Raw genomic sequence first — 52,127 nt, forward strand, 5'->3', positions numbered from 1 at the left:
TGGTGCCGGGCTTCCTCCACTTGGTACTGATCTTGGTGTTTCCACTGGTGCCGAGCTTCCTCCATTTGGTACTGATCTTGGTGTTTCCACTGGTGCCGGGCTACTTCCGCTTGGTACTGGTCTTGATGCTTCTACTGGTGCCGGACTACTTCCGCTTGGTACTGGTCTTGATGCTTCTACTGGTGCCGGACTACTTCCGCTTGGTACTGGTCTTGATGTTTGACTTCCTTCACTTGTTCCTTGTCTTACTGTTCCTGGTGTTTGATTTCCTTCATTTGCTCCTTGTCTTACGCCTCCTGGTGTTTGACTTCCTTCATTTGCTCCTTGTCTTACACCTCCTGGTGTTTGATTTCCTTCATTTGCTCCTTGTCTTACGCCTCCTGGTGTTTGATTTCCTTCATTTGCTCCTTGTCTTACACCTCCTGGTGTTTGATTTCCTTCATTTGCTCCTTGTCTTACGCCTCCTGGTGTTTGACTTCCTTCACTTGCTCCTTGTCTTACTGTTCCTGGTGTTTGACTTCCTTCACTTGCTCCCTGTTTTACTGTTCCTGGTGTTTGAACTCTTTCATTTGCTCCTTGCCTTACTGTTCCTGCCGTTTGATTTCCTTCACTTGTTCCCTGTCTTACTGTTCCTGGTGTTTGACTTCCTTCACTTGCTCCTTGCCTTACTGTTCCTGCCGTTTGACTTCCTTCACTTGCTCCTTGCCTTACTGTTCCTGCCGTTTGACTTCCTTCATTTGCTCCTTGTCTTACTGTTCCTGGTGTTTGATTTCTTTCATTTGCTCCATTTGCTTTTCCAGCTTCTTTCATTTCATCTTGAAGACTTGTTGTTCCCGATTCTTGCCCATTCGCTACCCCAGGGTTTTCGTTCCCTCCTTTTTTCATGTCTTCTTGAAGTGATGGCGTACCACCATTCTTTTTATCTTTTTCCTTATTTAAGTTACCTTTTTCTTTTTCCTTATTTGCTTCATCATTTCCATTTGATTTCTTCTCACCAGCTTTTTTCATTTGATCTTGCAACGAATCATTATTTTCAGACTCATTTCCATTTTTTAAGCCACTTATGAGACCAGCCATTCCACCTGTTGCCATCGCTGCCGCACTTGCTGTTTTAGCTGCTGCAACACCAGTTCCTTCTGCTGCACCTTTCGCTCCTTTTCCAATCATATTCCCGAGACTCTTTATAGGTTTTGAATTTGCGAGACTGCCAATTCCTTTACCAAGTGCGAAACCACCTACTAACATGCCCCAACTGCTTTTTAACCCAATATCTATACCAAATAATCTTTCTACGACTGACGGTCCATCTAGTACCGCCATACTAAATGCCGCTAATGCAATCAGATACGGTACACCATTTAATTTGTCATGGAGAAAAGCTGTTCCTATTAGGTATAGCTTCAAAGATAGGAATATCATAATCGTTGCTATAAATATATTGAGGATATTGGATAACACGGCTTTTAACTTTTGACCATTCGCAATATCGGCTGGTGCTAATATGTTGGCTAACAAATAGTTAAATGCCAATTCATAAAATAGTCTAGCTAACTTAATACTTACTAATAACAACGTTAATCCTGTTATCAGTAAAGTAAAGAATATATTCCAGAAATTCCAATGCCATCGGTAATACTTTTCTGGGAAGAAATCAAACCATCCATCTTTTAATTCAGCTAAAGATGCAACTCCCATCCCATCCATCACTCTTTTATTTTTTAAAATTTCCTGTCCATCATCTGATAACTTTTTATCCTTTGCAAATTCAAAATCTTTATCTATTTTTTCTGTAATATCTATCTGCCTGATGTTTTTTTCTGGAATATGATTCTTCGGATTCATGTCTTCTTTCTTTTTCCATTTATTTTCATCTATTACTGCAATATCCGTTATGTTCTTCTTAATAATTTCATCACTCAAAGAGCCTTTTTGTTCTGATTTTACAACCGCTATGGCGTCATCGGTGAACTTATCAACCTTTGTCATACCAGTACTTAATAAACAAAGTACACTCAATGTTATGAAAATATTGATGATAATTTGAGAACGATTCATTTGTTTGTTCATAATAAACATGTAGCCAATATATAAAAATGAAATGGCTAAAAGAACGACAAACAATGGATATAACATATCAACAAAATTTTGTATTTCCGGTGAATTAAAGAATCCTTTAATCCCTAGTATGGCATCTGTCACACCTTCTAAAGCATCTACAACTAAAGATAAGCCTACAATTAGGAACCATCCTAGCCAACGTAATACATAATTCACGATGTCTCCTACTTGAAGATAATCCGAGAACGCTTCTATAGTTTTTAAAATCTCTTCATCTTTCACAATTTACCCTCCTCTCATGCTTGCTATTGCCCTAATACTTCTTTTGCTGTCCAATTCACTCTCTCATTTAGTCTGTCGATACGAATAATCAATTTTCCTTTTTGCTCCTGATCTACTGAAAGGAAAAGAACCGCATCTTCTAGCCCAAGAATGACCTCATTTTCTTCTGTTACAAATGGCGAGTAACTATCTAAAATCAATTGCATTTTATCCGTGATTGTCGGTACACCCATTACCTCTTCCCCCTTTAAATTTGGATTCAAAAAAGCACTCAATTATTTGAGTGCTTTTCTAACTTGTTACTTGTTCTTTTTCTTCTAAATCACGCAAGATTCGATTAATCTTGTTTTCGACTGCTTGATAGACACTTTTGTCGATATGGTCATTGTGAGCTAACATTTGAAATTCACTGTAAAACTCGCCCATTTCTTGATTTTCAACTTCATCTATTGATTTACCTAATTGCGCTAAAAAGAACTTATCAACCAGTTTCAAAACTGCTAAATCAGATTCGAAAAATTCATTAACCGTTTTTTCTTTCCAGTTTTCAATGGAAAGGGAATCAAACGGGCTGTCTTCCTGCTGAAATGCCTCTTCCGGAATCTCTTCATCAATACCCATCATTGTTGGCTCTTCTACTGGCTGCGATGTCTCTACTGGTGGCAAATCTTCCTGTTCTGGTTCTGATGTTTTTTTCTCAATTTGTTCTGATTTTCTTTCTCCTAGAAAATCTACAATAAGTGATTTTGGATTTACATCATCATGTAGAGAATCAATATCTATATCTAAAATAGATTTATCTGTATCGAACTCTACTCCTAAGTACTCCCATCTGTATTTTAAGGCTGTTTCCCCCGTATTATAAATCGGGCGAGGTCTGATCCGTTTTCTGTTATTATCCTGACGTTTTATGACACGAATAACGGCACTTTCTCCTTCTTTAAAATTCATAAGTTCATTTGCTGTTAACAGTGGTCGTTGATCTAGACTTTCCGTTTTATTTTTATCAGTAGAAAGACCTTTTCCGCTTCGGGAAGATAGATTAATCGTCTGATTCCCTAGTTTTTTGGACACTTTCTCGGCGGTTTCTTGATCGTTAGTTAGAATGTAAATTGTATTCCCACAGTTTCCATCAATCGTATCTGCATCCTCACCATACTTATTTTTCAATTGTGCATATGCCTGGATTACAAGGTTAAAGCGAACATTTCTACCAAGACAAACCGTGATAATATTTGCCATTCCTTCAATACTCGGCATATTTCCAAACTCATCTAAGCAAAAAATCACTTCACGGTGACATTTCCCTCCACGAGCGAGGGATGCACCCTTTGCCAATATAAAATAAAGCTGCCTTACAAAAATAGAAGCAATCACATGATTTGAAGAATCAAAGTCTGGTGTAATCATAAAAATAGCGACTGGTTTATCGAAATAGTCCACTGTTATTACTTGTATATCTTCATTTTCTTCTACTACTTTAAATTCTGTATCACCTGTCTTTTCATCTATTTTCAGAATAGAAATAGATGTTTTCTTTTTCTTATTTCCTTTTTCATTAAATTGAATGGTATCCCCAACTTTTATTACTTTCTTAAAATCTAATGCAAAACGTCCCGTAATATCTGATTTGATAGACTCCTTTGAGCCATCCGGAAATACAATTTCTATTCGTTTTCTAGGTGTCACTTTTCCTTTTATTGTTTTTCCAAAACCGACACGTTTTAAATCCACACTATTTTTTGCGGTCATTTTAGCGATTTCATCAAATGTAAAAATAGATAACCCGTTCATTGTTTGTGTAAAAATACCACCTCTAGCTTGCCCTTTTGAGAAATTAGAAGTTGCATATTGCATTTTCGCAACACTGTCTGATGGTAAATTCTCAAAATATAAATCTAAAGCATTTTTCGGCGGTTCCTCTGGATCTATAATTATTTCTTTCGAACCAAGTTCCGATAGCATGTTAGCTACTGCATACATCGTTATTTTTTCTTCTGTTCCTTCTGCAATACATTTATCTGTTATGGCTAAAATCATGGCGTTACATAAGCTCATAGCGCAATCTTGCCAAAAAGGATCTTTAACACCTGGTTTATAATACAAAGTGTGTGAGAGTGTCTTACATAATGCCTGTGCCGTTGAATAATCTCCGTCTTTATAGGCATCTTTGACAAGCTGCAATAAGTTATAACTCATAGAATCAAGTGGAGTTAACAGGTTCAAAACTTCAATGTGATAGCCTCGTTCTTCCAGCGTTTCTTTTGATGCACTGAAGAGCTCCCCTTTTGGATCATTAAAAATTAGGGAGGGTTTATGTTCCGCTCTAGAATAGACATCAATTGTAGGAAATACAAAGGTTTCCCCTTTACCAGAGCGAGTTGTACCAATGATTAAATTATTTACCGGACTATCATCAATAAATACCTTGTCACCTAATCGGGAGATAACAACACCACCGCCACCTTTAAATGTTTCCTCTCGATCTGGTACAGCTCGGTACTGCTTTTTCAGCTCTTCAACTGTTGTAAAACGACTAGATCCTTTCTCATGATTATTTAAGTTTTTAAAGGAAGATTTCAATTTGTACACTGTTCTTGCTATAGTTCCAATCACTACAAGGAAAACAAGCATGTAGTAAATTGGATGTTCTGCAATTGGCATCTGAAAAAGAAATCCTACCTCCATATGGAATGGTTTAGGATGTAATAAATCACTAAATGTTGTTTCTATCAGCTCTAAAGATAAGTTGAGTAAAAAATTAGCGATCAAAAACATTCCAACAAACAAAAAAGCACTCAATGGAATGAGTACTTCTTTTTCAGCTAATTTATATTTGATTGATATCTTTTCACTATACATATCAAAGTATCACCTCTGTTCAATCCATCTTCAAATTAAAAAGGTACTCTTTTTATGAGTACCTTTTTGGCAAAATCAGTTGTTTTCTCTTTATTTACTCGCTACCATCTTTTCATTTTGTTTCAGAACTGGCTTTTCTTGATTCGTTGTTTTCTCTGGTTCTGTCGGCTTCTCTGGGTTTGTTGGCTTTTCCGGCTCTGTCGGTTTCTCTGGATTTGTTGGCTTTTCTGGATCTGTTGGTTTCTCTGGATTTGTTGGTTTTTCCGGTTCTGTTGGCTTCTCTGGATCTGTTGGTTTTTCTGGATCTGTCGGTTTTTCTGGATCTGTTGGTTTCTCCGGCTCTGTTGGCTTCTCTGGATCTGTTGGTTTCTCCGGCTCTGTTGGCTTCTCTGGATCTGTTGGTTTCTCCGGCTCTGTTGGTTTTTCCGGCTCTGTCGGTTTTTCTGGATCTGTTGGTTTCTCCGGCTCTGTTGGCTTCTCTGGATCTGTTGGTTTCTCCGGCTCTGTTGGTTTCTCCGGCTCTGTTGGTTTCTCCGGCTCTGTTGGTTTTTCCGGCTCTGTTGGTTTCTCCGGCTCTGTTGGTTTTTCTGGCTCTGTCGGTTTCTCTGGATTTGTTGGTTTCTCCGGTTCTGTTGGCTTCTCTGGGTTTGTTGGTTTCTCCGGTTCTGTTGGCTTCTCTGGGTTTGTTGGTTTCTCCGGTTCTGTTGGCTTCTCTGGATTTGTTGGTTTCTCCGGCTCTATTGGTGGTTTTGGTTTTTCTGTCCCTGTACTTTCCGTATTACCATTCTCACCCTCCGTTATAATTGGTAGGTTCACAATTGCATCTGGTTTCTTCTCTGGTGGAAGAATATCTCCTATACTCGCTACTGAAGAATCAATATTTTGATCGCCGAATGCAAAGTGATCTCCATTCACGGTGACTTGTGGCTTATTATCCGTAATAGCTGCAATCACATTATCTTTTGTTGTATCTTGAAGTGTTTTATCTGTTGTTTCTTTATCAAAGAGTGCTAGAACACGAGAATTGGTGTCATCCCCATTTTGAAGATTACTTACAATAGATTTTTCTTTAAAATTAATTTTTGATTTATCCAGCTCTTCGAGTACATAAGCAACTTCATTATCCTTACTTTGAATTGCATTCTCTGTAATTGCTTCGAAATCTTGTTTGTTCAGATCTTCTTTCTTTTCCTCCGGCTTATTCTTATCTACTTTTTTTGTAATAGCTGATTTACTTTTTGATGATTCCTTACTTCCAAACCAACTGCAACCTGTCGTACTTAATATCAATGAACCACCAAGAAAAACAATTCCCATTTTTTTGTACAGATTCTCATAATTTAAAGGCATGTTATTCTCTCCCCCTTAGATGTTCTGTAGATCTTTATCAATTTTTTCAATCTTAATTTTCTTTTCCTCTTCACTTATCGTAGATTGTTGAATATCACGTTTCTCTAATTCTTTGACCTCTTTCATTACGTTTTTATTTCCTTGCGTTTTGGCAAAAGAATAACAATCTTCATATTTTTTTAGATTTACAAAAGCTTCAACAATGAGTTTTTCACGTCTACCGTCCATATTGACTTTCCCTTTAAGCTTAATTACCTCCTCATATTTCTTATTAAGTGCTGCTTTTTCAAAGTCGATTACATCATTTTTGACATCAATTTCATTGATTTTATTCATGTTGTCTATCCCAATAAAATAAGCAACCACACTTTCTGCAAATTTCGGCTCATATTGTAATGCCTTATTTGCCTTTCCATTTAATAAATAAGTAAATAAAACTGCCTTCTGACTATCTTTATCTAATTCTGTGTAATTGACCTTATCGAAGTATTTAACGGCTTCTCCATACTGTTGAATGGCTGCCTGTTGTAATCCTTTTACTACATATTGTTCAGAACCAGCATTTGCACTCGAAACTGGCTCGGAAGAGAATAACTTAAAGGCAAATATGGCACCAGCTCCAATTAACACCATGCTTCCTATGACACTCGCAATAATCTTAAATCCTTTTCTATTTTCCTTTCCAGGCTTTACTTGTTGCTCTATTTCATTCGATGGACTATAAGAGGCTTCTTCCTTTTTTACTGGTAACGCTTCTTGATATTCATATTCTTCATGAAAAGGAGAATCATTGATTTCCCTTTCTAACGTTTCTAACAACTCCTTTTTTTGTTCCTCTTGTTCCGGATCTAATTGCATCACATTCATTTTTTTAGAAATGTGATCAAAAATGTGATCTGCATATCTCGAACCAAGCGATAACGTACCGTTATAAATTTCATTAGAATGACCATCTAACAAATCAAAATCAATATGTTCTTGCCGCCCTTCCTCTCTATAAACTCGTTCTAATCGCTTCGTTAAGATATAAGCTTCATGAAACGAATATTGCTTACCCGACTCAATTTCAGTTCCATTGCTACTCTTAAAAATGACAAACATGGCTTCTCCTTTCTCTCATTTACTTTAAATTCCATGAAAAAAGGCAACAAAAAAAGCCATACCCTTTGCATAGCCTCCTCATTGCCTTAATTATATTTTTTCACTATTTCATCCAGAAAAACGGGAATAAGATTTGACCAAATTTTACATTGCTATTTACGCTCTCCGCTAAGTATTGGCATCCCATTACGATAACAAGTCCGGCTGCCCCGCCAAGAAACCACCATATACATTTATGTCTTCCTCGTTCACCGCCCCAAATTAGTAGATAAGCGCCCCAGCAAAATACAATCGCTGTACTAACCATTGCCCCTCTTTGCATCCATGCAATAAAAGAATTCCCTGTATTAATTAGACCATCCATCGCATCACCTAACACTAACATTTGAGATAATGTTTCCAACATTGACATATACATTCACTCCCTTTTCATTTTTAAGTGCTTATACGTTACTAAGCTGACTTGATTCATTCGCCTTGCTGTCTTCTTTCACTTCTGTAGGTATTGCCTTATAAGCTTGTAAAGCTTTCATTACTAAATCTTGATTTTCTTCAATGTATTTCTGATGATGTAAATGAAGCCAATGGTTATAATCCTGACCATTGGCTCTTAATAAATTTGCTACCATATCTTTTTCTTTTTTTAATTCCCTCTGTGTAATCGCCACTATATCACCACCTTTCAATGATTATGTGATTACTTCTGATATTGCTCTTTGCAATTTTGAACAAAATAGCTAACTTCTTTTTCAAGTTCTGACTCTTTAAATGTGGAAAAATCAATATCTTTTTTCAATTTTCCTTTTTCATAATAAGCCAGGGAATCTCTTCTTTGTGATAATCCCCAATCATAAGGGTTGCTTGAACCTGGTACATCTTCACGCTTTTCATTCAATTCTTGTATCTGAACTTTTTCTTGCTGCGCTGCCTTTTTTATAATATGAAGCCAATTCTCTCTTTTCTTCTTAGTGGAATTTAGCATAACAAAACCTGTGCCATCCTCACTCATGAACTTCTTCATTTCTAACGGACTAAGTTCCATTACTTCCCCTTTTCCCGAACTAAAGACAAATGTTGAACCAATACCAATTGCAATTAACAGTCCAACAACAGCGGAAATGATCCACCCTTTACGACTCATGCATGTTCCTCCCTATGTCATAGTTTTATAAGCGATTTTGAAGTGTGATGAGACACGTTTAAACTCCAACATCTGTCTTTATTTTATAACATTTAAAGGAAAGTGGGATAGAAAATGGAAATATCATTTATGGCTGGAATGACGAACCCTGTATTGGCATGCGTATAGAGACTAATCCCGACCTAGCTTCTATATGCCCAATACCGCACTACGTATTTTGGCGTGAACGTAGAACCTTATGTATCTACTGTTGTGATGTTCCTCGCTTCTTCAGAATGTCAAAATGGGATATTCCTCACGATTACTAACACAAACAGGTCTTTGATACAACGCATTTCCCAGTGGTCACAGATGAGTTTTACGATCTTACTCACCCAACGATAACCGTATACCTAACCCTTCTAGTGACCTTTCGAAGGGAGGCACGCATATATATTGAAAGCCGTATACTATCCTTCTACAACATTACTGAAAGGAAAAGATACGCAATATATATTTAAATTGTCAAAGAGCAACTTACTTTGTGCTATGTTCTCAGCACACTTCAAAATCGCTTTTTTTATTTACACTTTTGTTTGACAGCTACTAATTCCGCATGTTTATTTTTTCGTTTAGCAATTAAGTTTTGATGCTCATCTCTTACCGAGCGCACTTGATAATAAATTTGAGCTACCTTTTCGATGCTTCCTGTGCTATTTTCAATTGCGATGGTACCTTTCAGTTCGTATGTTTTTCCATCAAAAGTTTTAACGCTATGAGCTTGTGATGCCGCAATATCATAAAATGTGAGTCTTTTTTCTTTTCCCATATGAACGCCTCCTATTTTTGATAAAGAAGGGAGAATAACGCTTCTCCCTTGTCTAGTTTTCTAGCCATCTAGATAGGATGAAATAGTGAACGAGTGCTTCATATCATGCTAGGATTGTTGTGTTATACGAGGTTATGATGCGTTGCGCTGCTTCTTTTCCGTATATGTGTTGTAATGCGGATTGAGATTCAACTACGATTGAATGCTGAATGTGGTATGTTGCGCTTTCTTTTAAAAACTGCTCCATATGAGGGATTGGGTACAAATCATATTGATGAAATACCAGGTGAATCGGTCTTATATTCTTGCATTCTGTTAGATATTGAAGAAAATTTGATAATGCTTCTCCTCTCTCTTGATACGTACTCGTTTCCGTTTCTACACTGATGTACACAACGGATTTTTGTTTTAGATCCATTTGTAGTGTTCCATAACCAGTTAGTAAATCATGTTTAATGATTTGATATCCTTGTTTTCGTTTTTCTTGATGGGTATCTTCATAAAAGATGCCTTTCGGATCAAAAATGAAAATAAAATCATCTGTTGTTTTCTTCACACCTTCTATGACCGTTTTATAAGTTCCAAAACGAGCTTTTATTACACCTGCAACCTTTTCCCCTTCATTCAGTTCTTTCAACGCTCTAATCACCTTTGTATACTTCTTAGCTACGCCTAACATGTATTGCACTCCTTTCTATTTCATTTCCCTCTTCTGACTACTACTGAAACCAAAAATACTCTTTTTGTTCCTCTTGCTTTTCACGTTGATGTTTTTCGAGAATGTATAGCAAAGTGATAGTTATCGCATCCCTTGTTTCTTTTGAATAAAGACCTAGCTCATGGAAGATATGATAAGCTGGATGCTCATTCTCGAGCGAATTTACTACTTCTACCAAGTTCGCTTCACTCTCATATATTTTTTCCGTGAATTCAATAACTTTTTTCACATCTAGGTAATATAGGTTTTTATGCCGTTGATCCAGATACAAAATACTTCCTGCCAATAATTTTGTAGCGGATTCTATCCAATAATCATGTTGCTTTAATGGCTTAATTACAGTTTGAGCGATTGAAATTGCTTGCATCAATTCTTCAGGTAACCAAGCACTCTTGCGCTGCATAACGTCTTCCCCAGGTTTCCCTAAATTTTTCAGTTTACCGACGTAGATTTCTGGCATTTCATTTCATCTCCCTCTCGGTTTCTTATATCTTGCTCCCTATCCAAAAAACAACTGTCCAAATGGGAGTTACGAGTATGCATGCATTTCGAAATCCAATAGCAAACCCTAACGGATTTTCATCTACTTCACTAAAATGAGCTTCATATTCTTTCATATCATGATTGAGCTTTCTTACGGTTTCTTACTGCAAATACAGCTCCAATTAAGCCAAGTACGACACATGCAAGACCAATCCATTTTATGTATGGATTTTCAGCTTTACCGCCTGTTGTTGGAAGATACGTTTCGATTTTCTTTGGTGTTTGTTCTAGTTGTGGTTTCATAACAATCTGTTGTGGTTTCTCTAGTTGTGGAATGACAGGTTTTTCGGTTACTTTTGGTTGTTCCGGTACCTGCGGTTGTGGTGCTTCTGGTTGCTCTGGCTTTTGTGGTATTTCTGGTTTTTGTGGTTGTTCTGGCTGTTCTGGTTTTGGTGTCTCTGGTGTAGGTGGTGTCGGTTTCTTCTGATCCTTCACCGTGTGCTTAATAATTTGACCATCCTCTTTAATTTCAAAAGAGAATATTTCTTCATTCAGTAAATAGCCGTCTGGTGCGAATGTTTCTTTATACGTGTACTTTCCATATGAAAGCTTGAATTTTGCAATGCCGTTTTCATCCGTTTTGCCTTTTGCAACTTCTTTTCCTTGTTCGTTAAAGATAGTAAATTCAGCGTTAGGAAGTTTATTGTTGCCATCCGCAATATCCACCTTGCTAATCTCCAATTCTCCTATGATGTGCTTATTTTTCGCTGTTAGCATGATTGTCTTTCCTTGTTCCGAGATACTAAAAGGAATAGATTCTTTCGTTAAAACATAGCCAGTTGGTGCCTGCTTCTCAACAAATGAGTATGCTCCAAATGGTAAGTCTTTCACTTCAATCAAACCGTTTTTATCACTTTTGTGCTCACTTATTTTCTTCCCTTTACTATCTTGAAGAACGAACACTGCACCTTCTAATTTTTTATCTGGATTCTCTCCATCTACTTTTAGAAGTTGCACGTTTCCTGTTACTTCTTTATTTTCGACTGTGAATGTTAGCGTCTTTCCTTGCTCTTTAATCTCGAATGGATATTTAGTTTGATTCAGAAGATATCCTTCTACCCCTTTTGTCTCAACAAAATAATACTTTCCATACGGAAGATCCTTCACTTGTGCAATCCCTTGCTCGTTTGTAGTTGTTTTTGTGATTTCTTTTCCCTCTGCTGTATACACTGTGAACTCTACTTTTGGAAGTATTTTTCCACTGTCACTTAATTTCTTAATCTCGATGTTTCCTTTTACCTTCGTATTTTGTACTGTAATTGTTGCAACCTCACCTGTTTTAACTTCAATTTGTTGTGGCTGTTCATTCATTACATAACCAGTAGGTGATTTTACCTCTTTAAGAGTATAAGTTCCGATTTCTAAATCAGAAAGGCTAGCAATTCCTTGTTCATTTGTTGTAATAGTACCAACCTTTTCATTCATACTATTAAACACATCAAATACGGCACCTTGTAATACCTCTTTTTGTTCTCCTACTTTAATAACTTCTATTTGACCTACTGACTTCCAATTCATATTTAAATCTGCACTTACTTTTTCTTCATTACGCTCTAATAGAACGGTAGCATCTTGAATTTTATCAGTTCCTTTGTAAGCAACTGCATGTAAATAGACTAGGTTAGAAGTGATTTTTAAGGAAAGGTTTCCTGTATTAGAGGATTTCGGAACCAAAATACGGAATTTCTCTCCTAATTGGAATTGTTCTTTCATTTCTCCATTCTCAGTAACAATTTTTGTACCATTCGGTGCATTTGTAAGGTTTACAGTGAATACACCATTTTTAGCGTTACTTTCTACTTGGTACAAACTCGTTTCAAAGTACTCACCATTAAGTTTTGCTTCTTGATTATTAGTTGGAATTACATTCATGTAAGTTTCTTGTGTTTCATTACTATGATCCGCCGCATAAATAATTTCCTTAGCTGCCTTTTCGACATTAGCATTACGATGCTCAAGCTCCGAAATAGATAATTGTCCTAATGCATTCCAAACCGCTAATTGCGTTGCATAATGAGCTTCCTTCCAATTCGAAACACCTAATTCTTGTGGGGATTTCTGTGGGTATCCATTCATTAAAACTCTATATACCACATTATCTGTTCGCCCTACTTCTGGAAGATCCTCACCATTCGGTGAACGTAGTCCATATGTAAGACAGTACGCAATTTGCCCATTAGAATTTTTGAGGAGTTCCGTTCTAACATCTTTCCCGTATTGATGGCTATAACTCCAATCCATTTTATATTGCTCACGCTGAATTACTTCAGCACTTACCTTAGTAAACGGAAATAGGAAGTTTAATGCTACAAGAAGCGTACTCATTGTAATGAGTAGCATTTGATACGAACGTTTCAACATGACTAACAGCTCCCTCATATAATATGCAGTTTTCAAAGATCAGTAAAAACTCAATTTTCAGTTTTATTAACTTAAAAAATACTAATTAATTTATCCTTTTTCTGTATTGTTCATTTACAATATAGATGTATAATTATTGTTTAACGAGTAAATGAAATTTGTTTCATTCTAATCTTGCTCGATAGTACGTAGCAAAAAACAGTTTTTCAATTGGTTCATTGAAAATATCGGCAAGAACCTTCGCTCTATTTTCAATAACTCCTTTTGTACCAGTTTCAATGTGATACAGAGTTTTCACGGGTATTTCAGAAGCCTCCGACAGCTCTTGAATTGTTAACCCTCTTGATTCTCTAATATTTCGTATAACAGTCAATTTCTCACCCCCTTAATTACATTCTATTCTCCTTAAAGTAGAGTGTCAATCCTTTCGGGAAGCTTTTTTATCCCAATGGTGAATTTTTTTCACCTACGAAGCAATTTTATATCCCGAAGGTGAATATATCGATTGGAGTGAAATAAATGATACAGAATTATTTCGGGGAAAATGTTAGAATTCTAAGAACACTTAAAGGATTAAATATGAAGGAACTTGGTGATGTTTTAGGAGTCGCTAGTAGTACTATTTCCAACTGGGAAAATAACAGGAAAGAACCAAGTTTTGAAATGCTCCAAAAGATCTCCATTTATTTTAATGTAAGTACTGATCGACTCCTAAATCATAAAATTGGTGATAGTGAAGCTCTTACAACGGAAGATCGAAAATTAATTGTAGAACGTTTAGCCCAAGATTTGTACGAAAGTTATAAAAGTATTCCGGATAAAGATAAACCACTATTAGAAAATGAATTGATTGAGTATGCAAAATATTTAACGCATAGAATTGAGACTAAAAATAAACTAAAAGATAGCTGAATTCCATTATTCTTCTTGGAAGTTTCCAATTAACAGTAATAATTCACGATAAGTTTCTAAAATTTGATTATCCTGGTCAATCATTTCATTAAACCATTCTTGATTAAGATTCATTTTGTAATCCTCCCATATTTACGTGAATTTTTTATATTTTCATGTGTTAGTGGCACGAAATTTTTATGCTTTTAAATAATGAACCATCATTATAAAGTACGAAAGACGCTACTTTTTAGTAGCGTCTTTCTTGCTTAAACGGCTTAACCACCACCGGGGTCGACCATTCTTTGCATAACATATTTATTTGTATCTTGCACTTTTGCATGTTGTGAATCTGGTGTTTCTAATTGAAAAAACGATGTCAATAGCATTACGGTATATAACGTAACCGCTAAAAATTTATTCACTTGACTTCACCTCTTCTTTTAATAGCTCTTTCTTGACGTATTGCGAATAAAATATATTACCTGTCAATTCGAAAGATTCTAAAGATTCTTTTAATCCTATTATATCATTATTTACTTTCGAAAACGAATACTGTTGAAAAGCCGTGAATTTTTTTCCATCTTTTCTCAGTTCTTCATATAGCTTAATTCCTGTTTCCCAATCACCATGCATACATTCAAAAAAAGCTTTCTCAGATAAATGAATAAGATCAAATCTTATCTCATCCAAATTAACACCATTTTCTATATATAAATGTGCTAGTGTCGTATGAAACGCTACATATTTTTGTGTTTTTTGTGGAACTTGAATACTTTCACAAAGAGAAATAGCTTTCTTAATATACTTCTCAGCTGTAGATGAGCATTCAAATGTAAAACTTTCTCCTAAACAACACCAAGCTGTAGCTTTGATAATAGAAATATCTAATTCAGAATCCAGAATTTCATAACATGTATTGCGACATCTTTCTAAGTCATTTCTCATTAAATATATATAAGCCAATCGTTCTTTATATTTCATTTCCAAGCATTGCTTAACGTACTCTTGTTTTACTTCTTGTAAAATAACATCTGTACGATCAGCATAAGGGATAACAGCATTATAATTTTGCTTATCATACATAGCTTCCATATATAAAATGTTTAAGGCTGCTTGGCACACCGTATCTGAAGAGAAATCTTTAACATACATCTCATCCAGTAGTTGCTGACCTCTTGCTATGTTTTGATTTCTTTTATTCTGTATTTTATAAACCGCTATGTATTTCTTTAATCCCTTTGTATCCGCATGCTTTTCTATAATATCTGCTATTAATTTGTATTCTCCCATTGCTTGGCAATAGCATAATGCCTTTTGTACATTTAATGGTGTTTTACAATGAAGAATATATTCATGAATAATTTTTGTTTGCTCTTCCGAACTATCACAAATGGCTTGAACTAACTTTAAGAAAATCTCAAATTTAAATTCTTCTGTTTTACATTGAAGTCCGTTATCAATTGTTGTTTTACTTGTTCCAATTTCCTTTGCTAGTTGTCTACTACTTATTTTCTTTTTAGTTTTAATTTCCGACAATTTCCCCATTAAATTCTCCAATGTAAAGCCCCCTTCCAAGCACAAGACACATCACCCAATATAAATTATTAAAAAGACGTTTTAATCTATAGTGTAGTATTTTGATATATTCTTGGAGGTTAGTAATTAACTTTTATAATCGGGTAATCAAAACTTGTCATTATATTATATAACTTAATATTTTTCTCATAAATTGTATAATTAGAAATATTTTAACACGAAGGTCTTATAGTTATGTGTAAAGTGCCCATTATAAAAATTTTATATTTATTTATCAGAAAATTCAAAACCTTATAAGGAAATACAAGCTTTTAAATTCAGATATGTTTTTAGAGTGAATAAATTTACATGTTTTTTACAGATGGGATAACAAAGGCTACTTGAGGGGATTGATATTATTTTAATAACAATATAAGATAAAAAGAAAGATTGTATTTTGAAGCGAAAATGATTTTTTAAAATATGTAGACATAAAAAAAACCCCACTATACTCAGTTTTAAATTGGTCTCTAGTTTGGCGACATGAACCAATTTAAAACTCCTAGAATAGCAAGGGTCTTGTTTAACATTTTTAATGTTCACTTATGACGATAATTATAACATAAAGTGAATTTAATGTGAATAAGAACCTCTATTTTTTCATGTTTTTTCTGTATGTGTTTAGTGGGAGAAATAGGAGGATTTTTTGTGATTTTACAAAACTTTTTGTTAAGTCGAGCAAAAGCTGAATTAAGTCCCCGTATCAAACACTTATCAAAGACTTCTGGGGCTATAAATCAAGCAATAAAGAAAATTACTACTTATATTGATAATATTGTCCTTGAATATGAAGGGGTTACCACTAAAGATTATCTTACCAAAAGAAAATATGAGGCTTTAGAGACTGTTTTATCTTATTTAGTACAAGAAGGCTATAGTCAAGTTAGACAAGAACACATCAGCAAAAAATCTGGCATTTCAAAGCCTGTTATTAACTACGTATTTAATTGGTTGCAAGATTTAGGAGTATGCCAACAAATAAAGGTAAGGCGGCATGGAAAGATTGCCCCATCTATTTACATTTTAACAATACATAATAACTATTTAAAAATCGTTGAATACTTCAAAATAAAGTGGGCTGTAGCAATTAATGTTTGTTCTACTTTCACTAGATTTTTAAAAAACAAGATTAATAAAAAGTCTGATATAACAGATCTTGAAGTTATGCAAAAAAACAATTTTAAACCTTCACCTTCCCGAAATCTATTCGGCATTGAAGAACAATCAAAACCCGCTATAAATCATGAGGGAAATGAACAAAGTAATAGATTACAAGACTTAAATGATTATTTGAGTGAGGATCAGAAAAAGGCTTATTACTACATTTTAAGTCAAGAACTAAATCATCTTAGTGAAAAGAATGCATACACAATTGCTTTAAGGATGCCATCTTATATCGACCGCTATGCTAGATGGGATTTTGAAGAATGTGTGCAATGGTTTCAATACAATGAAGCTCAAAATAGCAATCCCGCGCATTTCATAAAAATGTTTGGACAAAAATCTAAGCAAAACTGGGAACGAAGAAATCAGAACGCAATAGAGAAGAAATCCCTACATGGTACAAATAAAAAAAGAGAATTTGTTTTTTATAATTTCTTAGAAGAAACTAATTAATTTTAAAAAATCATACTAGTATCTAGCCTTGCTTAAAAAAATTAAATATAGCAAGGCTATTTGTCATATCTACTAAAAAAAATCATAAATTTGTTGTTATTCGACACAAGAAACTCCAATATCCAAAGCATTTTATAGAACCTTTCTATGAAGTTCTGGGCAATTTACATATACAATTAACCATAATTTGTTTATGGTTAATTCATTATTAACTATCAAATTTAATTTGAAATTTACTAAGAGAAAATCCTGAATATCTTGCCAGAGTAAGTTTAAAGGCATCATAATATATTCTAATGTTTTTATTGGTTTTAATTTTTAAAACAAGATTTATTTAATATAGCATTCTGGAATTCATCCTGTTTTGTCTAATTTTAGGGAATCCGGTTCAACTTGCAAAATATATAAATAATTATGTAGATATTTGTTATTGACTTCCCTAAAATCTGATAAAATTCTATTTATTTTAAATTGAATCTATGGGGTGCTTCCCCTTCTCCCTTAACTTCTGTAACATTATTTCTGTTTATGATTAAATACCTCTAATAATTTATAAAAGTTTACAAATTATTAGAGGTATTTTGGGCGAAGTTTAAGTCGTTTTAAGAGTCAAAAATATTATTAGAAATATCCCTATTTTAAATTGAGTATTATTTTTTACTAGTAAAACGCTACTTAAACGCATAGCGTTCCAAAAGATCCCCTTATAAACTTTTAATGTATTTCAAATTGAAAAAATATTAGCTAGATGCTAATTCTATTAATGAAAGCTTTGATTCTTACACATATATCTAGTAAAATTCTTATATCGGAATCAAATTTCTAATAATAAAATTTCAAGTAAGCCTTTAATTATCGTATTGTTTAATAAATATTTTCTTGTTTTCAAAGGTGAACGTTATCAAAACGGATAGCGTTTATAATTTAATTAACCACAATTTTAGATACATAGACTAATCTAAAAGACAAGTATCTGCTCAGGAACCCTTTTGAAGGTAGTAAAGTCCTTTTACATTGTAGCCCTATAAAAGTCTCTATTATTAGAGGAATGCCCCTACTAATAAAGAAAGAATATCTAACACACAAATAATGGAGGTGTAAAGTTTGGAATATGGATATTTTGCACAAGAAGTAGCAAAGCAACTAGATATTAATACTAATACACTTCGTAGATGGTCAATTGAACTAGAAAAAATGGAGTACATATTTGAAAGAAATGAACGTAACCAACGAATTTATTATGAAAATGATATAGATATTTTAAAACAAATGAAGGAATACCTAAATCAAAACTGGAAATTAGAAGAAGCCGCTACGCGAAGCATTGATATAGTTGAAGAAAACGTACGAAAAACGGATAGCGTTCAGGAAGAAATTGATACTGAAGTAACACTTCAGAAACGTTCACAGACGGATATTTCAATAATTCAAGATAAGTTTTCTTATATGTTTAACCAACAAGAAAAAATTGTACAACAAAACCAAGATATTATTAATTTATTATTACAAGAAAGATCAGAAAAAGAAGAAAAAGATTTACAAATTCAATTACTACAAGAAAAACTAGATAAAACAATTCAATTGCTAAATGAAGATCGACAAGAACAACTGGATAACACTAAGAAAACGTTCATTCAACGTTTGTTTAATCGAAACTAATTGGGGGTTACATTTTCTATCAAATACGTATCCCAATAAAAAAAAGCGGTAATTACCGCTTTTTTTTATTTTTTAACCCATCTTCACAATGCTAAATATAGATCTTCAAAAGGAGTTCTTCTTATGTCTGTTTTTAATACCTATTTAACTTCAAAAATAAAGTGAAATTTTAATAATACAAATCTAACTACCACTCATCAAATGTTTTTATAGTTATAATCTTTTTAATAACTTTCATACATACCTTCTAAGTACAATGCATAGATAGTAAATTGATTTAAACTATAATGTTATCAACTGAAAAAAACTCAAGAATCCCCGTTTTTCCCATCTTTTCCCTAATTCCTTTTCTAAATTTCAGCAAATCAAATTAAAAGGAAGAGCGCGACATAAACGCTTAGTATTCATGTTAAATTTCAGTGTGTGTATACTTAAATTCTATATAGTTATTCCTCAACTTAAATTTAAATTCAATCTTGTATGAAATTTAGATTATTGTTTGCAATTGTATTGCGTTTTAAGACAATTCCACCGTGACAAGAATTATATACATATTTCTTTGGCCTTTCCTATGAATTGCAAAGATCCTCAGTATTAATTAATATCCATGTATTGATCATGATTTTCAAAAATTAGCACAATGTTTTTTATTGGTTTTTGGGAAGCTTGGTTAGGTTCTGTAATTCCCTAACTTTTTAATAGTTTTATACTTTCGGACCAAAGCAAGGATATCTCCCCCTACAGAAATGGGTTTAACGGTTTATGAACGCATGGCGTTCACGTTTTATAAAGTGTTAAATTAACGCTTTATAAGCGCTCATCCTATAATTCTTTTAATCTTGTTGTAATGCAATTATATGTTGAATACTTAAATTACGTTTTTTTATTACAAATATCGCATGATAGCTCATTTTAAATAAAACTACAATGTTAAAATAATGTGCTCCTGAACTTTCAGCTTTACCAACACATCTTTTAACAATCCCTATAAGCTACCTTAGTATAAGTCACATTTCTCTTAAAGGCTCATAAACATTGATATAAAAAGGATAGTCGCTACAAAAACGGATAGCGTTCACGTGATTTTAAACACTAAAATAACACTTTGATAAAGTTTATACAATAGTTAATTTAGTTGCATTCTCTAAAACATTAAATCATCTTAAAAGTATTAAACTTTCAAGTTCAACTAACTACTTTATTTGCTAAAAACTGAATTCCACCTTAAATAATTGAGTTGGATCATATACAAAGTACTCCCTCTAATTAATGCTTTCATTATTACTTTTTGAACACTTTAACTTAAACAGTCTATCAGTTATTACTTTTGACCTAGAGGGCCATACCAAATCATATAATGTAAACTATGAACTCACATTATATACATCGATTAAAGAAAGCAAAACACTCTAAATTAATGCATTTAATGGTTTACTTGCTCTATAGAATTACACGATAAAGAAACAAGAAAAGGATTAATTTATAATTCTTACTCTACAGAGCTCACCAAACAAAATAATATCCAAAGTAAGTTGTGGTTACCCAAATAAAGACATTAAAAATCTAAGATTTCTGTAGCACATATTTCAATAGAGATATTTACGCGAGACTAAATCTTAGAAACGAAGCTGTTTTATCTTTTAACTGTAGGGACTAAAAGAGTAGCCCACTGAATTAGAAATTTCACACTTCAAACAGTCCTGGAGGCTGTTAAGTGGCGAATAGTTAGATAGGAATAGATAACAAACATCTTATTCATATCCTTTTCAATGAACAACCCTATAAACGTTGGTATTAAAGGGATAATCGCCATAATAACGGATAGCGTTCATGTAATTTTAAACACTAAAATAACACTTCGATAACGTTTGTTTTGTTAGCGGATTCAAATACACCCTCACAAAAAATCAGATTTTCTTAAGAAGATTATAATTTAAACTTTTAAGTCTAACTTTAATTCCTAAAAACATCTTAAAGGAATCCATTCAATGCATATAGAAAACTTCTCCAGGGCTTATACAAATGACATACCAAACATACAGTTAACTAAAAAATAATTAATCCAGCAAACATACTGAAATAAATTCTAATAAATTTCTGTTTAATATCTATTAAATATTTATTAGATATTAATTTGCAATAAAAACCCAACCTACCAACCTAAATAACAGGTCGAATTCAATTAATATTAAAACTATATCTATAATATATCTAATTTATATTTAATTGCTGTAAAATCCTCTAAAACCCTTGTTTCTACTATGTTTTTAAGTTATAATATATCTAACAAATATAAATAAGAAATAAAAATTATAGAGGTGATGTATAATGACAGATTTAAAAGGGAATAATCTTCATATAGACATTGAAGGTGATATTGGGAACGATTCTTTTAAAGGTTATATCAATGGTGAATACATAAAAATGAAAAACGTATATCAAAGCGTTTACTCAATGCCCAATGTAACAGAAACAAACACTCAAAAAAATATAATTAATTTAGTAGACAATATGTTTGTAAATATTGCTAGTAAATCAATTAGAAGATCTGGGATGTACTTTATTGGTAATCGAGCGATGCTAACAGGAAAGAACCCAAAAAACATGAACATTAAAGTAGGTCAAAAATATAATGATGATTTGCCATTAATTAATATGCTAGGACTAATTGCAAATAAATCCGTCCAGCTTGAATGGGAAAGAACGGAACAACTGCCACAATCAATTAATGTGACTGTTGATCTTATTTCAGCTATTCCAGCTAGCCAATGGACACCTGTAAACGCTAAGCACCTAGAGCAACGTTTTACTAATTCAAATCATGTTGTAGTTGTTTATGTGGGAGAAGAACAAGTAACAGTCAGCTTAACATTTAACAGTGCAAATATTACCCAAGAAGGTGTTCCTCCATTATATGCAATCCTTGAAGGCGAAGAAGATATGTTTAGTGACTTTATTAAACTATATAAAGACAAACTTGAGGTAGAGACAGTAAAAAAAGCATTCTTTAAGAACAAAAAAATCTTACATATCGATATTGGAGATGGAACAACTGAGTATATATACACAGTTGGCGTAAATCCAGTCATTGATGCTTGTAGTGGAGAAAGACGTGGAGTTGGGCATGCTACAGAAGAAGCTGTTAAGCTATTAAACCAAGAACGTGGAACAAATATTAAACGCCAACAATTCTCACAAATCCTTCAAGATCGAGATCATAAATACCATGAAGAAGCTACTGGGTACTTTAATATTACAAAAGTGGAACAGGCTGAACTTATCTTAGAAGATGCAAGTGAAAAATATGTAAGCAATACAGCTAGTGAAGCTGAAATTTTATGTGTATATGGTGGCGGAAGTGTTACTTTTAAAGATGAGTTATATAATCAACTATTAGAGTATTGTGAACAAGTTGGTATGTACTTATTATGGATTCCAGAAAAATATGCTGTAGATATGAATGCTAGAGGTATGCAAGTAATCAAGAAAATTCTTACTCGAAAAAAGGTGAGATAATATGGCCGACAAGAAAAGGGAATCTTTCTTTTGGAATCTCAAAAAAATTGAGAACGAGGAGTTCTTTAAATGGTTTGAATCTCAAGGGAATATAGCAGATTCACTATATAAACTTGTCTGTTACTTCATTGATAAACATGGCTTAGAAGATGTTGGTGACTATAAGATTCAACAGCAAATGCAAAGAGAAATCTTACTTCAAGATAAAGATTTTTTAAATGAGGTTAAAAGGGTCCTATCGAACGATTCAAATCTCATTATCAAAAATGATGACCAAAACATCCATCATGAGATTAAATCTCCTAATGAAGTAATTGGGGCTCCTGAAAAGAAATCCGATACTGAAGATGTAAAAAAAGAAGACGTTTCTAAATCTGAAACAAATACTTTGAATGATGAATATGAAGATCTTGATACAGCAAGTTTATTTGGTAATTAATGCTATCAACATAAAAAAAGAGTCCTAGAAATAGGACTCTTTTTTTAGAACTTTATTTTCAACTTACATCTTATCAATAATTAACTGTCGTTTATACCATTGATTTAAATTGCTTCTCGCCGTACTAGAGAGTCGTTTTGTTTTTTTATGATAAAATCTTGAAAGAGTAGGCTGCGATATACCTATCTCTATTGAAAGTTCTCGCATAGTTATATTCTTTTTCAGATGCACAAACTCTATTTTCTCTCTAATTACTTGTTCATTTTCACTCGTATCTAATGGTTTTTCTATAATTTTTATTGGCTGACTTTCCTCATGTATTGTATCAATTGTTTTCTTTTTTGCTAATTTTTCCATTGAACTAATTAGTTCTTGAGGTGGCAATATTACTATTCCTAACTGTGAATAATAGTTTTTAAACCAATTCTTCTTTGTCAGTTTTTCTTCTTCTAAACCATTATCATATTCCCAATGAGAAATTACCTCTTCTTTTTCTAAATCCATAAGAACATTTTCTAATTGTTCACGAATACGATTAGGTTTTTGTTTCTGGTTTATACCCATAACTGCTAACAAACCTTTATCTCCACCTATAGAATACGGTCTTTGTATACTAGAAAACATTTGACGTATTCTCCATTGCCATGTCAAATATCGAATTAACCTTTTATGATATTTGTGTCTATAACTATTATATTCAAGTGCCTTTTTTGATAATAATGCAGTAGTACTATTAGATCCATATAAATATCCAGATAAGAAACTTCCCGGTTTGATTCGGCACGATTCTATTCCCATATATTCGTTTGTATTTTTATCTCTCCATAGAACTACAGAATCTAATACGAATAGTCTTTTAATTACCTCACGTTTTACTTCATAATGCTTACCTGTTTCAGCACGATCATTTAATACGACTACTTCATTGTCATCATTTAGATATATAAAAATACTCGCTAGGGCTGCAATCCGCTTCGCTACTTTAATTTTATCTTCCACCCTATAATATTCAACACCATTTGCCCTGGCCTTTGAAATACTGCACATCTCTAAAACTTGTTCATATGAAAAATCAATAAATTCATCCGGCGATTTTGCTTCATTCAACCATTGAATCGTGATGGTATCTAAACAATCTGCAGTTAGATCATCCATATTACTCATTACACCGTCTACTAAGGTATTCCATCTTGCTGCCTCTTCAATATTCGTTAACTTTAGATCTTCATCTTTGTGAGATGAAAGCTGTGCTACTCCATTACTATCTTTTGTTTCAATAGGATATGTTTTTAACCGTGTGTTTTCATCTTCTTCAAATTGATTTTTAGCTATTCCATCTCTTAACTTATAATACACAGCGGAGTTATTTACTTCTAAATAGTTTTCATTCAATGTGTTTTCATCTGATTCACTTGTTGCTGTATGCACTTTATTACTAACTGTTTGATTTTTACGAAACTCTTGTTCAATAAAGACACCTATTGTCTCATCGATGATTAATCTATAATCCTCTATATTTCTATATATATCTAGAGAAGAAACACCTTTTCTTTGTTGTTGCTCTAGCCACTGTACAAGCATTGAAAATGATGGAGAAAGGTATTCTGAAGTCACAATCTTACTTTTATCTGCTTTAACCTCAATATAATAGGAATTCCATTTACTCCACAACTGCTCATTCTGTTTATACAGTGGTTCTGTTATTGACAGTGCATCTCTAAACAATTGAAGAACGTCTTCCATATAAACTCGGCTCCTTATATACATTTATTTATTGTCGATCTTAATTTGAAAACAATTAGCTATATGATGTTCCTTTATATAAAACTAGAAACGTAGTCGGAATCTTCCACTCTTTCATTTCAACGTTAACATCTTAAGGGCTCTAATTTGTATACTTATAGCCCGCTCTGTAACTGATTATACAAGACGCAATTGATTTTTAAAATCCAAATAGCAATTTTTTCAATAACCAATCTTTTTCCATACGCTCTTTTCCTATTAGCATTTCGGCAATATTATTCATATTTATTAAAGAGATGAAGCTAAAAAATGTAAAGATGAAAATATAAATTTCACTTTGAACCCCCCAAGTTCATCAAAAATGAAAATTTATAGCCATATCATTGCCCTTTCCACCAAAACATGAAACAAAAAATTACATGATGTAACTCTTTTTACTAATTCGAAATTTTATTCTAAAAGTGCTTAAAGCTTGATATATAAGCTTTTCTATTAAAGCTATACTATTAGTTATGAAAATTTATAGCTATATGATGTCCCTTTCTTTTCAGATAAAAACCTCATAAATCCTTTTATCTCGGGGGTTTTCAAGTTATTATCTCTGTTTTCACATATTTATGAAACATGAAAACCTATAGCTGTATGATGTCCCTTTTTTCACCCAAACATGAAAATCCACCTAGCTACTTCATGTTCCTTTTAAAATTATAAAATTATAGATAAACCCCATTAACATCACTATTCAAAAGGTTTTAGTGTTTTAACTCACAATTATAAACATGAAAATCCATAGCCATATGATGTCCCTTTTATTTTTTGAAAAATTGATATAAACGCTGATTTTATCACATTTAGAAGGTTTATTTTCTATTTTTCTTCTTTTCTACCAATATGAAAATCTATAGCCATATCATGTCCATAAAAAAAAATACAACAATCCTTTAACCCCTTGGTACACAAGGGATTAAAGGGCGTTTCATCTTTTTATTTTTTCTCTTAAAGGGACGCATTTCAGCAAATTTCGATTTGGTATAATCAAAATTGGTATATTTTATAGTTTATTGGCATTTATTTCTGAATTTATAGGTAGGAGGTGAAAAAGATGGGAAAATCATTTATTATTCGTAATCAACGTAGTCTAAATGGACAATCTACAAATGCGGTTTTAGTAACACTGAAATCTTGGCAAAAACTTGTGGAAACTTTTGAAGAGAAATACTACAGCTATAAAGACACATACCTTGAGGATATTGTGGATCATATGACATATGAGGAGCGTATTGCCGATGTGGATGGCTTCGTAGCACAGGCTAAACCATCTTTTTCACGTCGTACACTATCTGCTATTTCGGAAACAATGGGAAGAAAGCATAAATTATATGGCATTACAAACGCAGATTTGGAAGTCTTCTTATATCTACATAAAAAATGTTACACGAATGGGGTCATTCCAAATGTAACAATACATATGATGTGGGAAGATTACAAACTATATAAAGAAGAATTTGCTTATATACAGCATTCTCAATTCTATATTGCATTAAAGAAATTAAGTATACATAACATTATTACGATTGAAAATGAATTAGATGGTCGATATACAATTAAATTAACTCATTTTATGAATGAAGAAACTGAAAAAGCCAATGCATATGTTTATATTAGCCCAGTGGTATTTACGAAAGCTTTCTTTGAACTATCAGTTGCATCTAAGAAGCTATTCTTAGATATTGCTATGCAACAACATAGTGAAACTACACTAAAACGTTCCTTAGACAAACAGGATGAAAAAGGGAATAAAACTCATTTTGGTGGGATTTATCGCTTTTTACATAAAAAATATCCTCATCAAATCCGCGCAGTTATGACAGAATTAACAACTGCATTACCATGTACAGGGACTCCATTATTCAAAATTTGCAAATTGCAAAAAGGAGTTAAGAATAAAAAAAGATATACGACTCTATATCTATCTTTACATACAGATTTCTTATGTGCAAAAGAAACAGGGGAAGTACAGTATCGCGATCCATTCACACCAAAGCTTACTTATGCTCGTAAAGCTCGTTTTATCGAATCCGTACTACAAGAGATGAATATCGGTGAATTTGCAAAAGACATGAACAAATTCATTCATGTACTTAAATATACATGCCATCGACAAATTCGAAGCATAATTCATAGCTTACGTGACATGATAGATCGTAATGAAGAATATCCAAGTAAATTAGTCTATACTCTAAAAAAATTATTAAATCAAACATCACAATATCAAATTCTTGATACTGCGGCTAAAGAGGGGATTTACCCTCTTATTACACAACATGTTCCAAAAGAACAAAAAGAACAAGCTGTATTTGATTTCGGATTGCATTTCTCTATGTATTCTCTTCGAAACATCAAAAAGCTGTTCCGCAAAACATATGAGTTACTAAACTACAAATTTGCTGTACCTGTTACAGAGGAATCGTATCACCGCAACTATCTAAAGTATCAAGAAGAAACGTTATTTAGAAAGTACGCCTATGAACAAGGTGCAAACCTAAATGCTTATATTGCTTTAGAAATTGAAATACGTGAACTCTTAAAAGCAAGAGGACATAAAGAGCGTATTATTCCTAGTGATGTTCGTGAATTGTTCATTGAAAAGATAGATAGATTACCGAAAGAAAAGCTTCGTGTTATTGAAGTACCAGATAGCTTCAATTTAATAAAATTTATTCGTGCCTTTGAACAGTTAATCCGCGGTGGTATTCGAGTAACAACAGCTGAGCAAGTACTGACAGCAATGAAAACGAACTAATTATAATCAGCTCTCTATTTTTGAAAAAATTCAAGATAGAGGGCTATTCGTGTTGATACGTATATCTAAAAGAATTTTACTTGCTCTTCACAGTAAGTAACTTTACTGGATTCTATTCATAATAGAATCTTTTTTTATGCACTTATATACAAAAATAGAATGGTGCCTATCTAAATTTCCACACATGCTTTCATATAGACATGTTATAAGCTGTCTATATACATCCAAATACCTACAAAAAATCATAAGAAAAAAATTAAATTTCGTGGATAAGTATATAAATAACATATAATGTGAGCAATTTAGTGTAAATATCGTTGGTATAAATAGTATCTACGTCTTTATCTACCAAAAATCATCAATATCAATGTTAGTTATGTGCTAAACCTGGATTATGTTGATTAATTCACATGTAATGTGAATCTTTTGTGTATAAATATAATAAGATTGTGGAAATCCAGTGCATTCATATGGAATTTTACAATTGAATAAATATGTTTATTAATGTATTAATTTGTTTCATTTTTTATGTAGGAATACTACATTTCATTTATGTTTTTTTGTAGATTAGAGATTATAATAATACCTATTTTTCCACTGTTAGATTCCACCATTTATGATTTTTTACGCTATGGAATGTTAAAAGGCATTGTTACAGTAAGGATAAACGTACATTTATCAATCCTATATAAGTTTTATCTTTTTATTTTAAATATATATAAGATATATATTTATATTAGATTTTATTAACTAAATAACAAAAAATTCAAAACCAGTTTTAATTATAATTATTCCATGCAATAAATTGCTTCAAAGATATTAACCCTACAAATTCAAAACCATTTCCTAGACCTTTTGGTTGTAAAACAACGGTATCCAGATAATAAAGAAAATAATCCATATCATTTTGGCATTGTAGGGATTCCTGAAAACAATGATCATGACCAACAAATACTGCATTTAGATTTTCGGAAGGCTTTTTTTCAAAAGAGGCAATTAAATCCTTCTTTATTGGATGATTACTATTTGGTTTATATAAATCATCAATAAATTTTAAATTTTCGTATATTTTTGTGTGCTGATCTCCATCACCAAAAGCTAGTTTTCCTGTTTCTATTGTACGAGCAATAGGGCTTGTCAATACAGGATATTGAATAGGTATATGATGTTCCTTAAAAATATGTCCAATTTTTTTAGCTTGTTCTCTCCCTTCTTCACTTAATGTATCGTTCATTGGCTTAGCGTGTCTTAAATAAAGAACATATCCACCTCTTTGAATTCGTTCAAATAATGCGAAGTTTATTTTTGTATTAGGCATTTCTTAATTTTCCCTTCTTAATAGGCTATTTCTTAATTAATATAAATGTTTATTGATTAGCTTTTTGTAGCATATATAAAGTTAAAGTTTCTTTAAGGATAATAAAATGTAAGTTTTTGATATTTAATTTTAAAGATATTTTAACTTGTGAGATGAAAGCTACATAGTTCGTATTATGATTGATATGTAGAGGTTATTACTTTGAATGTATGGGGGCTTAAAGGAACTATCAAGCTAGCATCGAAAGAGAACGCCTTGCTTGATAGTTGAGCTTATTATGAAAAATTATATTTAGATTTCTAATTTGAATGAGATTTATTGGTATACTGAAGCCGATTTCAAATTAGCAACCACTTTTGTGATTGCATTCTTCTACTGGCTTAGTAAAATGTCCTTCATCGTCTGTACACCAAGATTGTGATTGGAATGCTAAGAAAATTGCAACCCATGTGTTAGTATTTTTAAAATGTAGAAGCACCCCACCATCTTGCCATATACCATCATCTTCCCTATGTTCCTCAACATTCCCTTGATTCATATGAACATCATGGATGCCAGGAGGGATTTTTTCTCCATAAGCATAAATATCTACTTCTGGATTATTCTTAGCTTGTAACATATAGTGTAATAACTTGTCTAATAAATCATTATCTTCTCCTGGAGCCGTTGGTGGAAGTGGAATCATCTTACAAGGATCAAGTAATTTCCCTCTAATATAATCAAGTGCGATATTAGAATTCGTATCTCCAATTGATGTAAATCCGTATTCTAAATCAGGAAGATGCGTTATTTGATCCGAATGGAAGTCCTCTCCTGCGTAATATAATAACTCCGAGGGGCTAATGCGCGAGAAAGTATTAATAATTACCTGACGTGTTTTTCGATTATCTTTAACTCTAACATGAAGGTGCGGTGTTGGATCATTAGGGTCAGGAAGTGTATAGCCTGTCACATGTCCTTTTAGGACTCCATAATTTATTGGCATAAATTTTTCACCTTTCCAAATTTTATTTAATCAAAAAGTAGTTTTAACGAATTGCTAAATTTGAAACTAGGTAAAATTTCCTAAATATGATACAAGTTTCTTTTTTACAGATTCTTCTCGATATATATTATAAATTCCCTTTAAGAGCTTAATTAACAATTAAAAGGTAAAGCTAATTTCTTCTAAATCCTTAAGAAAAATCATAACGTGTTATAGAAACTAGATAAAATTATTATTAATCCAATATATATTAGATTCTAATTCCTTTTTTTTCATGTATGAATTGTTTTACCGTTTACTCATAATATGGATGTTCTTAAACTTATTCAAAGGAGTAACGTAAAATGAATCAATTAAAAGAAGTTATAAGTAAAGCCAAAATTTTATTAGTGATATCGCTAATACTTTTGTCTGGATGTCGTATGAATGGGACAACTCAACCAGATGTTAGTCAAGAAAAAGTTTCTGACAAAAATAATTCAATAAGAAACATTCAATTGTCTCATGAAAATGAGGGGAATACTCGTACAGAGAGAAATTTAGATTCTAATTATTACCAAAATGTAAATAATCAATCAGGAGAAGAGCTTAAACGTGTATTACATGAAATCATTAAAAAACAAGACGTACTGTCTTACGAACAAGCAAAGCACGCATTAAAAGAAACAGATGAAGATCCCAATAACCCAAATAATATCCTGTTATTTTATGCGGGGCGTTCTCAATCTAAGCAATCATTTGGCGGTGAAGATGATTTATGGAACCGTGAACATGTATGGGCCAAATCTCATGGTGGATTTGATACAGAAAAAGGTCCGGCAACAGATCTTCATCACCTTAGACCAGAAGATGCCACAGTAAATAGGGACAGAGGTAATCTTGACTTTGACTTAGATAATGGACATGTGAATAATCCTAATGCAAAATGTTCTGGAACTGAACATAATGAGGCTCCAGATACTTGTTATGACAATGATTCTTGGGAACCAAGAGACGAAATAAAGGGTGATGTTGCAAGAATAATGTTTTATATGGCAGTTCGTTATGAAGGAGAATCTGGTGAAAAGGATTTAGAGCTGGTAGACAGATCAGACACTCAAGTACCTAATCACGGAAAATTATCTACATTGTTAAAATGGCATGAGCAAGACCCCGTTGATGAATTTGAAAGAAGAAGAAATAATATCATTTATGAAAAATATCAACATAACCGTAATCCTTTTATTGATCACCCTGAATATGTAGACCGAATTTGGGACTAATTAATTAAATCAGTATTGTTTTTATAATAAATGTAATAGCTATATATATTGACGTTAAAGAAAATGAATTTGTATATCAAAAAAATTTACTCAATTATTATTAAAGTCAAAAAAAGAGGGATGAAATGTTAAAAAAAGAAAAATATGAAATTAAATTTTTCCTTAAACTTCATCGAGTATTAAATGAAAAATTTGAATTAAATTGCGAAATAATAGAAGAATTCGACATTGAGTTAAAGGATGTTGATGAGACATATATTCAATTTATTGATACAAAGAATAGAGATATGTATACACAGGGTTTGATTTTGCGAAATCGAATAAAAAGAGAAGAGAATGCATGTGAATTAACTTATAAAAAAAGATATGAAATTGTTAAGGATGATATACAAGGTGCTTTAGAAAAAGCAAAAGAAGATGGATTCGTTACAGATGAACATGAATTTAATGTGGAAATTGATTGGGGACTTACTGATAAAATATTAAACATCGTATATAAACCAGATAAACAACCACAATTATCTGGACTAGAATTGCCACCTGTAGAAACTTTACGGGAAATGTTTTTTAATAATGGCCCACAAATATTCTTTAACTCTGGGAAAGAAATTATTAACCAATCAGTTGTTTATGGTCCTGTTTTGTCACGAAAGTTTAAAGGGATATTTAAAAACAAAGAAGTAAATTTAGAAATATGGTCCATGGCTGAATGTAAGGAGCCAATTGTGGAGATTTCTTTAGAGAAATTTAAAAGTGAAGAAAAAGACGAAGCCAATCAATATTATAATGAATTAAAAGAACTACTAAGTACTAAAGTTAATGAAGGATGGATTTTGAAGGGAAAGTTTTCTAAAACAGATTGGGTAATGAAGAAGTGCAAATAAAGTATATCTAGTATTAAAAAATACGTCATTCCAAAATAGGAATGACGTATTTTTTTTAGGGACAAATTCGAAAATCCGTAGCATTATCATATGTATTTATTGTATCTAGAAATCTATATGGATGGTGATGATATGAATCAATATCAAATGTTATATAGTACCCCGTACCTTTACTCTTCAGAAATGCTCAGACAAATGTATAAAGGAACCAAGAAGAAAAATAACATGTATGCAATACGAGAGCACATGCTACGTCATGATGTATACCTAGACCGACAATACAGAGGTTATCATTATTTAAGTCAACAAATCGAAGACGAGCTATTTGGCGATGAACATGCATTGTCATGGAATGAGCTACTGGATGATTATCAACTTTATAGAGATCGTAAGGGGAATTTATCTATCAAACCGAAAGGATGAGATAAACATGGAAATCATTGGAGAATTAGGGGTTGTTTATGGTGTGACTGGAGCTTCAATTTTAGGGATTAAATTACTAAAAAAGAAAGGTCTTTACCTTCCAGGATGGTTGCTACGTGCGGGTCTTAAATGCTTACTAATTGGGAGCGTTTGGTACGTTCTAATGGATATACTAGATGTGTTTCTACGCTAGCATTAAATCTGGTAGTTGAAAATGATTATAATAGCGCATCTTAAACGTTTTTTCTAAGCTTCCATACAAGCTCAACTACCTTAAGGAGGTATGGAGGGAATGTTATCACTTTTATTAATTCCAGCAACCTTTATAACTGTAGCTTATTTTTACCAAAGTAATGGACCGAATGATAAGAAAAAAATTGCAACGTTTTTTGAAATTACAAAGGTATGTGTTCAACATAAAGGGGAATTACAATACCCTGTTTTTATAAAAGAAATTAAAGATGATATAAGTATGAATTATGTTTACAGGTTACCACTTGGTGTACCTAGTCAACTAATCCAAAAGTTAGCGGAAGTATTAGAAGAAGGTCTATATAAACCTGTTAAAATATCGTTTCACCAAAGAGAGCTTCATATTCGAGTATTTAGCCAACGAATACCTGAAATGTGGTATTGGTCTAAGGATCTATTAAAAGAGCATACATGGAGAGTTACGATGGGGAAATCGTTAGATAAACATGTGTATCATGATTTTGAGAGAACACCGCATATGTGCGTTTCGGGTATGACAAGGTTTGGGAAAACAGTGTTTTTAAAAAATGTGATGACTAGTTTGATTTTGCAACAATCTCAACACGTGAATTTTTTTATTATCGATCTAAAAGAAGGGCTGGAATTTAGCCCTTACAAAGAACTATCCCAAGTTGTAGAAGTAGCTGAAAATCCAGAACAGGCGTTAGAAATGTTGATAAGGGTACGTGAAAAGATGGTAAAACAGATTGAAATGATGAAGAAGTCCTATTTTACCAATATCATAGATACATCAATTAAAGAACGCTGCTTTATCATAGTAGATGAAGGAGCAAATCTATGCCCTACACAAGGGATGCCTAAAAAACAACGTGATGTATTATTCATGTGTCAGGAGATGTTATCTGAAATTGCAAGAATCGGGGGTGGTTTAGGATTTCGACTCATATTTTGTACGCAATATCCAACATCTGATACATTGCCAAGGCAAATCAAACAAAATGCTGATGCAAAGCTAGGTTTTCGATTACCAACAACGGTTGCTTCACAAGTTGCGGTGGATGAATCAGGCTTGGAGGATCTGCCTTCCCTTCCAGGAAGGGCATTATTTAAGACTGATCGTACAGAAGAAATCCAAGTACCTTTTTTAAAGGATAAAGATATGTGGGAGTTACTAAAGCAATACAAGGTGGTGAAGCAAAATGAGGCACCAGAAGCTCAAACAGAGAGCAAGACAGATCGAGATTTTATCGAGTTTAAATAAGTTGGAGTTCGCGTCCAGGAGGCAATTGCAAGCAATACATGCGCTAGGTAGTATTCGAAATGCAAATCGTATTTTGAAGGATCTACAGCAATATTGCCATGTGACCTATCATAACCGGGAGTATGTTTACTATCTCAATAAGAAAGGTTGTGCCTTGCTAGGATTAGAACCAAATGAAAGAAAAAAGAAACATCAACTTGAACATATACTTTTAAGAAATGAAGCTTGGATGTGGCTAGATTTTCCGGATTGGAAGACAGAGCAGGTTATAAAATTTAGATACCAAAATGAAGAAAAAATAATTGTACCAGATGCTTATTATTTAGTAGATCAAGTCCCACAATTTGTTGAAATTGATAGGCTACAACACATGAAGAATAATGAAGAAAAAATACGGTATTATAGTTTAATTGCAAAGCTGTATAAAAAACAAAGAGATGTCATACCCAACATTCTATTTTTTACAATTTCAGATTATCGTGAAAAGAAACTAGAGGAGTATGGGATAAAATATAATGTATACATCCGTACATTTTTAATAAAAGACGTAGTATAAAGCTAAAAAGCACAAGGTGGATTCTACTCCTTGTGCTTTTCACATGTCCCAAAAATCAGTTATTTTGGCACTCCTGTCCACCTTCTTAATTGCTCGAAAGATTTTCTGAATAACTGGGAAGCTTGGAATATGAGATTTATTATTACATAGCCTTGAAATTGTATTACGACTAACACCAGTTGCATTTTCTAATTCCTGTTGTTCTATTCCATTTTGATCTAACCATTTTCCTAGCTTTGTACGATTTTTCTTTTTTCCTTTCATGAATGTGCCTTCCTTTCTTTAATCCTATTTAACTGTTATTTTTGACACTTTCAATGTAATTTATACATGTTCACCGAGGATGGTGCATATGTCTTTCCGTTGGTGCATACAATAAAAATAGATGGAGAGAATAATAGAGTTTTTGTAATTATTTTGTGGAATATAGCATACATAATAATAGCTACAAGGTGCGGATACACTGAAATATAATTGCACCTTGTTGCAATGGGTATGCTAACAAAATAAAAAGCTGAAACCCCTTATGTGAGGAAGGTTTCAGCTTTTTTATTTTATAGATTGCTAATCTGTGTTTAGTTATTATATATAAATTGATGCAAAACATGTCGAATTCAAATTTTTAGTCTAAATATACTTTTATAATCACCAAAGATTTCAAAAGAAATTAAATAAACTGAGTCTATATAAATTTAGAAATCATGTTATTTAGTCGTGCGTTTTAAATAATGTCTACTTGAAAGGAGGCATTTCAAATTATGGTTTTATTCTTAACTTTTTAATTGTTATCTCACCCTTAGAACTTATTGCCTCATAAAAATCAAAATTTTTTCTATTTTCTTGTTTGCATTTTTCTTTAATGATATTTATAATTCTTATTCTATCTTCTCTGGAGGTTTTCATTCCAAAAATAATAGCTTCTAAATCTTCAAATTTATATTTCAATTTTCTATCTTGCACCTCTGTATAGCTATCTAAAACACTAGATAATAATAATCTATATTCTTTTTCATATTGCCAATCAATGGATTTGTTTAAAAATGGAACTTGATAGCTATGCCAGTACTCTTTTTGCCAATACTTAATAACGTCATCATTTAAGTGATTTGCACAGATACTGATATTCCCTTCTGAATCTGTATACCATTGTTGTAAAAGTACAATATGATTTAAGTATCCCAAATGACTAAAAAAATTAATTCTTTGAATTTGATTAGAATAATTCATTTTATTAAATTCAAAAGGACGATAATTATAAACTTTTTTTGAATTTGAATATCCAATTATGGTTTTTAATTCAATTTTAGGTACATCGGCATCGTCAGTTCGGAATTTAAGACAAACGCCTTTGTGGCTATCCCCATAATGTCCCCAAACTGCTGAATTTGTACAATTATCCATAAAACAAGCTACATAACATTTTGGGTATGTCAGCTCAGTAATTTTTTTTAAATATTTTTCTGTAAATTCAACATATATAAATTTTGTTTTCTGACTATTTTGATTTTCTTCAATGCTATAGGCAGCTTCTAATTCGTTATCATTTAGTACTTCTTTGTATACTTGTATATAGTCATTGTAGCGGTTTGGGTTTTTATTAAATTGTTCCATTGTTTCCTTTAAATCTGTTATTAGGTCAGATCTTATTATGGAAGTAAAGGGGTTAATTGATTGTGAAGATAGACCTAACCCCATGTGTACTTCAAAAATAGCTTCTAAGGTGAAATATTGTAGAATTTTTAAATATACGTAAAGTTCTTCTTGAGAAGTTTCTTTAGAATCTTTGGATAAGAAATTTAGACAGAAATTTATATATTTGCTGTTAAAAACATGTTCATAAACCATATTAATAATTTTTTCGTATTTTTCACTATAATATTGTTCTCGATTCCAAATAGGGATGTGTGAATTGTTTAATTCAGATTCTAATTTAGACATTAAAAATACATGAGTTAAGCTATACATATAATGTTTAAAAAAATTCTTCCAAACAATAATATCTCCCTTCCAATAATACTCTCTTATGCCCTCCATTGGATCATTTAATGAATCAAGTTCAGAAAAATATATTTCTTGATTTTCCAGTTCTTTGTACTCACCTAATAAGCTTTTAATATTTCGAAATCTGTACATGATAGTCACTCCATTTTCTAATTCACAGGTTCTATTACTGTTAATCGCATTTTAATTTCTATTATATTATTACAAAAAATAGTTTGTTTTTCAGTATTTCCCTAAAATATTCCCTCTTTTTCTCTATATCTATTACTTCGGAATATAGTTTTTATAATATTCATTGGTTTCTTCTACATAAGAACAATGTTCTTAATAATAAATCGTTTTAGAATATATTATTATTAATTTCACGTACCATAATGATAATAAAAAATTTCTAACAAATGATTGTATAACACCAAACAAAAGGTTTACAACAAGAACAAACTAAAAGCACGTCACCCTTCCTTATTAACATAAGAAAATAGTAACGTGCTTTTAACATCAAAAATATTCAAAATCCTTAAGTTGATGGATGTGGGGTATTATTCCAATCATAATTATATTTTCTAAAGTTCTACTTCCCCACAATTAATTATTACAATGACCACACCAATCTAAAGCCTCAGGATATGTAAAATTTGGAATGAACCAATTCACACAAATCGGCCATCGACTAGGTTTACACCGTTCACTCGGCTTGAAAACTCCAAAATTAACTTCATGAATAACACTATCAGCATCCACAACATAAATTGCTCCTTCTTGAGTTACCACAGGGTGTTGACTAAGTACATATTTCACAGCAACAGGCCCGCTGACTATATTACCAGAAAGTTGTTTGAACTTACGATCAGCTGGTACATAAAACCCATCCGCATCCATTGTAGCATCCGATATTTCCCCAGGTTTCAAAGTATAAACCCCATTGTCATATTCTGAAAAATCAGGGTGTGGGGCACCATAAAAAAATAGAACTTCATTTGTATTATTTGTAACTCTTCCTGGCATTTAAAATCCTCCTAAAATTTTATATCAATTTTATTTTTTCTAGAAAATAGTATTTTATACAATATGGGGTACCGCCCCATCGCTATCAAGCTAAGATTAGGAAAGGTCAGTTTCAGAAGAAACTGGTAACAATAAAGAAAAAATATTTTTTTAAAACAAAACTGCTTTTGCATTTAAGCGTTTGTTTAAGCCCTCAGGACTAAGTAAAGTATCTATAGCTGTATGAAGTCTACTACATAATCGGAATAAGGGATCACTTGCCACACGTTGACTAATCCAAATACATATAGTAGCTAAGTCTAATCTAGAAAACTTACGATTTCCCTTTATAAATCCGATTTCTCTTGCAAGTTCTTCTAAAAAGATAGGTGTATCATATCGTTGTAATTCTTCCACAAATGGTTGTAGTTCATCTTGAATCGAGAGATTATTGAGAAAACGTCATCTTTTCTAATCTAGCTTGTTTAGAAAGAATAACGTTTTTTGGTACTTTTGGGGTACTAAAATGTCTTAAGTTAATGGGCATGGGATTTGAGCAAAAAAACCTAGAAAAAGAGAAAAATGATATCGAATATTTTTAAAACATAAGTTGAATTTGATGAATTTGGGGAATTGTAATAGTAAAGGAACTGATTAAGGTGTAAAAAACGTAGGAATTAAATATTCCCAAGTTTTTTATACATAAATTTTAGATAAATACCTTATTTTTTGAAAAAGTTGAAAGCTCAAACGAAAGTTTTTTTGGTTTGCAATTTGAATCAATATGATATTTTCCAAACCGATTTATATGCGTTGTAATGTTCCTTTTGTTTTCAAACTTACCCATTCTATTTCACTTCGAATGGCATATATACTTTACTTAGATCTCCCGTTCTTAAGTTATGTTTGATTCTTGGATATATCGTAACTTAAATACTAGGCAAAACTACTCCCCCCTAGAATATATATATATTAATATTAAACAATATTTATTTTAAAATAAAAACCTATCCGCAGATAGGTTTCATGTTTATATTTATAGTATCAACATGAATATTTTCCTAGATTGGCCCCTCATACCCAGAATCGTTTTCATATCCCATAACACTTTATCCTCCATTTTATCCAGAGTATATCTTCGTGTTATACAGAACGAAGATATTGCTTCAAACCTAAAACATAATTATTTAGGGGAATACTAAAATTAAAGAGAAATAATGAATAAGTAGTATACAATAAAAACGTGAATTATAAGTTGCCTCTATTCCTATTCTCGAAATTATGTGAATCATTGTCTGGAAACCTCTACAAAACATACTGAATGAGAGTTGATACACTTCCATACCTCCTACTATTATATAAAAAACTTCCACTTTTTGTTAAATTATCATATATCAAATAATGCACTCTAAATTTGGGAAAATAATGAGTAATATTAGTATTTCTAAATTAGAAACAGGAGTGTTAGTAAATGGATTACATACAATTAAAAAATTTACTTCAACAAAATATAGAAGGAACTATACTCAACGTTCCACTTACTTCCCTTGAATCCGGGAATATCATTACAATCGCTAAACAGTTCATTGCTGGAGAAGCTTTAAAGTTAGAAGAGATATCTGTTCAATATAAAGACCAAGATCAAAATGTGATAATACAAGGAGATATTAAGTCTTCCATCTTTTCAGATCAACCTTTATCTATTATAGTTAACCTGTTTTTTATAAACAATAATCTTGAGGCTACTTTCAAATTTTTAAACTTCTCTAATCAGTGGAATTTGGAATCTTTTCTTCCAGAGCTTCATGGTACCTTTTTGGGAAAGGTAAAACTCCCTAATCCGCAGCTACTATTGGATTCTCAATTGTTAAATAAAATACAAATGAATCTTTCATCAGAGAATAGCCATATAATACCTGTCCCTCCGTTAAACTTAGAGATATCTAATATGGCAGCTAAACTAGAAGTAACCAATCCTGTTGATTCAGTCCGTCAGATATCGGCGGATATAAAAGGAGAGTATATTTTAACAGGTATGCAAGGTGGAGAAGTTTCTTGGAAGGGTACAATTTTGTTTGATACCATTTCTAATGGAACAGAATCCGGTTTCGCATTTGGAATGCATTTCCCACAATCATGGGTACCAGTTGCAGTCAATAGCGTTCTTGAACCTATACTTGATAAATTTGGCGTCTCAATTGATTTCGAAGATTCTGGGTTGCTTATATCCAATTTAGAAAATGTATCTACTCCACCGCATTTACAATTGGCACCCAGTATTCCTATTCAATTGCAAAAAGGAACGACTTTTTTCTCCACAATCTCACTAAAAGGGAAGCTTTTTCGAGTGTTTAAACCTATCTTCGGAGACTTAGGGGCATTTACCTTAGCTGCAAATTTGAATGCTGACATTCGTAACAATCCGATTACAGTAAAATTGCTACAAGATCCCAAAACGAAAGGTAATCTTCAATTTTCCGGATTTCGCGTTGTTATTTCTCCAGAGAACAAGACCATTAAGCTTGCTGGAGATGTAAGTTTAATAATTGAAAACAATCGATTAGACTTGGATTTTATAAGTGGATTAAGTACAACGGGAGACCCATCTTTATTGCTGAGCCTTAAAGATGACACATCTAAATGGGAGAATCCATTTGGAATACCCGGTATAACAATATCGGATATTGTTTTGGGAATAAAATTTACGGGTCCTATTTTTGTTCTTACTCTTGGCGGGGAAATTGTAGTAGGAGGAAATTCTCCAAGTGACCAAATTGTATTTTCAGCGGCTTTAGAATTGAAAAACGGTGAAGTACCAACTGCTTTATTTGCAAATTTACAAACTAGTCCGGCTACAAAAGAAGGAGTTACTCTTGATAGGTTGGTAAAGGCTTTCACTAGCGTAAATCTGGATTGGATACCACTTATCAAAAAAATTTCACTTAAACATATGTTACTTTGTATTGCGACTAATCCAACAGGGTTTGAATGGGACGGGAAAACCTATTATGGATTAGTCGTAGATGCAGATATCAATTTTTTTGGATTAGAAACCAAAACAGTGCTTGAATTTAACTATAAAACAGGCGTTCGAGCAAGTGCTGAACTTGGTTCTCCTATTGAGATTCAGGATGTACTCCGTATTTCAGATGCTTCCGGAACAAAGGGTCCAATTATAATGATTGATACTACCGAGGCGAATGGAACTCCGGAGCAGAAAAAATATTTTTATTTATCTGCTGCGGTTTCCTTATTTTCATTACATCAAGAAATTGAAATAGTTGTAATAGAAAATGGTTTTTCCTTTAATCTTAAGTATAGCCTTGGGACTATCGCTGATTTTATTTTGTCCTGTACCCTCGAAGGGAAAGAAAAACTAACAGCCACCGCTACATTACAGTTTACCATTAGCGATATAAAAATCCAGTGGGAGAAAATTTCCCTCAATCTTAATGTATCTGTAACCGCTGATCTTGACGTAAAAGTAACTCCAAATGAGTTTGTCTTGGGAATGGATGCGAGATTCTCTATTTTTGGAAATAGCTTCACTATTTCTTTCTCTTTAAACAAACGTCTAAGTGATTTAAAAGAATTACCGACTTTACTTATTAGTGATATTAAAGATAAAGGATGGGATTATTTAAAATCTCAATTATCTGACCCAGGTGAATTTCTCAAAATGTGCAAAGAGGGTATTGTGGAATACGCAGGAGAACTCGGAGAATTACTAAAAGATTCATTCAAGGATATATCTGTTGAAAATGCGGCCAAAGCATTCCAACATGCAGGGTATGAAGTTGACCAGGCAATTGATCAACTTCAGAAATCATTCGGTCCTGCTCGTGAGCAGATGACAGCACTATTAAAGAATGCAAATTTCACTGTGATTGAAATAGCTTCTGGGCTCAGTAATAAATTAGGTTTCACTGACGAAGACATTCTCAAGCAACTGAAAGAAATTCACTTCCCTTCATTGGATATTGGAAAAGCGATGCAATCTGTCTTTGATTGGGATAGTAACAAATTGACAGATAGAATGAACCTTAGTGGATTTTCTGTTCAAGATGTTGCCTCTGTTGCACAAGAGTTGTTCCAACTTAACAACAATGAAATTGCCACGGTATTAAAAAATGCTGGATATTCCATTACTGAGATCAATGATGCATTTCAAGAAGTATTTCATTTAGATAAGAATAGTATTGTAGGGGCCTTGCATGTTGGTGGTTTTTCCGCAGAGGAGCTTACTGATTTATGCCAGGATGTTTTCGATATAAAAAATGCTGTGGATGTTGGTGATATGCTTGAAAGAGCCGGAGTTACTCAGGTTCACATTGAAAATGTAATTAAAGTGAAATTTCCTGACGCCGTCACTAAATGGACACCTCAGACTTCTGTCAATAAAGCTGTAGATTATGTTAAATCAAAGATTAAGATTAAGAAGCCTTTTTAATTCTTTCATCACTAAGCATGCGCTTTTGAGCATGCTTTTTTTATCAATTTTTGTATATAAAATAATTATTGCGATTATCCATGAATTCTAAAGGAACAGTAATACAGATAGAAAAAGTCCCCACCGCCAAGTAGAGAAGGGCTTTTCCAGGTAAACTACGATAAAAGAAAGGTTGATTCTAGGATGGCACATACCTATCTAAAAAATCCTAACAGGGGTACCATACATGTCCATCAAGCTAAGGCTAGGTCTTCCTTGAACTTCCGTTCTCGTTGCCTACATGCTTGATATTTTGTTTATTTGTTTTTAAAAATACGCATTCAAAATAAACCGTATTAAGGTGTATTTTTAAAGGGTATGTAATTTTCTTATTTAGATTGGATACAGTGCACTGATAAACATAAAGTATCAAAGACTGTCTTTTTCTCATATCGATGGGGTTCCCGTCCATTTTTCTGTAAGAGGTTAAACAGACGAAGAAAAATTTTAATAATTCTTGGGTGTCTTGTTGTATAGCTTCAAATACTAAGTACAGATAATCTTTAAATTAATAAACTCCCATTATTGTAAATATATTATTCAAAACATAATTAAACATACATTAGCAAGTAATTAAAAAATAAATTTCATGTAAACTTTTAATAGGAGGAACATATGAAGGCTAAAGAACTTATTGAAATTGTAGAAAATGAATGTTGAATATTCCCTGCTGAAATCATTAAATAATTTTGAACTATAGATTATAGCAGAGAATCGAAAAAAATATTTCGTATAGTAATTCAATTAATTAAACATTAACAGTAATAGAAATACCAAAAGTCTTTTGAATCACACCACAAAAGCTAGGTGTAAATATTAGGTAGTTCCCAAGTGGCAGCTGCGGTATTGAATCTCACTCGCGTCGTTTAATCTTGCCTTAATTCATTTGCAATTCTAATAATAAATATAACTCTCAAATTTTTGTTTAATGTGCTCATTGAAGAATGTTTCATTTAATAGCATAGATTTCACCTTATTTCCTTGAAAACGCCCCTTAATTGTACAAAAATGTAAACTTTCGCTGTACTACATTCATTTCGTACCTGAAATCAGTATTTTAAATCTTTATGTTTTTCAAAAGAAATCTTCTGTTGGAAAAAGATCAAGAATAAAACTATAACATTTTATTTTTTCTTTCTAACTTGTTTCTTTTCAAAATATGTAATACTTCCTAAATATAAAAACAATCGATTAAATGTAAAAAGATGAATCCAAATGAAGACACTCCCCATTAATGAAACAATCGTTGTTGGTAGGCCACTTAGTAAGAACCGTAAAAATTGATTTTCGTATGAAGCACCACCATACCTATTCCAATAAAAAATAAATAAACAAATTAGCAATAAAAACGAAAACAATATGTGCCCTTTTGCAACAGACTCATTTCTCCACTGCTCGAAGCTGGAACCATAAAAATAAACTAAAGCAAAGCCAAAGCAGATAATTAATAGAATCATGATAATCCTTACCGTCATGCTTAGTTTAAAAGTTCTAAAAAACCTCTGGCTAGCAGCGTTAAGAATTTCTTCATAATAGGAATCAGTAATTGAAGATGAGACCCACTTTTCCATCTTAAAAAACTGATATTTCTTCTCTCTTAAAGATGTATTACTAATTAAATTTTTAATGTTTGTTATTTCGAATTGATATTCACTCATTTTATAACCATCTAGCATGAGGGAATACGCTTCCACTTCTGAAAAAGAATCTAAATCCGTCCTGACCTTCGAAAGAGAATCTTGTATTTTTTCATTAATACCAAAGGTTTCAGAAGATGGCTCAGTTTTACGCGATATTGTTTTATCGTGAAGTTTGTGATTTTTATCAAAATAGGAAATCTCTTTAATGGGTAATCCTTTTTTTAAGTGTAAAAGAGCGACATTATCTGAGTGCTCTTTTATAATCATTGAAAGTTGTTGCTCACGTATACGATCCATAAAAATACCATTAGTTCGTTTTAAAACACTAGGTATCTCGATACCAGGCTCTTTTTCATCGTTTAGTTGTCCAGATGCATCACTAATGATAAAATGGGTACATTTTAATTCATCATTCAATACCCCAATCACGCCTTGGTTATCATGTGCACCACCATCAACTAATTGGACACGTACCCCTTTATCATAAAGACCACTGATAGCAAGTGGTGTAAAAACACCCGGAAGACATGCTGAAGCAGCAACTGCCCATCCTAGCTCAAAACATCCATGTCTATATACATTCTCATATGATTTTACTGGTTTAAGCCTGATGTTCTTATCAATTGTCTCATCTAACTCTACTAAATTTGTCTCTCCCATATTCTCTGCACTAAAATGCCAATTATGTCCATCATTTAAAACCGTAGCGTTCATTACTAAAAGGGGTACTTTTGTTTTTCGTCTTCCATTTCCCATAATTGGATTAAAAGTAGTGTCTTCACCTAGCGGATTTATTTTTAGATCCTTCATTTTTATTGGAATATTATTATTAGGATTAAGTACTCTGCGGTATAAATATTTATCATATAGCTCACCAATATAATCACTTCGAGAATAATTGGGTAAACTCATTCTTAAGTTTTTGAATGGGTTAAGAAAAGTACGTAATCGAAAATTACATTGAACAGATTTAAGAAAATCAATTTCAATTTTCGCTATGATTTCTTGATAATCTTCATCTCTAATTTGATCATCTGTTTTCTGTTCGAGTAATTTCTTTATATGAAGATAGTATAATGCTCCAATTATAGAACCACCCGATACAGTAGAGATAATTTCTACATAACGAAGTAATCCTAGATTAGCCAATTTCGCGAGTACTCCAAGATGAAAAAAAGCAGCACGAAATCCCCCACCCGAAAGAGCTATCCCAAGTTTGTCCCTTTTATCTTCTAGCACTATGATAAACTTCCTTTCCTTTAAGAAATTGTTTTTTAAACATCCTATCTCTATATTTCCTTTCCTTCTGAATTTTATACTCAAATAGACAGTTCAATAATATTTATCTTTTGGGTAGGCGCATTTTTTTAGCAAATAGTTATACAAACTATTCATATAATTCTATCTATTTTTCCCTTTATTATAAAAACAAATAAGTACACCGTCTTATACGAACAGATAGGTGTACTTATCTTCTAATTCTTATGCATTTTTTATGTTCAAATCCCTCTACTTTAATATTTACAACATTTTTCAATATATGTATAGGATCGTCACTCCTAGTTTTTTGGTTAAAGCATGCTAATCAAGTTTCTAGTTCCATCATCAGTTGTTTACTTACATTAGAATCTCTAGGAAGTTAAATATATCAAGAATTAAGGTATCAAGAATTGTTGTGTGGTACATTAGGGTAGTACCACACATCCTTAAGTTGATGGATGTGTGCCGTACCCCCATTGTATAAAATGTACTTGAAATTAATATCATTAGATTTTTTTAATCTTGTACTTTAATTTAGCTATTGGGTATTATTATTACACTCTTCTGCAGGTTTTATGGCATGTCCTTGTTCATCAGTACACCAAGATTGAGACTGAAAAGCTAAGAAAATTCCTACCCATTTATTTTTACTTTCATCATCTTCGTTTTCAAAATGTATAAGTAATGCGCCATCCTGCCATATTCCATCATCACTTTGCCATTTTTTTAGATTCCCTTGATTCATATGAATATCATGGATTCCGTTACCAGGATAAAAACCAAAATATTTATCTTCTTTCGATTCGTTTTCCCATATATCACCAAACGCATATATGTTAGCTTGTTTATCTTTTGCCTTCTGTATATAATTACTTAAATTATCATATAAATCATTATCTGGTCCTACTTCCTGATTAGGAAGTGGAATCATTTGTTTACTATCAAATAAATTACCACGAATGAAATCAATACCAATTTCAGGAGTATTATTTTTAATACGAGTAAAACCTTCTGGAAGTCCAGGTAAGTGAGTGATTTCTTCCGAATTAAAATCATCACTCGCAAAATATAATACTTCAGATGGATGAGATGGTGAGACAACATTGACTGTAATGCGGTATTTTATTCCATTACTATCTTGAATAAGAATTAGTAAAAGCTTTTTGTTTTCACTAATTTTAGCTTCCTTGACTTTTCCTTTTAATAATCCGTAATTTCTTAAAGGCATATTTGAACCTCCTTCATACAATCCAAAAACAAGTTGTATGTAATTAATGCCAGCAAATTATATTTTAAAATTAATAGTGCTTAAGTATATCTATTCTATTAACTCTAAATTTATTTTTAAATATTTATAATTGAAACCATGACATTAATTAGATTTACTCATCAATTTTATAGAATATAACATTTTTTTACTAATAAGTAATTTTAAAATAAGTTCATTAGAATTTTTGATATGAAACTGTATATAATTAGATAAATATTAAAAAGTTCCATTGAAAAATCATTTAGATTTGTAAATAACATTCTATATTCTTTGTGTAGGGGAGACCATGATTTTTACTTTTTATTTCTTTTCTTTCGCTTTTTTTCTTTTCGTTTATTTCTTCTTTTCTCATGATTTTTCTTTTTCTTTAATTTTTTTTTTTTCTTTTGTTTATTCCCTTTACTCTTACCATTATTTCTCTCTTTTTTTGGACACTGCCCACTAAAATCTAATTTTTCACCAGTATGATTACATTCCTCTGGAGGCTTTATGGCATGTCCTTGTTCATCAGTACACCAAGATTGAGACTGAAAAGCCAAGAAAATTCCTACCCATTTATTTTCATTTTCATTATCTGCGTTTTCAAAATGTATAAGTAATGCGCCATCCTGCCATATTCCATCATCACCTTGCCATCTTTTTAGATTCCCTTGATTCATATGAATATCATGGATTCCGTTACCAGGATAAAAACCAAAATATTTATCTTCCTTTGGTTCATCTTCCCATATATCACCAAACGCATATATGCTAGCTTGTTTATCTTTTGCCTTCTGTATATAATTACTTAATTTATCATATAGATCATTATCTGGTCCTACTTCCTGATTAGGAAGTGGAATCATTTGTTTACTATCAAATAACTTACCACGAATGAAATCAATACCAATTTCAGGAGTATTATTTCTGATACGAGTAAAACCTTCTGGAAGTCCAGGTAAGTGAGTGATTTCTTCCGAATTAAAGTCGTCACTTGCAAAATATAATACTTCAGATGGACAAGCTTGTGATGCCACATTAATTGCAATTCGATATTTTATTTCATTATCATCTTGAATAAGAACTTCTAAATGTTTTTTGTCATCACTAATTTTAGTTTCCTTGACTTTTCCTTTTAATACACCATAGTCGTTTACAGGCATGTTTGTTTCCTCCATAAGTAAAAAATAAAATCAATTCTATAATCCCACCTTCAAAGTGCATTTATACTTGTAAAAAATAACAGGTTTATTATTGATAGCATTTGTTTCAATTGGTACACCAAGTTCATGGATACCTTTAATCATTTGACTTTTCCCTTGCTGAACTCCTTCTTGAATACCTTCTTTTTTACCTTCATTATGAGCATGAGCGAACTTAGCAGCCTCATCCATGATAGCTTTTACCCTTGCTTCATACGCTTGTCGGAAAGAAGAATCTTGACTCATACGTTCCCATTTATTCATTACTTTTTGTGAAATTGGATCTTGGTTTATTGCGATATCCTCCAATGTTTGGGTTAAGTGTTCATCTTCATTCGCTGGTAGTTAATATCTTTTTAAGGATAGATAAGATTTAAATCCGATTTGCTGCATGATTTGTTTAGGAGCATTGTTCCCTTGAATACATCTTAAAATATAGGTATTTCGAAAATGTTGAGCAGAAATTCCCTTTCGGAGATTAGCACGTTTTACTTCTAAACGAATCATTTTTTGTATTGAGATTTCGGTTAAAAATTTTGGTGTATCATCCTCATAGCTCCAGTGATATGTCCCCCGGGTAAAATCAAAAGCAACAAATAGTGGATCATTGCTGTGATATTTAGGACGTACAGGTTCAGGGATAGTTTTATAGTAATTGTATAGGTATAATTTATCTTCTTCCTTCAAATGAATGATTCTATTTACTTTTGAGTCTTCAGGAATGGATAAAGTATTATTTTCGAAATGAACGTGTACCATTCGTAAAGAAACAAGTTCTTTCAAAGATAATCCATAATCCAACAGTAATGTAACGATAGAAACATTCTGCTCTAAGATCATTGGGCGTGCGAATCGTTGTTTTTCTGTAAGGCCTTCTAGTGAAGAAATGACGTCCTTTAAGCGCGCTTCTTCCTGGAAAGAAACGAAATCCTCCCTACGTAATGCTCGATTAGGTGGATTTAAATGAATAGTCCCTTCGATTGGGCTTGGTAAATCTAAGTATTCGTACAGCCTATTTAAAACAATATATATACGGTGTACAGTTTTATCGGAGTATTGACGATTTTCTTTTAAATAGTTAAAAAATGATTCGAAATCTTTTTTCTGTAGTGATTCCCAAATAGTGTCGTTAGTAAACCTTTTTGATCTATGCAGCCATTGAATGAAACTTTCCACATCATAGATATATCGTTTAATTGTAGAAGGCTTTCTTCCTTTGTTTAATAAATAAGAAGAGAAGTCTTCTATTGTATGTTGGGTCTCTTTTGTAGTCATGCTAAATTTTTCACTCCTTATCCTCATACCGGTTCCGTTGCAAAGTTTTTTAAATGAAGCTAAACTGTAGGGAAATTGTACTAAGGAGTATGATACATGAGATATTTTAAAGGAAAACAGTTCAATAAAGACATTATTTTAGTAGCCGTTGGCTATTACTGTCGTTTTTCTTTAAGCTATCGTGATGTATCTGAAACTTTGAAAGAAAGTGGTGTTTCAGTTCATCCTACAACAATTATGCGATGGGTTCATGAATATGGAAATATCATCTATCAAATTTGGAAGAAGAAAAACAAATCTGCACACCCTGTTTGGCATTTAAATGAAACTTACATCAAAGTGAAAGGGGACTGGCGCTATCTATATCGTACAATGATGGAGATGGTTATACTTTGGACATTCAACTTCGTAAAACGCGTAATCACAAAGCTGCATATATGTTTATGAAGCGATTAGTCAAAGTTTTTGGAGAACGAACGGTTCTCACAACAGACAAGGCTCCTGCCTTACTTTACGCTTTCAAAAAACTGAAAAGTAACGATTTTTATGTGCATACGAAACAATGCACCGTTAAGCATTTCAATAATCTCATCGAACAAGATCACCGACATGTAAAACTTAGTTTAACTATAACTATAATTTGTTAAACTGATAATCTTTTTCTTTTCATTTTATAGCGAAAAAACCCAATAATACCATAGGAAAACGCATGATATTACTGGTTTTTACGAGTTTAATATTTTAAATGTTTTGTAAAACTCGTTTGTTGAATAAAAAATCCCTTCACGAGTTGTGAAGGGGTCAGTATACATTGAAAGGGGAAGGTAATAAATATCGCCTCATCCTCTTGTTTTGAATTTGTAAGTGGTTCCAAAAAGAAGGAATCGTTGCCGTACCCCTTAAAAAACTTTGCAACAGAACCAATTTTTTTGTGCAGCTCCAGACTCAAATTCAAACATATCCCCTCCTTAAATGCTAAGGAGGGGGATTAGATATGTATACGTATTTTCGCAACACAGATAAATAAAGGAACGTCTTTCAAGGACTAGTGGAGAAAACCACTATTGTAGTTATTTCCCATGTTTTCAATCCCCCAGTTTAGGTGTGTAAATTCTGGTACAGCGAACGGTTGTCCGATAGACAGTGGTTGTGTTGTCTCAATTAGTGGGCCAACATGTGGTAAACCAGTACCTACTCTTGTAAAGTCAAAAGGATAAATCTTACGCTGAGAACGGATTAGATTAAAGAGTTGCTGCACTCGATCTCGATTTCGTTCACGAAATTGAGTTTGAAACAAAGGATGATGTGCAAGAAAGAGTGCTGAGAGCCCAGTGATATGTGGAGCGGCCATGGAAGTACCTGTATCTGGCTTAAAGGTGCCACCAGGATACGTTGATATAATTCCTACCCCAGGTCCACATACATCTACCTCTGGTCCAGAGCAACTGAAACTTGGCACAAAAATTCCATCATCTGCTGTAAATTCTGTTTGAACATTAGTTGAATCCCAAGTATATGGCTGAAGTTCCTTAAGATTACCTACTGCTGCCACCGCAAGAGTATATGGTGACGAAGCTGGATAAAACACTTTACCACCGATTTTATTGCCTGCAGAGGCAATACAAGCTATACCGTTGTTGGTAGCTAATTCGAGTTTCTGCTCTACAAAAGGATTTGATCCTGCATCAACCCCTAGACTCAAGTTGATGACATCTATTTGATTTTCTATACAATAGTTAAGCGCGTCAATTAGTTTGCTGTATCCACCTTCACCACCTGGGAATATTCGAAGGATGTGAACCTCAGCCTTTGGAGCGAAGCCACTCAGAAAGTTATTATCACTACTATAAGCAGTAATAATGCCTGCACAATGAGTACCGTGACCGATAACATCTTTGTTCCAACCGTTTACATCGGGATCACCACTAAAATCCCGACCGAGTTTAACATGTTTGAGCAAGGGATGCGAGTTATCACAGCCACTATCTATGATAGCAATTTTAACCCCAGCACCTGTTCTCTTTTCTTGAGGTACCTGGTCGAGCCCCATTAAGCGTTGTCCATAACCAAATTGGGGTTTTTCTGGGAATCCACTGATTGTTTCGGCTAGTGAGCTCAATCGTAAAGTGTTGATAGAATCATTAGATAGTTCAGGATTTTCAAGATAAACATCCCAGTAACTGTCTTGAGCCACAGCTCTTAGAAAACGTGGAGGTTTAGAGCTGAGTGTTTTAAGTTCAAGTTCAACTTCGCCTTTCTCGTTGGTTAATCCTTGGACTGGGAATGCATCAAACGCTAGTTGAACGGTAACATCGGAAAGAGGCTTGTCGCCTTCACCTAGGATTTGAAATTGGAATTTTCGTACAATCAGATTGGCCATTGATGAGAAGGTCCTTAATTCCGGGGTTGCAAGGGTCTCAGCATAATCTAACGGTTTATCCTCGGTGAGTAACAATTGTGCAGGCAGTGTTCTCATCAGGAGTTCAGCACGGTCGGGTTCGATACTAGCCACAACTATTGAGTTATCCTCACCTGAGCCCAATGTCTGGACCGCATCAATTCGACGAACGACATCAATTCCTAGCATCTTCAGGGTTTGGTCAATATTTTCTGCGGACATAGGCTGTACGCCTGCCATTTTGCGGGAACCAATTAAATAGTTGCGACGTTCACTTTTCAGTTTTATCATATGTTTATTTGGTGCCATCAGTCAACATCACCCTTCTCTTCTATTTTTTACTTTTTTGGTGACTACAGAGGCTGGAGCGGCATATCAGATGCAATCACGATACGGTCACCAAAAATAACCTGTAGTGTTTCTACTGTTCCTATACTTGCACGAATTACAACTATCTCATCGTCTATCATACGTACAATCTGAACATCAGGTTTCTCCCGTAGCAACTCAATTAACTCCTTGATTACTTGATTTTTTATGAAGGAATCAGAACCGGCCCCGGACACAAGCCATTGCCCGACGCTGGAGCCTTCCAAAGGAAATTGCATAATATTTTAACCTCCCGTCTTTCAATTATCAAAGCTGTGTGTCTCGGTAGCCAGGTATAATAGTGATTCTATATCAAGCAATAATCAATTTTCTATTACAACATTCATCCTTAGGATATAAATTATCCCAAAGCTGTGGGTGCAGTGGTTGCTCAGTACTCAATAGCATCTTGGAGGTAGGTTACGTATTACATTACCTAAATAATTTCCAGTATTTAAAGGCATCATGGGACTAGTACCTAGAGGTCTCATTGGATCAGCATATTGCATACCAGGGCCAGCTTGCAATCTTTCAATAACCTCTTTAGCTACATCTTTAAGCACAGGCACAAGAAATTCTAACCACTGTGGTTGTAGTGTTTGTCCTGCATTTAAAGGCATCATTGGTCCTGTGTGTTGCATGCTAGGGCCAGCTTGCAATCTTTCAATAACTCTTTTAGCTACACTTTTAGCTATATCTCCTAGGTCATCCCAAAAACCCAGTGGTTGTAGTGTTTGCCCTGCATTTAAAGGCATCATTGGTCCTGTGTGTTGCATACCAGGGCCAGCTTGCAATCTTTCAATAACTCTTTTAGCTACACTTTTAGCTATATCTCCTAGGTCATCCCAAAAACCCAGTGGTTGTAGTGTTTGCCCTGCATTTAAAGGC

The 52,127-nt window shown here is 32.9% G+C and carries 40 protein-coding genes and 5 pseudogenes; 14 read left to right on the forward strand and 31 right to left on the reverse strand.

What is annotated here, in order from left to right:
- The 13 genes from ACTFR3_RS27640 to ACTFR3_RS27700 all read right to left on the reverse strand — a co-directional run.
- Window positions 1–2,340: pLS20_p028 family conjugation system transmembrane protein (locus tag ACTFR3_RS27640; protein ID WP_440045032.1), on the reverse strand; the 2,340-nt coding region annotated here is incomplete at its 3' end.
- Window positions 2,341–2,363: 23 nt separating this feature from the next.
- Window positions 2,364–2,573, reverse strand: a complete 210-nt coding sequence (locus ACTFR3_RS27645; protein ID WP_057526733.1) for a hypothetical protein — start codon at window positions 2,571–2,573, stop codon at window positions 2,364–2,366.
- Between the two features lie 58 nt (window positions 2,574–2,631).
- Window positions 2,632–5,202 carry a VirD4-like conjugal transfer protein, CD1115 family gene (locus tag ACTFR3_RS27650; RefSeq protein ID WP_440045034.1) on the reverse strand — a complete coding sequence of 857 codons (2,571 nt, stop codon included), beginning with the start codon at window positions 5,200–5,202 and terminating at the stop codon, window positions 2,632–2,634.
- Window positions 5,203–5,292: 90 nt separating this feature from the next.
- Entirely contained in the window at window positions 5,293–6,552 is a 1,260-nt protein-coding gene (locus ACTFR3_RS27655) for a hypothetical protein (protein WP_440045035.1), read from the reverse strand.
- Between the two features lie 15 nt (window positions 6,553–6,567).
- Window positions 6,568–7,653, reverse strand: a complete 1,086-nt coding sequence (locus tag ACTFR3_RS27660) for a hypothetical protein (protein ID WP_440045036.1) — start codon at window positions 7,651–7,653, stop codon at window positions 6,568–6,570.
- A gap of 103 nt (window positions 7,654–7,756) precedes the next feature.
- On the reverse strand, window positions 7,757–8,065 hold the full coding sequence (locus tag ACTFR3_RS27665) for a hypothetical protein (protein WP_000062187.1): 309 nt from the start codon (window positions 8,063–8,065) through the stop codon (window positions 7,757–7,759).
- Between the two features lie 31 nt (window positions 8,066–8,096).
- Window positions 8,097–8,321, reverse strand: coding sequence for a hypothetical protein (locus tag ACTFR3_RS27670; RefSeq protein WP_440045038.1), 225 nt, complete (start codon window positions 8,319–8,321; stop codon window positions 8,097–8,099).
- A gap of 29 nt (window positions 8,322–8,350) precedes the next feature.
- On the reverse strand, window positions 8,351–8,794 hold the full coding sequence (locus ACTFR3_RS27675) for a hypothetical protein (protein WP_440045039.1): 444 nt from the start codon (window positions 8,792–8,794) through the stop codon (window positions 8,351–8,353).
- A gap of 559 nt (window positions 8,795–9,353) precedes the next feature.
- The gene (locus ACTFR3_RS27680; protein WP_000514061.1) at window positions 9,354–9,602 is read right to left on the reverse strand and encodes a hypothetical protein; all 249 of its coding nucleotides are present in this window, start codon (window positions 9,600–9,602) and stop codon (window positions 9,354–9,356) included.
- Window positions 9,603–9,705: 103 nt separating this feature from the next.
- A complete protein-coding gene (locus tag ACTFR3_RS27685) occupies window positions 9,706–10,281 on the reverse strand; it encodes a hypothetical protein (RefSeq protein WP_440045040.1) in 576 nt (191 codons plus the stop codon).
- 40 nt (window positions 10,282–10,321) lie between these two features.
- Window positions 10,322–10,780 (reverse strand): TRAG family protein, encoded by a 459-nt coding sequence (locus tag ACTFR3_RS27690; RefSeq protein ID WP_440045041.1) that lies wholly within the window; start codon window positions 10,778–10,780, stop codon window positions 10,322–10,324.
- A 158-nt stretch (window positions 10,781–10,938) separates the two neighbouring features.
- Window positions 10,939–13,224 (reverse strand): SpaA isopeptide-forming pilin-related protein, encoded by a 2,286-nt coding sequence (locus ACTFR3_RS27695; protein ID WP_440045042.1) that lies wholly within the window; start codon window positions 13,222–13,224, stop codon window positions 10,939–10,941.
- A 163-nt stretch (window positions 13,225–13,387) separates the two neighbouring features.
- The gene (locus ACTFR3_RS27700; RefSeq protein ID WP_440045043.1) at window positions 13,388–13,597 is read right to left on the reverse strand and encodes a helix-turn-helix transcriptional regulator; all 210 of its coding nucleotides are present in this window, start codon (window positions 13,595–13,597) and stop codon (window positions 13,388–13,390) included.
- Between the two features lie 146 nt (window positions 13,598–13,743).
- Between ACTFR3_RS27700 and ACTFR3_RS27705 the strand changes: the two genes are divergently transcribed.
- Window positions 13,744–14,136 (forward strand): helix-turn-helix domain-containing protein, encoded by a 393-nt coding sequence (locus tag ACTFR3_RS27705; RefSeq protein ID WP_012263735.1) that lies wholly within the window; start codon window positions 13,744–13,746, stop codon window positions 14,134–14,136.
- Window positions 14,137–14,393: 257 nt separating this feature from the next.
- Here the strand turns inward: ACTFR3_RS27705 and ACTFR3_RS27710 are convergent, their stop codons facing one another.
- Both ACTFR3_RS27710 and ACTFR3_RS27715 read right to left on the reverse strand, forming a co-directional pair.
- On the reverse strand, window positions 14,394–14,540 hold the full coding sequence (locus ACTFR3_RS27710) for a hypothetical protein (protein ID WP_001031951.1): 147 nt from the start codon (window positions 14,538–14,540) through the stop codon (window positions 14,394–14,396).
- The gene (locus ACTFR3_RS27715; RefSeq protein WP_440045073.1) at window positions 14,533–15,663 is read right to left on the reverse strand and encodes an AimR family lysis-lysogeny pheromone receptor; all 1,131 of its coding nucleotides are present in this window, start codon (window positions 15,661–15,663) and stop codon (window positions 14,533–14,535) included. Before ACTFR3_RS27715 ends, ACTFR3_RS27710 begins: the two co-directional genes overlap by 8 nt.
- A 678-nt stretch (window positions 15,664–16,341) precedes the next feature.
- Here ACTFR3_RS27715 and ACTFR3_RS27720 point away from each other — a divergent pair.
- The 4 genes from ACTFR3_RS27720 (at window position 16,342) to ACTFR3_RS27735 (ending at window position 22,924) form a co-directional block, all read left to right on the forward strand.
- Window positions 16,342–17,310: a Replicase RepFR55 gene (locus tag ACTFR3_RS27720; RefSeq protein WP_440045044.1), complete on the forward strand. Its 969-nt coding sequence runs from the start codon at window positions 16,342–16,344 to the stop codon at window positions 17,308–17,310.
- A gap of 1,104 nt (window positions 17,311–18,414) precedes the next feature.
- Window positions 18,415–18,969, forward strand: coding sequence for a MerR family transcriptional regulator (locus tag ACTFR3_RS27725; protein ID WP_440045045.1), 555 nt, complete (start codon window positions 18,415–18,417; stop codon window positions 18,967–18,969).
- Window positions 18,970–21,297: 2,328 nt separating this feature from the next.
- Window positions 21,298–22,485: a ParM/StbA family protein gene (locus ACTFR3_RS27730; protein WP_088080615.1), complete on the forward strand. Its 1,188-nt coding sequence runs from the start codon at window positions 21,298–21,300 to the stop codon at window positions 22,483–22,485.
- Between the two features lies 1 nt (window position 22,486).
- Window positions 22,487–22,924 (forward strand): hypothetical protein, encoded by a 438-nt coding sequence (locus tag ACTFR3_RS27735; protein WP_440045047.1) that lies wholly within the window; start codon window positions 22,487–22,489, stop codon window positions 22,922–22,924.
- Window positions 22,925–22,987: 63 nt separating this feature from the next.
- Here ACTFR3_RS27735 and ACTFR3_RS27740 read toward each other — a convergent pair whose 3' ends face one another.
- A complete protein-coding gene (locus ACTFR3_RS27740; protein WP_440045048.1) occupies window positions 22,988–24,667 on the reverse strand; it encodes a helix-turn-helix domain-containing protein in 1,680 nt (559 codons plus the stop codon).
- A 1,102-nt stretch (window positions 24,668–25,769) separates the two neighbouring features.
- Here ACTFR3_RS27740 and ACTFR3_RS27745 point away from each other — a divergent pair.
- Window positions 25,770–27,470: a hypothetical protein gene (locus ACTFR3_RS27745; protein WP_440045049.1), complete on the forward strand. Its 1,701-nt coding sequence runs from the start codon at window positions 25,770–25,772 to the stop codon at window positions 27,468–27,470.
- Between the two features lie 778 nt (window positions 27,471–28,248).
- On the opposite strand, the gene ACTFR3_RS27750 is transcribed toward ACTFR3_RS27745, so the two are convergent.
- Both ACTFR3_RS27750 and ACTFR3_RS27755 read right to left on the reverse strand, forming a co-directional pair.
- Window positions 28,249–28,788, reverse strand: coding sequence for a histidine phosphatase family protein (locus tag ACTFR3_RS27750; RefSeq protein ID WP_440045051.1), 540 nt, complete (start codon window positions 28,786–28,788; stop codon window positions 28,249–28,251).
- A 343-nt stretch (window positions 28,789–29,131) separates the two neighbouring features.
- Entirely contained in the window at window positions 29,132–29,773 is a 642-nt protein-coding gene (locus tag ACTFR3_RS27755) for a YukJ family protein (RefSeq protein ID WP_440045052.1), read from the reverse strand.
- Between the two features lie 344 nt (window positions 29,774–30,117).
- On the opposite strand from ACTFR3_RS27755, the gene ACTFR3_RS27760 reads away from it, so the two are divergent.
- The 6 genes from ACTFR3_RS27760 to ACTFR3_RS27785 all read left to right on the forward strand — a co-directional run bounded on the left by ACTFR3_RS27760 (window position 30,118) and on the right by ACTFR3_RS27785 (window position 34,372).
- Window positions 30,118–31,035, forward strand: a complete 918-nt coding sequence (locus ACTFR3_RS27760) for an endonuclease I family protein (RefSeq protein WP_440045053.1) — start codon at window positions 30,118–30,120, stop codon at window positions 31,033–31,035.
- Window positions 31,036–31,160: 125 nt separating this feature from the next.
- Entirely contained in the window at window positions 31,161–31,919 is a 759-nt protein-coding gene (locus ACTFR3_RS27765) for a hypothetical protein (protein WP_440045055.1), read from the forward strand.
- A 132-nt stretch (window positions 31,920–32,051) separates the two neighbouring features.
- Window positions 32,052–32,342: a hypothetical protein gene (locus ACTFR3_RS27770; protein ID WP_440045074.1), complete on the forward strand. Its 291-nt coding sequence runs from the start codon at window positions 32,052–32,054 to the stop codon at window positions 32,340–32,342.
- A gap of 7 nt (window positions 32,343–32,349) precedes the next feature.
- Window positions 32,350–32,535, forward strand: coding sequence for a hypothetical protein (locus tag ACTFR3_RS27775; RefSeq protein WP_440045056.1), 186 nt, complete (start codon window positions 32,350–32,352; stop codon window positions 32,533–32,535).
- Window positions 32,536–32,634: 99 nt separating this feature from the next.
- On the forward strand, window positions 32,635–33,816 hold the full coding sequence (locus ACTFR3_RS27780; protein ID WP_440045057.1) for an FtsK/SpoIIIE domain-containing protein: 1,182 nt from the start codon (window positions 32,635–32,637) through the stop codon (window positions 33,814–33,816).
- Window positions 33,755–34,372, forward strand: coding sequence for a replication-relaxation family protein (locus tag ACTFR3_RS27785; RefSeq protein ID WP_440045058.1), 618 nt, complete (start codon window positions 33,755–33,757; stop codon window positions 34,370–34,372). Before ACTFR3_RS27780 ends, ACTFR3_RS27785 begins: the two co-directional genes overlap by 62 nt.
- Window positions 34,373–34,411: 39 nt before the next feature.
- Here the strand turns inward: ACTFR3_RS27785 and ACTFR3_RS27790 are convergent, their stop codons facing one another.
- The 4 genes and pseudogenes from ACTFR3_RS27790 to ACTFR3_RS27805 all read right to left on the reverse strand — a co-directional run.
- Window positions 34,412–34,636 (reverse strand): helix-turn-helix domain-containing protein, encoded by a 225-nt coding sequence (locus tag ACTFR3_RS27790; protein WP_000676638.1) that lies wholly within the window; start codon window positions 34,634–34,636, stop codon window positions 34,412–34,414.
- Window positions 34,637–35,128: 492 nt separating this feature from the next.
- Window positions 35,129–36,505: a DUF2971 domain-containing protein gene (locus ACTFR3_RS27795; RefSeq protein WP_440045060.1), complete on the reverse strand. Its 1,377-nt coding sequence runs from the start codon at window positions 36,503–36,505 to the stop codon at window positions 35,129–35,131.
- A gap of 453 nt (window positions 36,506–36,958) precedes the next feature.
- Entirely contained in the window at window positions 36,959–37,378 is a 420-nt protein-coding gene (locus ACTFR3_RS27800) for a hypothetical protein (RefSeq protein WP_440045061.1), read from the reverse strand.
- 153 nt (window positions 37,379–37,531) lie between these two features.
- Window positions 37,532–37,798: pseudogene (locus tag ACTFR3_RS27805) on the reverse strand (IS4 family transposase); the annotation flags it as partial.
- A gap of 1,030 nt (window positions 37,799–38,828) precedes the next feature.
- Between ACTFR3_RS27805 and ACTFR3_RS27810 the strand changes: the two are divergent.
- The gene (locus tag ACTFR3_RS27810; protein WP_440045062.1) at window positions 38,829–41,807 is read left to right on the forward strand and encodes a hypothetical protein; all 2,979 of its coding nucleotides are present in this window, start codon (window positions 38,829–38,831) and stop codon (window positions 41,805–41,807) included.
- 368 nt (window positions 41,808–42,175) lie between these two features.
- Here ACTFR3_RS27810 and ACTFR3_RS27815 read toward each other — a convergent pair.
- The 6 genes and pseudogenes from ACTFR3_RS27815 to ACTFR3_RS27840 all read right to left on the reverse strand — a co-directional run.
- Window positions 42,176–42,351 (reverse strand): annotated as a pseudogene (locus tag ACTFR3_RS27815) (IS4 family transposase); the annotation flags it as partial.
- Between the two features lie 619 nt (window positions 42,352–42,970).
- Window positions 42,971–44,725 (reverse strand): patatin-like phospholipase family protein, encoded by a 1,755-nt coding sequence (locus tag ACTFR3_RS27820; protein ID WP_440045063.1) that lies wholly within the window; start codon window positions 44,723–44,725, stop codon window positions 42,971–42,973.
- A gap of 559 nt (window positions 44,726–45,284) precedes the next feature.
- A complete protein-coding gene (locus ACTFR3_RS27825) occupies window positions 45,285–45,974 on the reverse strand; it encodes a DUF2278 family protein (protein WP_440045065.1) in 690 nt (229 codons plus the stop codon).
- A 500-nt stretch (window positions 45,975–46,474) separates the two neighbouring features.
- Window positions 46,475–47,158: pseudogene (locus tag ACTFR3_RS27830) on the reverse strand (DUF2278 family protein); the annotation flags it as partial.
- 36 nt (window positions 47,159–47,194) lie between these two features.
- Window positions 47,195–47,542 (reverse strand): annotated as a pseudogene (locus ACTFR3_RS27835) (hypothetical protein); the annotation flags it as partial.
- The gene (locus ACTFR3_RS27840; RefSeq protein ID WP_440045067.1) at window positions 47,543–48,472 is read right to left on the reverse strand and encodes a tyrosine-type recombinase/integrase; all 930 of its coding nucleotides are present in this window, start codon (window positions 48,470–48,472) and stop codon (window positions 47,543–47,545) included. It abuts the pseudogene before it with no gap.
- A 237-nt stretch (window positions 48,473–48,709) separates the two neighbouring features.
- Here ACTFR3_RS27840 and ACTFR3_RS27845 point away from each other — a divergent pair.
- A pseudogene (locus ACTFR3_RS27845) lies at window positions 48,710–49,119 on the forward strand (IS6 family transposase).
- 398 nt (window positions 49,120–49,517) lie between these two features.
- Here the strand turns inward: ACTFR3_RS27845 and ACTFR3_RS27850 are convergent.
- The 3 genes from ACTFR3_RS27850 to ACTFR3_RS27860 form a co-directional block, all read right to left on the reverse strand.
- Window positions 49,518–51,179 carry a S8 family serine peptidase gene (locus ACTFR3_RS27850; protein WP_440045069.1) on the reverse strand — a complete coding sequence of 554 codons (1,662 nt, stop codon included), beginning with the start codon at window positions 51,177–51,179 and terminating at the stop codon, window positions 49,518–49,520.
- A 44-nt stretch (window positions 51,180–51,223) separates the two neighbouring features.
- Window positions 51,224–51,376, reverse strand: coding sequence for a hypothetical protein (locus tag ACTFR3_RS27855; RefSeq protein ID WP_440045071.1), 153 nt, complete (start codon window positions 51,374–51,376; stop codon window positions 51,224–51,226).
- Window positions 51,377–51,637: 261 nt separating this feature from the next.
- On the reverse strand, window positions 51,638–52,127 hold a 490-nt coding region (locus ACTFR3_RS27860; protein WP_440045072.1), incomplete at its 5' end, for a hypothetical protein.

The sequence above is a fragment of the Bacillus cereus group sp. MYBK14-1 genome, from assembly GCF_051916885.1.
Lineage (GTDB): Bacteria > Bacillota > Bacilli > Bacillales > Bacillaceae_G > Bacillus_A > Bacillus_A cereus.

Coding starts and splice junctions, on each gene's coding strand:
- ACTFR3_RS27645 (WP_057526733.1), bottom strand. CDS start 2,573: ATGGGTGTACCGACAATCACGGATAAAATGCAATTGATTTTAGATAGT.
- ACTFR3_RS27650 (WP_440045034.1), bottom strand. CDS start 5,202: ATGTATAGTGAAAAGATATCAATCAAATATAAATTAGCTGAAAAAGAA.
- ACTFR3_RS27655 (WP_440045035.1), bottom strand. CDS start 6,552: ATGCCTTTAAATTATGAGAATCTGTACAAAAAAATGGGAATTGTTTTT.
- ACTFR3_RS27660 (WP_440045036.1), bottom strand. CDS start 7,653: ATGTTTGTCATTTTTAAGAGTAGCAATGGAACTGAAATTGAGTCGGGT.
- ACTFR3_RS27665 (WP_000062187.1), bottom strand. CDS start 8,065: ATGTCAATGTTGGAAACATTATCTCAAATGTTAGTGTTAGGTGATGCG.
- ACTFR3_RS27675 (WP_440045039.1), bottom strand. CDS start 8,794: ATGAGTCGTAAAGGGTGGATCATTTCCGCTGTTGTTGGACTGTTAATT.
- ACTFR3_RS27680 (WP_000514061.1), bottom strand. CDS start 9,602: ATGGGAAAAGAAAAAAGACTCACATTTTATGATATTGCGGCATCACAA.
- ACTFR3_RS27685 (WP_440045040.1), bottom strand. CDS start 10,281: ATGTTAGGCGTAGCTAAGAAGTATACAAAGGTGATTAGAGCGTTGAAA.
- ACTFR3_RS27690 (WP_440045041.1), bottom strand. CDS start 10,780: ATGCCAGAAATCTACGTCGGTAAACTGAAAAATTTAGGGAAACCTGGG.
- ACTFR3_RS27695 (WP_440045042.1), bottom strand. CDS start 13,224: ATGTTGAAACGTTCGTATCAAATGCTACTCATTACAATGAGTACGCTT.
- ACTFR3_RS27705 (WP_012263735.1), top strand. CDS start 13,744: ATGATACAGAATTATTTCGGGGAAAATGTTAGAATTCTAAGAACACTT.
- ACTFR3_RS27715 (WP_440045073.1), bottom strand. CDS start 15,663: ATGGGGAAATTGTCGGAAATTAAAACTAAAAAGAAAATAAGTAGTAGA.
- ACTFR3_RS27730 (WP_088080615.1), top strand. CDS start 21,298: ATGACAGATTTAAAAGGGAATAATCTTCATATAGACATTGAAGGTGAT.
- ACTFR3_RS27735 (WP_440045047.1), top strand. CDS start 22,487: ATGGCCGACAAGAAAAGGGAATCTTTCTTTTGGAATCTCAAAAAAATT.
- ACTFR3_RS27740 (WP_440045048.1), bottom strand. CDS start 24,667: ATGGAAGACGTTCTTCAATTGTTTAGAGATGCACTGTCAATAACAGAA.
- ACTFR3_RS27745 (WP_440045049.1), top strand. CDS start 25,770: ATGGGAAAATCATTTATTATTCGTAATCAACGTAGTCTAAATGGACAA.
- ACTFR3_RS27750 (WP_440045051.1), bottom strand. CDS start 28,788: ATGCCTAATACAAAAATAAACTTCGCATTATTTGAACGAATTCAAAGA.
- ACTFR3_RS27755 (WP_440045052.1), bottom strand. CDS start 29,773: ATGCCAATAAATTATGGAGTCCTAAAAGGACATGTGACAGGCTATACA.
- ACTFR3_RS27760 (WP_440045053.1), top strand. CDS start 30,118: ATGAATCAATTAAAAGAAGTTATAAGTAAAGCCAAAATTTTATTAGTG.
- ACTFR3_RS27765 (WP_440045055.1), top strand. CDS start 31,161: ATGTTAAAAAAAGAAAAATATGAAATTAAATTTTTCCTTAAACTTCAT.
- ACTFR3_RS27770 (WP_440045074.1), top strand. CDS start 32,052: ATGAATCAATATCAAATGTTATATAGTACCCCGTACCTTTACTCTTCA.
- ACTFR3_RS27775 (WP_440045056.1), top strand. CDS start 32,350: ATGGAAATCATTGGAGAATTAGGGGTTGTTTATGGTGTGACTGGAGCT.
- ACTFR3_RS27780 (WP_440045057.1), top strand. CDS start 32,635: ATGTTATCACTTTTATTAATTCCAGCAACCTTTATAACTGTAGCTTAT.
- ACTFR3_RS27785 (WP_440045058.1), top strand. CDS start 33,755: ATGAGGCACCAGAAGCTCAAACAGAGAGCAAGACAGATCGAGATTTTA.
- ACTFR3_RS27790 (WP_000676638.1), bottom strand. CDS start 34,636: ATGAAAGGAAAAAAGAAAAATCGTACAAAGCTAGGAAAATGGTTAGAT.
- ACTFR3_RS27795 (WP_440045060.1), bottom strand. CDS start 36,505: ATGTACAGATTTCGAAATATTAAAAGCTTATTAGGTGAGTACAAAGAA.
- ACTFR3_RS27800 (WP_440045061.1), bottom strand. CDS start 37,378: ATGCCAGGAAGAGTTACAAATAATACAAATGAAGTTCTATTTTTTTAT.
- ACTFR3_RS27810 (WP_440045062.1), top strand. CDS start 38,829: ATGGATTACATACAATTAAAAAATTTACTTCAACAAAATATAGAAGGA.
- ACTFR3_RS27825 (WP_440045065.1), bottom strand. CDS start 45,974: ATGCCTTTAAGAAATTACGGATTATTAAAAGGAAAAGTCAAGGAAGCT.
- ACTFR3_RS27840 (WP_440045067.1), bottom strand. CDS start 48,472: ATGACTACAAAAGAGACCCAACATACAATAGAAGACTTCTCTTCTTAT.
- ACTFR3_RS27850 (WP_440045069.1), bottom strand. CDS start 51,179: ATGGCACCAAATAAACATATGATAAAACTGAAAAGTGAACGTCGCAAC.